This is a genomic window from Nocardia sp. GCM10030253, from assembly GCF_042675075.1.
Classification (GTDB): domain Bacteria; phylum Actinomycetota; class Actinomycetes; order Mycobacteriales; family Mycobacteriaceae; genus Nocardia.
Genome location: NZ_JBHTDL010000005.1, coordinates 629,056 through 686,726 on the forward strand (window position 1 = coordinate 629,056; position 57,671 = coordinate 686,726).

49 protein-coding genes and 3 tRNA genes (2 of these 52 only partly in view) are annotated in these 57,671 nt (G+C 66.1%); 30 read left to right on the forward strand and 22 right to left on the reverse strand.

Features of this window, described 5'->3' with window-relative positions:
* The 4 genes from ACFQZZ_RS11310 to ACFQZZ_RS11325 all read right to left on the reverse strand — a co-directional run.
* Nucleotides 1-1,997, reverse strand: the 5' portion of a protein-coding gene (locus tag ACFQZZ_RS11310) for an ABC transporter ATP-binding protein (protein ID WP_378677803.1). 52 nt of this gene lie to the left of the window's left edge; the window shows 1,997 of its 2,049 coding nt (coding positions 1-1,997); it begins with the start codon at nucleotides 1,995-1,997; its stop codon lies beyond the left edge, outside the window.
* Nucleotides 1,994-3,859: an ABC transporter ATP-binding protein gene (locus ACFQZZ_RS11315; RefSeq protein ID WP_378677806.1), complete on the reverse strand. Its 1,866-nt coding sequence runs from the start codon at nucleotides 3,857-3,859 to the stop codon at nucleotides 1,994-1,996. Before ACFQZZ_RS11315 ends, ACFQZZ_RS11310 begins: the two co-directional genes overlap by 4 nt.
* Nucleotides 3,860-4,180: 321 nt before the next feature.
* Nucleotides 4,181-6,094 (reverse strand): long-chain-fatty-acid--AMP ligase FadD32, encoded by a 1,914-nt coding sequence (gene fadD32, locus ACFQZZ_RS11320; RefSeq protein ID WP_378677809.1) that lies wholly within the window; start codon nucleotides 6,092-6,094, stop codon nucleotides 4,181-4,183.
* Between the two features lie 100 nt (nucleotides 6,095-6,194).
* Nucleotides 6,195-7,445 carry a KasA/KasB family beta-ketoacyl-ACP synthase gene (locus ACFQZZ_RS11325; RefSeq protein ID WP_378677812.1) on the reverse strand — a complete coding sequence of 417 codons (1,251 nt, stop codon included), beginning with the start codon at nucleotides 7,443-7,445 and terminating at the stop codon, nucleotides 6,195-6,197.
* Between the two features lie 286 nt (nucleotides 7,446-7,731).
* Here ACFQZZ_RS11325 and ACFQZZ_RS11330 point away from each other — a divergent pair, with 286 nt between their 5' ends.
* From ACFQZZ_RS11330 to ACFQZZ_RS11340, 3 genes are all read left to right on the forward strand, one after another.
* Nucleotides 7,732-8,865 (forward strand): DNA cytosine methyltransferase, encoded by a 1,134-nt coding sequence (locus tag ACFQZZ_RS11330; RefSeq protein WP_378678412.1) that lies wholly within the window; start codon nucleotides 7,732-7,734, stop codon nucleotides 8,863-8,865.
* The gene (locus ACFQZZ_RS11335; protein WP_378677815.1) at nucleotides 8,862-9,293 is read left to right on the forward strand and encodes a very short patch repair endonuclease; all 432 of its coding nucleotides are present in this window, start codon (nucleotides 8,862-8,864) and stop codon (nucleotides 9,291-9,293) included. The genes ACFQZZ_RS11330 and ACFQZZ_RS11335 overlap by 4 nt, the downstream gene beginning before the upstream one ends.
* 276 nt (nucleotides 9,294-9,569) lie before the next feature.
* Entirely contained in the window at nucleotides 9,570-10,277 is a 708-nt protein-coding gene (locus tag ACFQZZ_RS11340) for a DUF998 domain-containing protein (RefSeq protein WP_378677818.1), read from the forward strand.
* Here ACFQZZ_RS11340 and ACFQZZ_RS11345 read toward each other — a convergent pair.
* Entirely contained in the window at nucleotides 10,274-11,848 is a 1,575-nt protein-coding gene (locus tag ACFQZZ_RS11345) for an esterase-like activity of phytase family protein (protein ID WP_378677821.1), read from the reverse strand. The two genes, ACFQZZ_RS11340 and ACFQZZ_RS11345, sit on opposite strands and share 4 nt — an antisense overlap.
* Nucleotides 11,849-11,961: 113 nt before the next feature.
* On the opposite strand from ACFQZZ_RS11345, the gene ACFQZZ_RS11350 reads away from it, so the two are divergent.
* A complete protein-coding gene (locus ACFQZZ_RS11350) occupies nucleotides 11,962-12,354 on the forward strand; it encodes a RidA family protein (RefSeq protein ID WP_378677824.1) in 393 nt (130 codons plus the stop codon).
* Nucleotides 12,355-12,458: 104 nt separating this feature from the next.
* Nucleotides 12,459-13,178 carry a maleylpyruvate isomerase family mycothiol-dependent enzyme gene (locus ACFQZZ_RS11355; protein ID WP_378677827.1) on the forward strand — a complete coding sequence of 240 codons (720 nt, stop codon included), beginning with the start codon at nucleotides 12,459-12,461 and terminating at the stop codon, nucleotides 13,176-13,178.
* A 303-nt stretch (nucleotides 13,179-13,481) separates the two neighbouring features.
* On the opposite strand, the gene ACFQZZ_RS11360 is transcribed toward ACFQZZ_RS11355, so the two are convergent.
* The 3 genes from ACFQZZ_RS11360 to ACFQZZ_RS11370 form a co-directional block, all read right to left on the reverse strand.
* Nucleotides 13,482-13,554, reverse strand: a tRNA-Arg gene (locus ACFQZZ_RS11360).
* A 36-nt stretch (nucleotides 13,555-13,590) separates the two neighbouring features.
* A tRNA-Ser gene (locus ACFQZZ_RS11365) sits at nucleotides 13,591-13,680 on the reverse strand.
* A gap of 91 nt (nucleotides 13,681-13,771) precedes the next feature.
* Nucleotides 13,772-14,512, reverse strand: a complete 741-nt coding sequence (locus ACFQZZ_RS11370; RefSeq protein WP_378677829.1) for a dienelactone hydrolase family protein — start codon at nucleotides 14,510-14,512, stop codon at nucleotides 13,772-13,774.
* Nucleotides 14,513-14,608: 96 nt separating this feature from the next.
* On the opposite strand from ACFQZZ_RS11370, the gene hisC reads away from it, so the two are divergent.
* Nucleotides 14,609-15,685 (forward strand): histidinol-phosphate transaminase, encoded by a 1,077-nt coding sequence (hisC, locus tag ACFQZZ_RS11375; RefSeq protein ID WP_378677831.1) that lies wholly within the window; start codon nucleotides 14,609-14,611, stop codon nucleotides 15,683-15,685.
* 15 nt (nucleotides 15,686-15,700) lie between these two features.
* Here the strand turns inward: hisC and ACFQZZ_RS11380 are convergent, their stop codons facing one another.
* Nucleotides 15,701-16,768 carry an alpha/beta hydrolase gene (locus ACFQZZ_RS11380; RefSeq protein ID WP_378677833.1) on the reverse strand — a complete coding sequence of 356 codons (1,068 nt, stop codon included), beginning with the start codon at nucleotides 16,766-16,768 and terminating at the stop codon, nucleotides 15,701-15,703.
* 87 nt (nucleotides 16,769-16,855) lie between these two features.
* The gene (locus ACFQZZ_RS11385; RefSeq protein WP_378678415.1) at nucleotides 16,856-17,887 is read right to left on the reverse strand and encodes a HoxN/HupN/NixA family nickel/cobalt transporter; all 1,032 of its coding nucleotides are present in this window, start codon (nucleotides 17,885-17,887) and stop codon (nucleotides 16,856-16,858) included.
* A 521-nt stretch (nucleotides 17,888-18,408) separates the two neighbouring features.
* Between ACFQZZ_RS11385 and ACFQZZ_RS11390 the strand changes: the two genes are divergently transcribed.
* On the forward strand, nucleotides 18,409-19,461 hold the full coding sequence (locus ACFQZZ_RS11390; protein ID WP_378677836.1) for a nitric oxide synthase oxygenase: 1,053 nt from the start codon (nucleotides 18,409-18,411) through the stop codon (nucleotides 19,459-19,461).
* A gap of 67 nt (nucleotides 19,462-19,528) precedes the next feature.
* On the opposite strand, the gene ACFQZZ_RS11395 is transcribed toward ACFQZZ_RS11390, so the two are convergent.
* The 3 genes from ACFQZZ_RS11395 to ACFQZZ_RS11405 all read right to left on the reverse strand — a co-directional run bounded on the left by ACFQZZ_RS11395 (nucleotide 19,529) and on the right by ACFQZZ_RS11405 (nucleotide 21,357).
* Nucleotides 19,529-19,613 (reverse strand) — tRNA-Ser (locus ACFQZZ_RS11395).
* Nucleotides 19,614-19,637: 24 nt separating this feature from the next.
* A complete protein-coding gene (locus ACFQZZ_RS11400; protein ID WP_378677839.1) occupies nucleotides 19,638-20,138 on the reverse strand; it encodes a MarR family winged helix-turn-helix transcriptional regulator in 501 nt (166 codons plus the stop codon).
* Nucleotides 20,139-20,181: 43 nt separating this feature from the next.
* A complete protein-coding gene (locus ACFQZZ_RS11405) occupies nucleotides 20,182-21,357 on the reverse strand; it encodes a lactate 2-monooxygenase (RefSeq protein ID WP_378677842.1) in 1,176 nt (391 codons plus the stop codon).
* A gap of 119 nt (nucleotides 21,358-21,476) precedes the next feature.
* On the opposite strand from ACFQZZ_RS11405, the gene ACFQZZ_RS11410 reads away from it, so the two are divergent.
* Entirely contained in the window at nucleotides 21,477-22,481 is a 1,005-nt protein-coding gene (locus ACFQZZ_RS11410) for an NAD(P)H-quinone oxidoreductase (RefSeq protein ID WP_378677845.1), read from the forward strand.
* 128 nt (nucleotides 22,482-22,609) lie between these two features.
* Here the strand turns inward: ACFQZZ_RS11410 and ACFQZZ_RS11415 are convergent, their stop codons facing one another.
* Nucleotides 22,610-23,812, reverse strand: a complete 1,203-nt coding sequence (locus tag ACFQZZ_RS11415) for a cysteine desulfurase-like protein (protein WP_378677848.1) — start codon at nucleotides 23,810-23,812, stop codon at nucleotides 22,610-22,612.
* Between the two features lie 237 nt (nucleotides 23,813-24,049).
* Here ACFQZZ_RS11415 and ACFQZZ_RS11420 point away from each other — a divergent pair, with 237 nt between their 5' ends.
* The 8 genes from ACFQZZ_RS11420 (at nucleotide 24,050) to ACFQZZ_RS11455 (ending at nucleotide 31,630) form a co-directional block, all read left to right on the forward strand.
* Entirely contained in the window at nucleotides 24,050-24,658 is a 609-nt protein-coding gene (locus ACFQZZ_RS11420; RefSeq protein ID WP_378677851.1) for a bacterial proteasome activator family protein, read from the forward strand.
* A gap of 453 nt (nucleotides 24,659-25,111) precedes the next feature.
* Nucleotides 25,112-25,939 (forward strand): ABC transporter permease, encoded by an 828-nt coding sequence (locus ACFQZZ_RS11425; RefSeq protein WP_378678418.1) that lies wholly within the window; start codon nucleotides 25,112-25,114, stop codon nucleotides 25,937-25,939.
* 13 nt (nucleotides 25,940-25,952) lie between these two features.
* Nucleotides 25,953-26,792 (forward strand): ABC transporter ATP-binding protein, encoded by an 840-nt coding sequence (locus ACFQZZ_RS11430; protein ID WP_378677854.1) that lies wholly within the window; start codon nucleotides 25,953-25,955, stop codon nucleotides 26,790-26,792.
* Nucleotides 26,789-27,886: a glycosyltransferase gene (locus ACFQZZ_RS11435; RefSeq protein ID WP_378677856.1), complete on the forward strand. Its 1,098-nt coding sequence runs from the start codon at nucleotides 26,789-26,791 to the stop codon at nucleotides 27,884-27,886. The genes ACFQZZ_RS11430 and ACFQZZ_RS11435 overlap by 4 nt, the downstream gene beginning before the upstream one ends.
* A 274-nt stretch (nucleotides 27,887-28,160) precedes the next feature.
* On the forward strand, nucleotides 28,161-29,210 hold the full coding sequence (gene rsgA / locus ACFQZZ_RS11440) for a ribosome small subunit-dependent GTPase A (RefSeq protein ID WP_378677857.1): 1,050 nt from the start codon (nucleotides 28,161-28,163) through the stop codon (nucleotides 29,208-29,210).
* Nucleotides 29,211-29,265: 55 nt separating this feature from the next.
* Complete coding sequence (locus ACFQZZ_RS11445; protein WP_378677859.1) at nucleotides 29,266-30,000, forward strand: hypothetical protein; 735 nt, start codon at nucleotides 29,266-29,268, stop codon at nucleotides 29,998-30,000.
* A gap of 159 nt (nucleotides 30,001-30,159) precedes the next feature.
* Nucleotides 30,160-31,011: an SDR family oxidoreductase gene (locus ACFQZZ_RS11450; RefSeq protein WP_378677862.1), complete on the forward strand. Its 852-nt coding sequence runs from the start codon at nucleotides 30,160-30,162 to the stop codon at nucleotides 31,009-31,011.
* Nucleotides 31,012-31,117: 106 nt separating this feature from the next.
* Complete coding sequence (locus ACFQZZ_RS11455) at nucleotides 31,118-31,630, forward strand: O-acetyl-ADP-ribose deacetylase (RefSeq protein ID WP_378677865.1); 513 nt, start codon at nucleotides 31,118-31,120, stop codon at nucleotides 31,628-31,630.
* A 57-nt stretch (nucleotides 31,631-31,687) separates the two neighbouring features.
* Here ACFQZZ_RS11455 and ACFQZZ_RS11460 read toward each other — a convergent pair whose 3' ends face one another.
* Nucleotides 31,688-33,589 carry a glycosyltransferase gene (locus ACFQZZ_RS11460; protein WP_378677867.1) on the reverse strand — a complete coding sequence of 634 codons (1,902 nt, stop codon included), beginning with the start codon at nucleotides 33,587-33,589 and terminating at the stop codon, nucleotides 31,688-31,690.
* A 121-nt stretch (nucleotides 33,590-33,710) separates the two neighbouring features.
* Entirely contained in the window at nucleotides 33,711-34,241 is a 531-nt protein-coding gene (locus tag ACFQZZ_RS11465; protein WP_378677869.1) for a GtrA family protein, read from the reverse strand.
* 143 nt (nucleotides 34,242-34,384) lie between these two features.
* On the opposite strand from ACFQZZ_RS11465, the gene ACFQZZ_RS11470 reads away from it, so the two are divergent.
* The 3 genes from ACFQZZ_RS11470 to ACFQZZ_RS11480 all read left to right on the forward strand — a co-directional run bounded on the left by ACFQZZ_RS11470 (nucleotide 34,385) and on the right by ACFQZZ_RS11480 (nucleotide 38,151).
* The gene (locus ACFQZZ_RS11470; protein WP_378677872.1) at nucleotides 34,385-35,464 is read left to right on the forward strand and encodes a glycosyltransferase; all 1,080 of its coding nucleotides are present in this window, start codon (nucleotides 34,385-34,387) and stop codon (nucleotides 35,462-35,464) included.
* Entirely contained in the window at nucleotides 35,461-37,122 is a 1,662-nt protein-coding gene (locus ACFQZZ_RS11475) for a DUF2142 domain-containing protein (RefSeq protein WP_378677874.1), read from the forward strand. Before ACFQZZ_RS11470 ends, ACFQZZ_RS11475 begins: the two co-directional genes overlap by 4 nt.
* Before the next feature lie 321 nt (nucleotides 37,123-37,443).
* Nucleotides 37,444-38,151, forward strand: a complete 708-nt coding sequence (locus ACFQZZ_RS11480; protein WP_378677876.1) for a hypothetical protein — start codon at nucleotides 37,444-37,446, stop codon at nucleotides 38,149-38,151.
* Between the two features lie 65 nt (nucleotides 38,152-38,216).
* Here ACFQZZ_RS11480 and rfbB read toward each other — a convergent pair whose 3' ends face one another.
* On the reverse strand, nucleotides 38,217-39,230 hold the full coding sequence (gene rfbB / locus ACFQZZ_RS11485) for a dTDP-glucose 4,6-dehydratase (protein ID WP_378677878.1): 1,014 nt from the start codon (nucleotides 39,228-39,230) through the stop codon (nucleotides 38,217-38,219).
* A gap of 295 nt (nucleotides 39,231-39,525) precedes the next feature.
* Between rfbB and ACFQZZ_RS11490 the strand changes: the two genes are divergently transcribed.
* Nucleotides 39,526-40,230, forward strand: a complete 705-nt coding sequence (locus ACFQZZ_RS11490; protein WP_378677881.1) for a hypothetical protein — start codon at nucleotides 39,526-39,528, stop codon at nucleotides 40,228-40,230.
* 364 nt (nucleotides 40,231-40,594) lie between these two features.
* Here the strand turns inward: ACFQZZ_RS11490 and ACFQZZ_RS11495 are convergent, their stop codons facing one another.
* The gene (locus ACFQZZ_RS11495; protein WP_378677883.1) at nucleotides 40,595-41,587 is read right to left on the reverse strand and encodes an alpha/beta hydrolase; all 993 of its coding nucleotides are present in this window, start codon (nucleotides 41,585-41,587) and stop codon (nucleotides 40,595-40,597) included.
* 225 nt (nucleotides 41,588-41,812) lie between these two features.
* Here ACFQZZ_RS11495 and rfbA point away from each other — a divergent pair, with 225 nt between their 5' ends.
* Together rfbA and ACFQZZ_RS11505 are read left to right on the forward strand one after the other, a co-directional pair.
* Nucleotides 41,813-42,685: a glucose-1-phosphate thymidylyltransferase RfbA gene (gene rfbA / locus ACFQZZ_RS11500; RefSeq protein WP_378677886.1), complete on the forward strand. Its 873-nt coding sequence runs from the start codon at nucleotides 41,813-41,815 to the stop codon at nucleotides 42,683-42,685.
* Between the two features lie 2 nt (nucleotides 42,686-42,687).
* The gene (locus ACFQZZ_RS11505) at nucleotides 42,688-43,236 is read left to right on the forward strand and encodes a dTDP-4-dehydrorhamnose 3,5-epimerase family protein (protein WP_378678421.1); all 549 of its coding nucleotides are present in this window, start codon (nucleotides 42,688-42,690) and stop codon (nucleotides 43,234-43,236) included.
* A gap of 68 nt (nucleotides 43,237-43,304) precedes the next feature.
* Here ACFQZZ_RS11505 and ACFQZZ_RS11510 read toward each other — a convergent pair whose 3' ends face one another.
* Nucleotides 43,305-44,762, reverse strand: a complete 1,458-nt coding sequence (locus tag ACFQZZ_RS11510; RefSeq protein ID WP_378677889.1) for an MFS transporter — start codon at nucleotides 44,760-44,762, stop codon at nucleotides 43,305-43,307.
* An 85-nt stretch (nucleotides 44,763-44,847) separates the two neighbouring features.
* Here ACFQZZ_RS11510 and ACFQZZ_RS11515 point away from each other — a divergent pair, with 85 nt between their 5' ends.
* Entirely contained in the window at nucleotides 44,848-45,273 is a 426-nt protein-coding gene (locus ACFQZZ_RS11515) for a MarR family winged helix-turn-helix transcriptional regulator (protein ID WP_378677892.1), read from the forward strand.
* A 10-nt stretch (nucleotides 45,274-45,283) separates the two neighbouring features.
* Here ACFQZZ_RS11515 and ACFQZZ_RS11520 read toward each other — a convergent pair whose 3' ends face one another.
* Both ACFQZZ_RS11520 and ACFQZZ_RS11525 read right to left on the reverse strand, forming a co-directional pair.
* Nucleotides 45,284-46,159: a helix-turn-helix domain-containing protein gene (locus ACFQZZ_RS11520; protein ID WP_378677895.1), complete on the reverse strand. Its 876-nt coding sequence runs from the start codon at nucleotides 46,157-46,159 to the stop codon at nucleotides 45,284-45,286.
* A 220-nt stretch (nucleotides 46,160-46,379) separates the two neighbouring features.
* Nucleotides 46,380-46,940, reverse strand: coding sequence for a DUF4282 domain-containing protein (locus ACFQZZ_RS11525; RefSeq protein ID WP_378677898.1), 561 nt, complete (start codon nucleotides 46,938-46,940; stop codon nucleotides 46,380-46,382).
* A gap of 193 nt (nucleotides 46,941-47,133) precedes the next feature.
* On the opposite strand from ACFQZZ_RS11525, the gene ACFQZZ_RS11530 reads away from it, so the two are divergent.
* From ACFQZZ_RS11530 to ACFQZZ_RS11540, 3 genes are all read left to right on the forward strand, one after another.
* On the forward strand, nucleotides 47,134-47,616 hold the full coding sequence (locus ACFQZZ_RS11530; RefSeq protein WP_378677901.1) for a hypothetical protein: 483 nt from the start codon (nucleotides 47,134-47,136) through the stop codon (nucleotides 47,614-47,616).
* 115 nt (nucleotides 47,617-47,731) lie between these two features.
* On the forward strand, nucleotides 47,732-49,921 hold the full coding sequence (locus tag ACFQZZ_RS11535) for a molybdopterin-dependent oxidoreductase (protein WP_378677904.1): 2,190 nt from the start codon (nucleotides 47,732-47,734) through the stop codon (nucleotides 49,919-49,921).
* A gap of 232 nt (nucleotides 49,922-50,153) precedes the next feature.
* Nucleotides 50,154-50,795, forward strand: coding sequence for a pyridoxamine 5'-phosphate oxidase family protein (locus ACFQZZ_RS11540; RefSeq protein WP_378677907.1), 642 nt, complete (start codon nucleotides 50,154-50,156; stop codon nucleotides 50,793-50,795).
* A gap of 113 nt (nucleotides 50,796-50,908) precedes the next feature.
* Here the strand turns inward: ACFQZZ_RS11540 and ACFQZZ_RS11545 are convergent, their stop codons facing one another.
* Nucleotides 50,909-51,364, reverse strand: coding sequence for a GtrA family protein (locus ACFQZZ_RS11545; RefSeq protein ID WP_378677910.1), 456 nt, complete (start codon nucleotides 51,362-51,364; stop codon nucleotides 50,909-50,911).
* A gap of 136 nt (nucleotides 51,365-51,500) precedes the next feature.
* On the opposite strand from ACFQZZ_RS11545, the gene ACFQZZ_RS11550 reads away from it, so the two are divergent.
* The 4 genes from ACFQZZ_RS11550 to ACFQZZ_RS11565 all read left to right on the forward strand — a co-directional run.
* Entirely contained in the window at nucleotides 51,501-52,958 is a 1,458-nt protein-coding gene (locus ACFQZZ_RS11550; protein WP_378677913.1) for an FAD-binding protein, read from the forward strand.
* The gene (locus ACFQZZ_RS11555) at nucleotides 52,955-53,716 is read left to right on the forward strand and encodes a decaprenylphospho-beta-D-erythro-pentofuranosid-2-ulose 2-reductase (protein WP_378677915.1); all 762 of its coding nucleotides are present in this window, start codon (nucleotides 52,955-52,957) and stop codon (nucleotides 53,714-53,716) included. The genes ACFQZZ_RS11550 and ACFQZZ_RS11555 overlap by 4 nt, the downstream gene beginning before the upstream one ends.
* A gap of 438 nt (nucleotides 53,717-54,154) precedes the next feature.
* Complete coding sequence (locus ACFQZZ_RS11560) at nucleotides 54,155-56,299, forward strand: galactan 5-O-arabinofuranosyltransferase (protein WP_378678424.1); 2,145 nt, start codon at nucleotides 54,155-54,157, stop codon at nucleotides 56,297-56,299.
* Nucleotides 56,300-56,657: 358 nt separating this feature from the next.
* A protein-coding gene (locus tag ACFQZZ_RS11565) for a glycosyl transferase (RefSeq protein WP_378677917.1) crosses the window boundary here: on the forward strand, nucleotides 56,658-57,671 show its 5' portion. 789 nt of this gene lie beyond the right edge of the window; only the first 1,014 of its 1,803 coding nucleotides appear in the window; it begins with the start codon at nucleotides 56,658-56,660; the stop codon falls past the right edge of the window.

Consider the following 57,671-nt stretch of genomic DNA (forward strand, 5'->3'; position numbering starts at 1 on the left):
CCCGCGATCAGCGCGTTCGGAGTGCCGTCCTCGACGATCCGGCCGGATTCCAGCACCAGCACCCGGTCGGCGATGGCGACGGTGGACAGCCGGTGCGCGATGATCACAGCGGTGCGGTCGCGCAGCACCGTTTCCAGCGCGTGCTGCACCAGCCGCTCGCTCGGGATGTCCAGGCTCGAGGTGGCCTCGTCCAGCACGATCACCGCCGGGTCCGCGAGGAACACCCGGGCGAACGACACCAGTTGCCGCTGGCCCGCCGAGAGCCTGCCGCCGCGTTTGCGCACGTCGGTGTCGAAGCCATCGGGCAACGCCTGAACGAAGTCGTACAGCCCGATCGCGCGGGCCGCCGCGTACACCTCCTCGTCAGTGGCGTCCGGCCTGCCGAGCCGAATGTTGTCGGCCACCGACCCGGAGAACAGGTACGACTCCTGCGTCACCATCACCACGTTGCGCCGCAGGTCGGCATCGGTCAGCTCACGCAAGTCGATGCCATCCAGGGTCACCGTGCCACCGGACGGGTCGTAGAACCGCGTCAGCAACTTCGCCAGCGTCGACTTGCCCGCGCCCGTCGCGCCGACCAAGGCGATCACCTGTCCCGCCGGGATATCCAAGGTGAACTCCGGCAGCACCGTGCGCGATCGACCCTCGGTTCTCGACTCCTCGACGGACTCGATACCGTTGCGCTGCAGTATCTTTGCGGTTGTCACACCGATGGCTGCCGCAGGCACGAGCTCTGCACCGTCGGGCAGCGGCGCAGGACTTGCGCTGCCGTCGACCTGCTGCGGAGACTTCCCGCCGGTGTCCTCGGGCCGGTTCGCACTGGAGTCGTAGCCGAACCACACCTGGTCCATCCGGACCGCACCCGCAGCTTTGTCGAGCGAGGTCGGGTCCGTCGGTTCCGGCACCGACGGTTCCTCCTCCAGCACGCCGGAGATCTTCTCCAGCGCCGCCGCCGCGGACTGATAGGAATTGAAAACCTGCGCGAGTTCGTCGAGCGGACCGTAGAACTCGTTGAGGTACAGCAGGTACGCGGCGAGGACGCCGACCGCGAGGTCACCCTCGATCACCCGCCATGCGCCGACCACGATGACGATCACGGTGGTCAGATTGCCGAGCAGACGCGTCAGTCCGGCGTAGTCGCTCATGCCGCGCATGGCCGCGGTGGTCGCCTCCCGGAACTCCGAATCCTCCACGGCCAGCACCGATTCGTTGCGCTGTTCGCGCCGGAAGGTCTGCACCGCACGGATGCCGCCCATCGACTCGACGAACTGAACGACGACCTTGGCGATGGCGCCGCGCGTGCGTCGATAGCCCGCGCGCTGCCTGCGCTGGGCCCAACGGGTGACCAGCACCAGCGGGACGAAACCGACGAGCACGATCGCGGCGAGGGTCTGATCGAGGTAGACCAGCAGGACCGCGATGGTGAGCACCGAAAGTATCGCGCTCAGCGCCTGATTCAGCGCGCTCTCCAGCAGTTCCTGGAGTGTCTCGATATCACCGGTCAGCCGGGCGACGACCTTGCCGGAGGTGTACTTCTCGTGGAAAGCGACGCTGAGCCGCTGCATGTGCGCGAACGAGCGGACCCGCAGGTCGAACAGCACACTCTGACTCAGCTTGCCCGACACCCGCAGGAAGAAGAACGTGGTGAGCACACCGAGGCCGACCGTGCCGAGGTATCCGGCGACCGTGAGTGTCAACGGAATCCAGTTGCCGCGGCCGCCCTCGGCGATGCCGGTGTCGAGGCCGTGCGCGATGAACAACGGCGCCGACACCATGGCGGCGTTGTCCACCACGATCAGCACCATGGCGAGCACCGCGAGCTTGCGATACGGCCGGACCAGGTCGAGTAACAGTCGCCGCGATCGACCGGCCAACACCAGGTTTCCGGTCTGCGTGACCTCTTTGTCCTCACTGGCAATACCGCGCCAGTCGGCGACCGAATCCCGGGTAGCCGGATCGGCCTCTTCCCGGGTGGCCGATTCCAATTCCGTTGTCATGATTCACCTCCCATCAGCTCGCGATAGCGGCTGTTGGTCTTCAGTAATTGATCGTGGGAGCCTTCGGCGACGATCCGGCCGTCGGCGAGCACCGCGACCCGGTCGGCCAGCGCCGCCGTGGACGGCCGGTGCGCGACGAGCAGCGTGGTGGCGCCCGCAAGTACCGTGCGCAGCCGTTCCTGCACGCGCTCTTCGGTTTCCACATCCAGCGCGGACAGTGGGTCGTCGAGCACCATGATTCGGGTCCGGTCGACCTGCGAGCAGTCGCCAGCGGTACCTTTTCGAGCGACCTGCGAGCAGTCGCCAGCGGCGCCGAGCACAGCGCGAGCCAGCGCGAGCCGCTGGCGCTGGCCGCCGGACAGGCTGAGCCCCTGCTCACCGATCCTGGTGTCCAGTCCCCAGGGCAGGTCATCGACGAACTCGGCGGCCTGGGCGATGTCGAGCGCGCGACGCACATCCACATCGGTGGCCTCCGGGTCGCCGAGTGCGACGTTCTCCCGCACACTCGCCGAGAACAGCACCGGATCCTCGAACGCCACCGAGACCAGTGATCGCAGATCCGACACCCGCATCGAGGCGATGTCGATGCCGTCGATGGTGATGACACCGCCGGTGACGTCGTAGAGCCGGGGAATCAGGTTGAGCAGTGCGGTTTTTCCACTGCCAGTCGCGCCGACGAGGGCCACCGTCTCACCCGGACGCACCGTGAGCGAAACATCCCGCAGCACCTCCCCTTTCGCGTCCGGGAAGGAGAACCGCACACCGTCCAAGGTCAATCCGCCCGCGATATGCGCGGGCAGCTCCACCGGGTCGGCGGGATCGGTGATGTCGATCGGAGTGTCGATGATCTCCCAGTACCGGTCCGCCGCGGTGCGTGAATCGTTGAGGTCGGCCAGCAGGAATCCGGTCCAGATGATCGGCCACTGCAGGAAGGTCGACAGCGTGATGGCCGCGACCAGGGTGCCGAGTGTCATCGTGCTGTGCGCGACGGCGTAGCCGCCGTAACCGAGCGCGAACGCGATCGCCAGCTGCGGCAGGCTCATCATGGCCGACCACAACGTCGCGTCGAGTCGGACCTTGAGCATTTCGGTCTGCTGGAGTTCGCGCGACTGCGCGGTGAAGCGGCCACCGAAGAACACGCCGCGACCGAAAGCCTTCAGCACCCGGACGCCCTGCGCCGACTCCTCGGCCGTTGTCGCCAGATCGCCGGACTGATCCTGCGAGCGCCGCGATGCCACCTCGTAGCGCCGCACGAACCGCGTGCAGATGTACACCAGCGGGATCGAGATGATCCCGAAGATCAGCCCGATCTGCCAGCTCAGCGCGCACAGCACGAGCAGACCGACCGGGATGACGACGAAGTGCAGAATCAGGAACGGGCCGGCGAACGCGACGAACCGGCGCAGCGTGGCCAGATCGTCGATCGCGCGCGAGAGCAGCTGTCCCGATTCCCAGGCATCGTGGCGCCCGATCGCCAATGCCTGCAGTTTGCGGAAGATCTTGGCGCGCATGGTGATTTCGAAATGTGTCGCAGGCTTGGAAACCAGCCACCGGCGTCCCCACACGCCGAGCGCCTCCAGCAGGCCGAGTGTCAGCACCGCGAGCACCGGCAGCACCAGGCCCGCCGTATCGCGGTGCGCGATCGGGCCGTCGATGATGCGCGCGATCAACAGCGGGATCACGATCGCGGTCAGCGTGGCGACCACGGCCAGCGCCGTCGCCCCGATCAGCGCGACACGATACGGCCGCAGGTAGGGCAGAAAACGACGCAGCGAATGCAGGCGGCCCGGTGCGGTGGCAGCGGGCCGCTCCGGTCTATCGACCTCCGATTCGGCCGACGGCCGTTCGAGCGTGACTGACAAGGCTCCCCCTCGTGGTCCGTGGATTGGCGGTGTCGCGAACGGACCTCCCGATGATGTTCGCATCGGGGTCCGACAATCCAGCGTCGCATCGACGCCCGCTACGGCCAACCGATTTTCCGGCTGGTCCGATACCGGCGAACCGGTATCCACAAGGGAAATCACGCTCGGCAGGCAGGTCGGAACCGGATTCATGCCCATAGCAAACAACCTCGAGTAATCTCGAGGTCAAGCAGCAAAGCGCGGACCTCGGCGCCCAAAGTCCTGGCGCCGAGGTCCGCGAATTCGACTACACCGACGAAACCGGCTGCTAACAGCCGTTTCTCAGACGACCGCCTGATCGATCGGCGCGTCCGGGAAGGCCTGCTGCTGATATCCGCCGCGCAGCGTGCCCTCGAGATAGGCGGCGCGGCAGGCGCGGCGGGCGATCTTGCCGCTCGAGGTGCGCGGGATCGAGCCCGCGGGCACCAGCAGCAAATCGCGAACGGTGACACCATGCCGCTGCGCAATGGCCGTGCGCACGGTGTCCGCGACCGGTTGCGGGTCGAGCTTGCCCGCGCCGGACCCGCGCTCGGCGACGATGACCAACTGCTCAGAGGTGTCGTCGGCGTCGAACCTCAGCCCGGAGCGGCTGCCCGCCTCGAACACCAACGCGGGCAACTGGTTTGCCGGGACCGAGAAGGCCGCGACAAACCCCGGACGTAGCGCAGTGCTTGATTCCTGTGCCGAGAACTCCAGATCCTGCGGGTAGTGGTTACGTCCGTCGACAATCACCAGGTCCTTGACCCGGCCGGTGATGAACAGCTCGCCATCGAAGTAGGCGCCGAAATCGCCGGTGCGCATCCACTTCGCGTCGGACACGGTGCCCTGCGCGTGACTGCCTTCCGGCAGTCGCTCGGCTAGTTTGTTGTGGAAGGTCTCGGCGGATTCTTCCGGGCGGCCCCAATAGCCGATGCCCATATTCTCGCCGTGCAGCCAGATCTCGCCGACCGCGCCATCGGGCCGCTCGACGCCGGTCTCCGGATCGACGATCACCGCCCACTGCGACAACGCGACATAGCCGCAGGACACCTGGGCGATCGCGTTGTCCGTGCCCGCCTCGACCTCGACCATTCGTCCGTTATTGAGCTCGTTGCGATCCACATAGACGACCTTGGCCCCGTCCTCGTGCTTGGTCGCCGACACGAACAGCGTCGCCTCCGCCATGCCGTAGCACGGTTTGATGGTGGTCTTCGGCAGACCGTAGGGCGCGAAGGCATCGTTGAACTTCTGCATCGACGACACCGAAACCGGCTCACTGCCATTGATCAGCCCGATCACATTCGAAAGATCCAGCGACTCGCCTGCCTTCGGCTTGCCGCGGGCAGCGGCATGCTCGAACGCGAAATTCGGTGCGGCGGCGAAGGTTCCGGCGCCGTCGGAAGCGGCGGCCAGCTCCTTGATCCAGCGGTAGGGCCGACGCACGAACGCGCTCGGCGACATGATCGTGATGAACCCGCCGCCGATGGTCGGCAGGATCACGCATAGCAGGCCCATGTCGTGGAACAGCGGCAACCAGGTGACGCCGCGCGAGTTCTCGGTGACGCCGATGGCATCGATCATCTGCAGCAGATTCGTGCCGACCGCCCGATGGGTGATCGCCACGCCGGCAGGCGTCCTGGTCGACCCGGAGGTGTACTGCAGGTAGGCGACGCTGTCGATATTGATCTCCGGACGCACCCAGGTGGCGCCGACGCTGTCGGGAATCGAGTCGACGGCGATGATGCGTGGCCGCCGCGCCGCAGGCAGATGCCGGAAGAAGTTCCGCACACCCGCCGCTGCGGACCCGACCGTGAGAATCGCCGCTGGCGTGCAGTCACCGAGCACCGCGTGTAGGCGGTCGGTGTGGCCCTGCTCCTCTGGATCGAACAGCGGCACCGCGATATTGCCCGCGTAGACAGCGGCGAAGATCGACACGACGTAGTCGAGCCCCTGCGGGGCGAGGATCGCCACCCGGTCCCCCGGCTGCGATACCTGCTGCAGCCGGGCCGCCACCGCCCGCAGTCGAACGCCGAACTCACGCCAGGTCAGTTCCAGGTACTCGCCATCGCGTTCCCGCGAGTAGTCGATATAGCGGTACGCGAGTCCGTCACCGTTCTCCGCGCTGTGCTTGTCGACGAAGTCGATCAGGGTCTGGTCACCCAGGATCTTGATATTGCCGTGCTCGTCCAAATAGTCGTCGAAGGTTTCGCCGATCATCGCCTTATCCTTTTCCAACGCACGCACTAAGCCATGACACTGAACACAGACAGACACCGGAGCGCCGGGAAGATTAGCAGGTCCGGCGTCCCCTGATCACTCAGTACCGGCCGAAAGTGAGCGCGACGTTGTGCCCACCGAACCCGAAAGAGTTGTTCACGGCGTAGTCGATACGCCCCGCCCGCGCCTGACCCTTGACGATGTCGAGGTCGACTTCCGGGTCCTGATTCTCGAGATTCAGCGTCGGCGGGACGATGCCGTCACGCACCGACAGCACGGTGATCACCGACTCCAGAGCGCCGACAGCACCGATCGAATGTCCGAGTGCCGATTTCGGCGCGTACACCGAGGCGTGGTTACCGATGGCCTTGCTGATGGCGCGCGCCTCGGCGGTGTCGCCGATCGGGGTCGCGGTCGCGTGGGCGTTGATGTGGTCGACATCGTTCTTGGTCAACCCGGCGTACTGCAGTGCCCTGGTGATCGCACGCGCGGCACCGGAACCCTCGGGGTCGGGAGCCACCAGATGGAAGCCGTCGGAGGTGATGCCCGCCCCCATCAGCCGCGCGTGGATGGTCGCGCCACGAGCCTTGGCATGCTCCTCGGTCTCGACGATCATCATCGCCCCGGCCTCGCCGAAAACGAAGCCGTCGCGGTCGATATCGAACGGCCGCGACGCGCACTTCGGGTCGTCGTTGCGGGTGCTCATCGCGCGCATCATGGTGAACGCCGCGATCGGCAGCGCCTGGATGGAACCCTCGACGCCGCCGGTGACGACCATGTCGGCATCGCCCATGACGATCATCCGCCACGCATTGGCGATCGCCTCCGATCCCGACGAGCAGGCCGATACCGGGGTCACCACACCGGCGCGGGCCCCGAGCTCCAAGCCGAGGCAGGCCGCTGCTCCGTTCGGCATGATCGCCTGCACCGTCAGCGGTGAAACCTTGCGGTAGCCACCGTTTTCCATCTTGTCGCGCGCATCGACGATGGCCTCGGCACCGCCGAGTCCGGTGCCGATCGCGACGCCGAGGCGGTCCTTGTCGACCTCCGGGTTGCCCGCGTTGCGCCAGACCTCGCGGCCGAGACAGATGGCCATCTGCTCCACATAGGACATGTGCCGTGTCTCGGACCTGGTCAGGCTCGCACCCGGCGCGACCTTCAGGTGGCCGCCGATGCGGACCGGGAGGCCGAAGTCGTCGATGAAGGTGTCCTCGAGGACATCAATGCCGCTCTCGCCGTTGAGCAGGCCTTTCCAGGTGGAGTCGACATCACCGGCGATCGATGTGGTCGCCGCGAGACTGGTGACCACAACGTTGGGGTAGCCCCCGTTTTTGGTGGACGGAATCTGCATATCGCTCACTTTCCTGGCGTCACTTGGGATAAACCGGGAACTGCGCGTCGACGCTGGAGCGCCGGAAGGTCAGCAGTGGCCAGGAGCGGATTCGCCTCCTGCCGTCGAACGGCCATGACGATACCTGGCGGATAGCTGATTGGCATTATCCGTGCGGGCGGTCGTATCTCGGCGCCGGACACGCGCCTGCGGCACGCGCCCGTCACGAGGATCCCGACTCGAGTAATCTGCTCTCTCAGCACCCGTCGTGGGATCGCGGAAAGGGAAGACTGTGACGCGCGGGCGGATGGTCGGGCTGTTCGCCGGTATCGGCGGGCTGGAGCTCGGACTCGGCACGCACGGGTGGGATACCGAACTGCTCTGCGAGATAGAGCCCGGTGCCCAGGCTGTGCTCGGCGCGCGCTTCCCCGATGTGCCGCTGCACGGCGACATCACCAAGCTGCGCTCCATTCCGGCCGGTACCGAGCTGGTCGCGGCCGGCTTTCCCTGCCAGGACCTTTCGCAGGCCGGGCGCACCGCCGGCATCACCGGAAAACGGTCCGGTCTGGTCGACGAGGTGTTCCGGCTGGTCCGTCGTCAGCGCGGTCCACGCTGGCTGCTGATCGAAAACGTGCCGTTCATGCTGCAGCTCGGTCGTGGCGCGGCGATGCGGCACATCACCGAGGCGCTGGAGGAACTCGGCTACACCTGGGCCTACCGGGTGGTCGATGCCCGCGCGTTCGGCCTGCCGCAGCGGCGTCAGCGGGTGCTGATGCTTGCCTCGCGCACCGAAGACCCACGCCATGTGCTGTTCGGCGACGACGCGGGCGAGCGGACCCTCGGCGATCCAGAGCGGGATCCGTGCGGCTTCTACTGGACCGAAGGCGTGCGCGGGCTCGGCTGGGCAGTGAACGCGATCCCCACCATCAAGGGCGGCTCGGCCCTCGGTATCGCAAGCCCGCCCGCGGTGCGGCTGCCGTCCGGGGAGGTGGTCACGCCGGGCATCGTCGACGGAGAACGCTTGCAGGGCTTCGACTCCGACTGGACCGCGCCCGCGACCGATGCGCCGGGTATTCGGCCAGGGCATCGCTGGAAGCTGGTGGGCAATGCGGTGAATGTCCGGATGGCGGAATGGGTCGGATCGCGCCTTGCCGAACCGCTCGGCGCGATTCCCGACGATCAGCCGCTGGCACCCGGTCAGCCGTGGCCGACCGCCGCGTGGGGTCGCGGCGGTGTTGCCCATAGGGTGCCGGTCTCGACCTGGCCGGTGCACGAGCCGTATGAGGATCTCGGGAACTTCCTTACCGATTCCCGGCTGCTTTCCGCGCGCGCGACCGCCGGATTCCTGCGCCGAACCGGTATGGGCAGACTGCGGTTTCCGCCCGGCTTTCTCGCCGATATGGAAAGCCATCTCGATCGGATGGGCGGCTGGGCGGCATGAGCTCGGGCACTGGGTCACCGCGGCCGACAACCGATGCGACGACGAGTGCGCGCATGGCGCGGCAGCGGCGCAGCGGAACCAAGCCGGAGCTGGCGCTGCGCCGGGAATTGCATCGGAGGGGATTTCGATATTTCGTCGATCGGGCGCCGCTACCCGGTCAGCGACGCCGGGCCGATCTGGTGTTTCCCCGACTGCGGGTGGCGGTCTACGTCGATGGTTGCTTCTGGCATCGCTGCCCGCAGCACGCCACCGATCCCAAGAACAATGCGGAATGGTGGGCGCAGAAGCTGCTCGGCAACGTGGCACGGGACCGCGCAACGGATTCGGCGCTGGCCGAGGCGGGCTGGCAGGTCATTCGAGTGTGGGAACACGAAGACGCCACGACGGCGGCGAATCGGGTGCAGACCGCACTCGAGGCAATGCGCTGAACTAACGGTTGCGCACCCGAACCAACGTGCGTGGAGCATGGGCGGCCACATAGCCGGACACCGCCATCGCGGTCATCACTGCGAACCCGCTGAGGGCTGTGGCTAAAGCAATCATGGGAACTCCTTTGATCCTGATCCTGTGGCCACCTCAGAGTGTCCGATGTACCTGACAGAATCCTGTGCGCAGGTTGGGAAGAGTGTGCGAGCCATGGCGGCTCGGGACACACCAACCGAACGTTGATCACCGAGCCTGCCACAGGCGGGACAATGGGTCGGGTGAGTGATCGCCGGAAGATCGCCGAACGACGGGTACGCGTGGCCTCCTGGTTCATCGCGGCGGCCATCGCGATTGCCGGGCTCTGCTATTCGTCGTGGTTGCTGGAATTCGTCCTCGACATCGCTGTCGATCCGGTCAACTCGTTCCTCAGCGAACTGGACGCGGAGGGCAAGCCCTACCGCGAGATTTTCGCAACGGCCGACAAGATCGTCGGCGCGCTGCTGATACCGGCGGGCATTGCCGGGCTGCTGCTGTTCCCGCGGCGCGGATTCACCACCGTCGGCTGGGTGGCGCTGTGCTGTTTCGGCGCCGCGACCATCGGCGACGTGCTGCTGCCATTGCGCGACTGCACCGCGCAGGACAACGCCGCGTGCGGCGGTGGCGGCAGCGAACTGTTCCCGCAGCTGCATCAGCCGCACGCGCTGACAAGCACCATCGCGGTGACCTCGATCGCGGTCGCCGCCTTCGCGTTCAGCCTGGCCGCGTTCAAGTACCACCGCTGGCGGATCCTGCGGGAGACCGGGTTGGTTGTGCTGGTGATCGGGTCGGCGGCGACCGTGTGGATGTTGGTCGCCGACAACCTGATCGGCAATTACGCGCTCGGCATCGCCCAGCGGATCCAGGTCGGATCGATGTCGCTATGGCTGATCACGCTGGCCGCGGCGGTGATTCTGGAGGGTCGGGAATGGACCGACCCGGATAGCTAACCGATCTGCAGGCGCACGGTGTGGCTGTCGAGCTTCGCGGGCAGCTTGTCGGTATCCACGAGCAGGATCTCGCCGGTGTCCTGCACACCGTCGGGAAGTGTCTTCGGTTGCAGCCCGAAGGGCAGCTGTTCGCCCTTGCTTCCGGCCAAACCGAAGTCGCTGTCGTTGGCGATGTAGATCGTCTTGCCGCCGTCCCGAGTCGCGATGCCTTCGATTTTGTCGTGCCCGTAGAACTTGCCATCGGCGTTCAGCCCGGTGACCAATGCAGTGAGGTCGAGGTTCTCGATCTTCGCGACCGGGGTGACGCCCGCCCGGTTGAGCGCCGCGATCCCCTCCGCGGTCGGCACCGTGCCGACCAGGGTCTCCAGCGGCTTGCCGTCGATCTGCAGGCCGCCGCGTTTCGGATCATATTGCGCGCCGGACACTCTCGACCGCGGGCCGACGTCGGTGGCGCCGGAGATGTCGATGGTCCACAGCTTCTTGTTCGACTTGGGCGGCAGGGCGCCGTCCCGTTCGTCGACCAGGAAGGTGGTCGGACTCAACGCGGTGATCTCCGAGATCGCGACCTTCGTCTGCTTCGGATTCTCCAGCGGGTAGACGAATTCGTGCAGCGCTTTGGTTTTCAGGTCAACGGTGACGATGCGGGTCATCGGCACCTCCTTGGCCGAGCCGTCCAGCCCAGGGGTTTTCAGGCCGCTCTGCACCACACCGACGAGGGTGTTGCCGTCGGGTGTGATGGTCAGACCCTCCATGCCCTGGTTCGGGGTGCGCAGCGCGATCTCCTCGGGCAGTCCGGCGCCGGGAGCGAGCCGTTCGATCTCGGCGCCCTTGGCATCGAAATGCACCAGGAACGGGCCGTATTCGTCGGAAACCCAGAAGGTGCCGTCCGACAGCGCGACCAGACCCTCCGGATCGAGCCCGTGGTCGGTGGGCGCCAGCACGGTGCCCGCGAGGTCGCGGATGGTTTCGCCGGTGCTCGCCGCGACATCGACCTGGCCGTTGAACGGGGTGCCGTTCGCGGTGTGCAGATCGATCGAGGATTGCAGCGTCGCGCGGTTGCCGACCAGCTTGAACCGGCCGATCTCGGGGACGAATCCCGGTGTCGGCGAAAGCTTCTCGTTCTTGCCGGGACCGTCCACGTTCGGGCCGCGGTCGGTGAGTCCGTAGAACTCGTCCTTCGATCCAGGCACCGGGGTCCACGCCGAGCCGAAACCGCTGCCTTGCACGGTCGTTCCACCGAACTCGCCGAGCGGCGGAATGTCGGTGGTGTACAAGCGGACCGCGTCGGTGGTGGTCACCGTGAACTCGTCGGCCCCGGTGTATCCCGGCTGCGGCCGGTAGACAAGCGCGCCATCGATGCGCCTGCTCAGCGAGCCGTGTGCGGGATCGGCGAAGGCGACGGCGGCACTGCCACCCGTCGCGTCGAGCAGATCATCCAGGGAGATCACCAGCGGCTGACCCTCGGCCACGGTGAAGTCCACCTTCGAGTCCGAAGACGAGCAGCCTGTGACGAGCACGCCGACGGACAGGACGGCAAGGGCGGCAATGCGAGGACGAGATCGAGCGTTCACTGTGCCTGCCTACCTTGTGTATCCGACTTGCGCTAGACGACCGGGTGACGAGTCGGTGTCGACCGTGCGCGCTCGGCGCGGGCTCACCTCGTCACACCTGTCATGCTGGCGTCATGACCGCTCGTGTGAACGTATCCTCGGCCTCCGAATTCGAAGACATCGTCGGTTACTCCCGCGCCGTCCGGCTCGGCAACGTGATCGCGGTCAGCGGCACCACGGCCTCGCTCCCCGGCGGCGCGGCGGTCGGCGGCGACGACATCGGCGAGCAGACCAGGGAAGTCCTGCGCCGCATCGCTACCGCGCTGACCGACGCCGGTGCGAGCCTCGAGGATGTGATCCGCACTCGAATCTTCGTCACCGACATCTCCCGCTGGCCCGAGATCGCCAAGGCGCACGCCGAGGTCTTCGGCGACATCCGCCCCGCCGCCTCCATGTACGAGATCAAGGCACTGATCACCCCCGCACTGCTGGTGGAGATCGAGGCCGACGCGATTGTCCGCGAGTAGGAACCTCGGGCCCGGTTCGTCGACTCGGGCGCGACTGCGGTGCTGTAGGCAGGAACTCCGCGCTTTGCGGGCGGGGCCGGGCTCGGGTCGCTAGGGTCGCAACCGTGACCAGCGATGCTCCGGAAACCACCGTTCAGCTCGACACTGTCGCCCAGGCGACGGCACGCTTCCTCGACAGCGCACGTCGTCTCACCGACAGCGACGTGACCGAGCCCTCGCTGCTGCCGGGCTGGACCCGCGGCCACGTACTAGCCCACCTGGCCCGCAACGCCGACAGCCTGGTCAACCTCCTGCTCTGGGCCCGCACCGGCATCGAAACACCCCAGTACGCAAGCATGCTCATCCGCGACGCCGACATCGAAGCAGGGGCCCCCCGCCCGCTGGCCGACCAACTCGCCGACAACGAAGCCGCCGCCAACCGCTGGCTCGCCCTCGCATTGGAGGCCCCCGCAGCAGCCTGGGAAGCCACCGTCCGCACCAGACAGGGCAGGCCGATCCCCGCCACCGAGGTGATCTGGATGCGCCTGCAAGAGGTCGAAATCCACCACGTCGACCTGGCCGCAGGCTACCAACCCGCCGACTGGCCAACCGATTTCGTCACCCGCCTACTTCCCCGAGCCGCCGCCGACCTCACCAAGGCCGCATCCGACACCGCCGCGTTCGCCATCCACGCCACGGACACCGGCTTCACCGCGACCATCGGCGCCACCGCACCGTCCCACACCGTCAGCGGCCCAGCCACATCCCTCTTGGCCTGGCTCCTCGGCCGATCCACCGGCGCCGACCTGACCGGCAACCTGCCGACTCTCCCCGCCTGGAAGTAAACCGACAAACGAAACAGCCACTGCAAGCAGCGCGCTACGCCGTCGAATGCGGAATCAGCTCGAACAGCACCGCGCGGTGGCCACGCGCTTGGTCCTCATCGCCTACACCGCCGCACGCCGGAGTCGATCGGCAATTGCGGGCTGTGCGTTGGCGACCGCGCCGACCGGAGAACGACGGGGCATCGGCATCGACGTAATCAGCGGGACGCGGTGACCGGGATGGATGCCCTGTTCGAGTGACATTGTCGTCAAAAGATGCGAGAAGGCCCCTCCCGGTATTCCGGAAGGGGCCTTCTACCTGTGTGCGCCCGAAGGGATTCGAACCCCTAACCTTCTGATCCGTAGTCAGATGCTCTATCCGTTGAGCTACGGGCGCATGCGGTGTTCAGTTGTTACCCGGTAAACCGGGGTGTGGCGGAGGCGAGAGGATTTGAACCTCCGGTCCCCGTGAAGGGACAACTCATTAGCAGTGAGTCCCATTCGGCCGCTCTGGCACGCCTCCTGGAGCCTTCTCTTCGAGGGCACCGGTCCTTTCGAACCGCCGAGCATGAAGGTTACATGAGCTGCCGTCCAGATCGCAAAACGCCTGGTTATCACCGTAGATTGCTGTCGAACCAGTCGAAGATCCTGGTTTGCGAATCAATGAAATCGATGTCGTCGTCGGCGCCGGGATGATCAGCACGGTGGTGCAGGCCGGGGTAGCTGATGACGAGGCTGGCCGCCGCGGCACGGGCGGCCGCGTCGCGCAGTTTGTCGACGTCTGCGGGCGGGGTGGCGGGATCGTCGGAACCGTAGAGTCCGAGCCAGGGGGCCTGCAGATTCGGCGCGGCGCGGACGAGGGCGTCGGCCCGTTCGGTGAGCGGCTCGACGATGCCGGGTGCCGCGACGCTCACCGCGGCGCCGATCGGGCGGTTGGTGGCGACCAGGAAGGCGGCGGTGCCCGCGTGGTCGAAGCCGAGCACGCCGATGCAGTCGGGGAACACGCCACGGCGGGTCAGCCAGTCGAAGCAGGCGTCGAAATCCTCGAAGAGCTCGTCGCCGAAGATCTCGGTGGCCGGTTCACCGTTGACCCGGTGGAACAGGTTAGGCGCGACCACCGTCCAACCCTCGTTCGCCAGCGCCGCCATGAGCTCCAGCAATGTACCGGTGAACTCCCGGGATTCGTGCAGCACCACGATCCCGCCGCGGGCATTGCCCTCCGGCTCGGTCACGGTGATGGGCACCTGTTTATTGGCCGCATGTCGCCGGATGTCCAGCGACGAATCCGCGCCTGGATCGGAAATCATGTCGTCGCCACCACGCAGCGGCGCAATATCGTCATAAGTGCCCGACATGGAACCAGCGTAGGGCGACATTCTGATCTTCGCGAGAAATTGCACGTGAGCGGCCCTCCCCCATAGATTTTCTGGTACTCGGCATAGGCTGGGAGTGTGAGCGCGAAGATCCGGCCGGACCTCGATTCCATCCCGGCGTACGTCCCAGGTCGCAACCATCCCGGCGCAGTCAAGCTGGCCAGCAACGAGACGACCTTCGGTCCGTTGCCTGCCGCCGCGAAGGCGATTGCCGAAGCCGCCGAACTGGCCAACCGGTATCCGGACAACCAGGCCGCGGAGCTACGCGCGGCGCTCGCGGACTTCCTCGGCGTCACCACGGCGAATGTCGCCGTCGGTTGCGGCAGCGTCGCGCTGTGCCAGGAACTCGTGCAGATCACTTGCGCGTCGCCGACCGACGAGGTGCTGTTCGCCTGGCGCTCGTTCGAGGCATATCCGATCGTCACCCAGGTCGGCAACGCGACCGCGGTGCAGGTGCCGCTCACCTCGGAGCTGGTGCACGATCTGGACGCGATGGCGGCCGCGGTCACCGAGCACACCAAGCTGATCTTCGTCTGCAACCCGAACAATCCGACGGGTACCGCGGTCGGCAAGGATCAACTGGCGCGCTTCCTCGACGCGATCCCGAAGCACGTACTGATCGTGCTGGACGAGGCCTACTACGAGTACCTGCGGCTGACCCCTCAGGACCGGCCCGACGGCGTGGAGTTGGGCCGGACCCGTCCCAATGTCGTTGTGCTGCGCACCTTCTCCAAGGCCTACGGTCTGGCGGGCTTGCGCGCGGGCTACGCCGTCGGCGATCCGGCGGTGATCACCGCGCTGCTGAAGGTGCACATCCCGTTCAGCGTGAACCGGGTCGCACAGGCCGCCGCGATCGCCTCGCTGGAGGCACGGCACGAGCTGTTGGATCGGACCGACAATCTCGTCGTCGAACGCGAGCGGGTCCGCGAGGCGTTGCTCACGGCCGGCTACGCGGTGCCGCCGAGCGAGTCGAACTTCGTGTGGCTTCCACTCGAAACGCGCAGCGCCGAGTTCGGCGAGGCGAGTGCCGAGGCCGGTGTGCTGGTGCGCCCGTACGGCACCGACGGTGTCCGGGTGACCATCGGCGATCCGCACGAAAACGATCAGTTCCTGCGCTTCGCCACCGATCCGGCTGTGGCGGCACAGTTCGGCTGAGCTGCCACGGTCCGGTCAGGCGACGCCGAGCGGGCGCGACACCGTCGGCCAGGACCGGGCCAGCTCGTCGCGCCAGTACGGCCACGAGTGGGTTCCGGTCAGCCGGAAGTGCGAGGTCACCGGGATGCCGAGGGTGGTGAGCCGATCGGCGAGCCGCTGCGTGCAGGCATTCGTGGCAGCCTCGAGCGGGCCACCCAATCCGATGGTGCTGACCATGTCCGGATTGTTCGGTGTGTCGTACTTGCCGGGCAGACCGCTGCCGACCGACAGGTAGATTGTCTTGCCGCGCAAGCGATCCGCGTTCATTATGACGTCATGCTCGAGCCAGTCGGGATCGTGGTACGGGCCGAACATATTGTCCGGCTCGCCGCGGTAGGTGGCCACCACCGTGCGGGCCTGCGCTTGCCCGAGATCGGTTCCCGTGGAAAAACATCCGCTGTGCGCTGCCACCGCCGTGTAGAGCTTCGGCTGCCGGAAGGCGAGCATCATGGCGGCCTCGGCGCCCATCGAGACACCCATGACCGCGTTGCGCCCGTTGCCGTCGAACGTCGTGTCGATCAGCGGCGGCAGTTCCTTGGCGAGGAACGTCTCCCACATATTGGTGCCGAGCACCGGATCCGGCTGCTGCCAGTCGGTGTAGAAACTGGCAGGACCGCCCACCGTCAGCACCACATTGACGTCTTTGTCTTCGAAGAACTCGTCCGCGTGTCCAAGTTCGGTCCAGTTGTTGCTGGTCGGGTTCGCGGTGCGGCCATCGAGCATGTACACCGTCGGGCGCGGATGGTTGCGCTCACGCGGCAGCAGCACCTGCACCTCTACGACGCGGCTCATGGCGGGCGAGTGCACGAACACACGCAGCCAACGGTCGGTGATCGGTTCGATGTGGTCGATGGAGGCCTGTGAGGCGGGCGTCGTCGTCGGCTCGGCCGGAGCGGGACCATCCGAGGATCCGGTGCTGGGCAGCGGTGTATCGCCCGGCGCCGCCGATACCGATGACGCACCGACCGCCATCGCACCCGATAACAGTGCGACACTCACCATGGCGCTGGAGACCCAACGCCGCACCCCGCGCCGAGACAGCATGGTTGCCATCCTGCCAGAGATGCGGAGGTCGACGCCGACGCCATACTTACGTGAGCAAACATGTGACCTGCATCACTTCCATTATCTTCAGTCGGCGGCCAAACGGTCCTGCCAGCGCCGTTCCACTCCGGCGAAGCGCCATACCGCCACCGCGACCGCCCAGGTCGCCACGAACAGACCGACGACGATGTAGCCGATATCACCCAAATCCAGGTTTCCGATCCAGCCGATGAGCCCCGATTCGACCTCGAGCTTGTCGGCGAAGATCGACACGATCTCCTGTCCACCGATCAGCAACGCCACCGCCACCGACAATCCGGTAATCACCAAGTTGTAGTAGATCTTTCGGACCGGCTTGGCGAACGCCCAGTCGTAGGCGTAGCTCATGAACGAGCCGTCGAGCGAGTCGAACAGCGCCATGCCCGCCGAAAACAGCACCGGCAGAACGAGAATCGAATACCACGGCAGCTCGGTCGCGGCCGCGCCGCCCGCGATCACCAGCAGGCCGACCTCGGTGACGGTGTCGAAGCCGAGCCCGAACAACAGACCGACCGGATACATCTGCCACGGTTTGCGAACCAGCCGAACCACCGGCGCGAGGACTCGGTTGAGCAGGCCCCGGTTGTCCAGCTCGCGCTCGAGCCGTGCTTCGTCGAACTCGCCCTGGCGCATTCGCCGCAGGACGCGCCAGATCCCCAGCAGCGAAGCAAGATTGAGCAGGCCGATCGCGATCAGGAAGGCGCCGGAGACGCTCGTGCCCCACAGCCCGGTCCAGTGCTGCAGCGCCGAATCCTCGTTCTCCAGGTTTGTCGCGAGCGCACGCACGCCGAGGGCCAGCAGTACGACGAGGATGAACACCACGCTCGAATGACCGAGGGCGAACCAGAAACCGACCGTTTGGACCTTCTTTTTACCGTTTTCCGCCACCAGCTTTCGTGTGGTGTTGTCGATCGCGGCGATGTGGTCGGCATCGAAGGCATGCCGCATCCCGAGCGTGTACGCGGTGACACCGAGACCGACACCGAAAACCGCGCCCTGCACCACGTGATGGCCCGGCACTACAAACAACAGCAATGTCCCCCACCCGAGGACATGAAGTGCGATAACGGCAAGCGCCATACCTACGACACCGCGCACGAGCGAAACCCTCACTACTGGACGAGCCGAACCAATCAACCGTAGCGCGACACACGGGATTCGGACCCTCGTTATCGGTCCGAACAGCCAATACTTTCAATCCGGGCACACGACCAGCACACCGGTCGTACCCTGCTATACGGGCCTTTTCAGCCGTCGATTGGGACGAGCATGATCGCGGATAGCAAACACCAGCAGCAAGGTCATGCTGCGATGTGCGTCCGCGGCAAATTGGTAGCCCGCTTCGCTCGTTCCGTCGACCACCACGCGCAACCGACGGCCACCGCAACCGACGAGCTATCTCGCGGTCCGCCCGACTCGATCAGTGCCCACTGCGCCACGTGCGCGAATTCTCTGCTCGAACGATGTCTGTCTGTTTGGCCGCAGTTCCTGATGCCCGACCGGAGAAAACCGTGAACCAAGTGCGACCCGTAGCGTCGCTCGAAAATCCGCTCCAAACCGCCTCTGACACACAGTCTTTCAGCCAGGAGCTGCGGCGCCGCATGCATGAGTGCGACGAATTCTACCGACAGCCCGAATTGGCCCATCTGTCGACGCACCGCCGCCGTAGCGCACTGGAGCAGCTCGAGCAGACCGGTGGCTACATGCAGACGGCCGAGGAAATCCTGATCGGGGCAAAGCTCGCGTGGCGCAACCACGCTCGCTGTGTCGGTCGAAAACACTGGCGGTCGCTGAAGCTGCTCGATGCGCGGCGCGTGCGCTCGGCCCGGGATCTCGCCGAGGTCTGCTGGCAGCATTTGCAGATGGCCACCAATGGCGGTGCGATCCAGTCGATGATCACCGTCGGCCCGCCACGCCAAGCCGACGGACGCGAATTCCGTATCGTCAGTCCACAATTGATCCGCTACGCGGGTTATCGCAATGGCGACGGCTCCGTCACCGGCGATGCGGCGAATATCGCGATCACCGAGTTCGCGACGAAGCTCGGCTGGCGCGGCGAGGGTACGCCGTTCGACATTCTGCCGGTGCTCATCAGCACCCCGGACGAGCCGATCCGCTGGTTCGACGTTCCGCCCGAGCTGACACGGGAGGTCGAACTCGAGCACCCCGACTTCGACTGGTTCACCGGACTCGGCCTGAAATGGCATGCGGTACCGGCGGTTTCGAACATGAACCTGGAGATCGGCGGCATCACCTACCCGTTCGCCCCGTTCAACGGCTGGTACATGGGCGCGGAAATCGGCGCGCGCAACCTCAGCGATACCAACCGCTACAACATGCTCCCGCTGATCGGCGAGATGATGGGTCTCGACACCCGCCACGAACGCACCCTCTGGCGCGACCAAGCCCTGGTCGAACTGAACCGCGCGGTCCTCCACAGCTATCGCAAGTCCGGCGTCTATATCGTCGACCACCACACCGTGGCCAAACAATTCTGCGACCACGTCAAACGCGAAGAGGCCGCAGGCCGCCCCTGCCCCACCGACTGGACGTGGGTGAACCCCCCGATCTCGGCCGGCCTGACCCCGACCTTCCACCGCTACTACGACCCGCCCGACCTGGACATCCGCCCCAACTTCGTGCGCCGGTCGTAATCCGAAGGCCCGTAACGCGCCTCCCGGGCACCCACCATGTCAGCTGAGTACCCGGGAGGCGGATGAGCGGAGACGGAGGGATTTGAACCCCCGGTCGCTCTCGCGACGCTCGCTTTCAAGGCGAGTGCATTCGGCCGCTCTGCCACATCTCCAGGGTCACGATCGTAGCGGACCGATCAGCCGGCACGCTCGTCGATCACGTGGTCGATCCGCGCGAAGACCTCACCGATCACCTCGAGTTGGGCCGGTGTCAGCAGGTCGATGAAGTCGCGACGGACGGCGTCGACGTGGCCGGGGGCCGCCGCCTCCAGCCTGCGCAGGCCCTCGTCGGTGAGTTCGGCGAGCACGCCGCGGCCGTCCTCGAGGCAGGTGTTGCGGCGCACCATGTGCTGGGCTTCCATGCGCCGGATCTGGTGGGTCAGCCTGCTTCGGGAGGACAGCACGCCATCGGCCAGCTCGCTCATGCGCAGTGATCGATCGGGTGCCTCGGAGAGCAGGACCAGGATCCGGTATTCGGCGACGCTGAGGTCGCTATCGCGCTGGAGCTGACGGTTCAGTGCTGTCATCAGCCGCTGGTGGCCGTCCATGTAGGCCCGCCACGCGCGCGCCTGCACCGGGTCGAGCCACTTTGGCTCAGCGGGAACGCGACCGCTCGGTTCGGGAAACACGTTCTCCATTCTAGGCGCGTCTGAACTGGGGAAATCCCAGGCGGCACCCAGCTCAGCGTGCGGTCGCGACGAGTGATCTGTCCAACTCGGCCGGACTCGCGCACCCGGAAAGGCCGAGCGCGGAGTCGAAATCGGCCAACAGCAGCCGCAGCGCGTGGCGCACCCCGGCCCGGCCCGCGATGCCGAGACCGTAGGCCCACGGCCTGCCGTACAGCACGGCCTTCGCGCCGAGCGCCAGCGCGATCAGCATGTCCGAGCCGGTGCGCACACCGGAATCGAACAGCACGTCGGCGCGGTCGCCGATGGTGGCGACCACCGCGGGCAGGGCGTCGAGCGCGGCGATCGCGCCGTCCACCTGACGGCCGCCGTGATTGCTCACCACTACCGCGTCCGCGCCCGCGTCGACCACCTGACGGGCGTCATCGGGGTGCAGGATGCCCTTTACCGCGATCGGCAGATCTGTCCATTCGCGCAGCCTGCCGAGGTCGGCCGGACGCAGGGTGTGGTTGCCGAACAAGCCGACCCAGGTGAGGATCGCCACCCGCATCGCGTCCTCACCGTCTTCGGGCGGCATCGGCAGTTTCGCGCGGAAGACCGGGTCGGACAGGTAGTTGGCGATGCCCTTGCCATGCAGGAACGGCAGATGCGCCAGTGCCAGATCGCGCGGCCGCCAGCCGAGACTCGGCGTATCGACGGTGACGACGATCGCCTTGGCTCCGGCCCGCTCCGCGCGCGCGACGAACGAACGAGCCAGCTCGTCATCGCTCGGCCAATACAGCTGATACCACCAGTCGCCCGCCGCCGCGCCGACTTCCTCGATAGTCGAGGACGCCGCCGTCGACAGCACCGTGCCGACACCGAGTTCCTTGGTGACGTCGCCGACGATCACCTCGCCGTCCTCGTGCAGCAATTCGAGCACCCCCACCGGCGCCGTGAGCACCGGCGCGGCCAATCGGGTCCCGAGCACCTCGACCGACAGATCCCGCGCCCCTGGCCCGGAAGTACCGCGCAGCATCCGCGGCACGATCCGATGCCGATCGAAGGCGCTGCGGTTGGCCGCGGCGGTCCGTTCGGACGACGCGCTGCCCGCCACGTACGCGAAGGCGGCCGGGTCGAGCATCTGCTGTGCGCGCTGCTCCAATCCGGCCGCCGTCATGGGCAATTCGGGCACCGAACCACCGAGTCCACCCAGGTAGATCTCGTTCTGGAAGTCGACGAAGCCGGTCACGGGTGGGACGGTAGTCCGTTCGGTCCGTTCGCGCAGGTTGCTCGGCGGATTGGTCCGCGGGCGAGTCGAATACGCCGTCCCACGTACGGTCCGGCAGCACACCCGGCAGTATGGGTCGGGTGCGTGCAATCAACCTGAATGGTTTCGGCGGCCCCGAGGTCATGGAGTGGACCGAGGCGCCTGATCCGGCGCCCGGACATGGTGAGGTGCTGATCGAGGTTGCCGCGGCCGGTGTCAATCGCGCGGATCTGTTGCAGCGGCAGGGTTTCTACCCGCCGCCGGCCGGCGCGAGCGAGATCCTCGGCCTGGAAGTCGCCGGTGTGATCGGCGAGCTCGGCGACGGAGTGCACGGCTGGCAGGTGGGCGATCGCGTCTGCGCGCTGCTGTCCGGCGGCGGGTACGCCGAGCGGGTCGTGGTGCCCGCGACGCAGGTACTTGCGGTGCCCGGCGGGCTGGATCTCGGTGCGGCGGCCGGATTGCCGGAGGTGGCCGCCACGGTGTGGTCGAACCTCGTCACGACGGCGGGCTTGCACGCGGGCCAGCTGGTGCTGATCCACGGCGGAGGTAGTGGAATCGGCACCCACGCCATCCAGTTGGCGGTGACCCGTGGTGCGCGGGTCGCGGTGACCGCGGGGTCGCGGCAGAAGCTGGACCGGTGTAAGGAGCTCGGCGCGAGCGTGCTGATCAACTACCGCGAGGACGACTTCGTCGCGGCGATCCGGGCCGAGGAGTCCGGTGCGGGTGGCCCCGGCGCCGACATCATTCTCGATAACATGGGCGCCGCCTACCTCCCGCGCAATGTGGAGGCACTCGCCCGACACGGCCATCTGGTCGTGATCGGCATGCAGGGCGGCGTCGCCGGTGAGCTGAATCTGGCCACGCTGCTGAGCAAATGGGGCAACATCCACGCGAACAACGTGCGCAACCGGCCTGCCACCGGAAACCAGAGCAAGGCCGCCATCATCGCCGACCTGAACCGCCACGTCTGGCCACTGATCGCCGATGGCACCATCGTCCCGGTCATCCACGCGGAACTCGCGATCGAGGACGCCCCCGAAGCCCACCGCCTGCTCGATTCCTCCGAGACCTTCGGCAAGGTGATCCTGCGCGTCCGCGACTTCTGACAAACCGCGACTTCTGACAACTACGCCGGGGGTCGCTCCGGCCGAGCGCTGAATGCACTGCGCCGCCGCCCGACGGGGCGAACCACACGGATTGCGGTGCCGCACAGTTCCGATCAGCCGAGTGCCGATTACTCCAAGGCGGCGAGGGCGCGGCCGAGCTGATCGATCTCGAATTTGGTGGTGTAGGGGGCGAGGCCGACGGTTACCGCGCCGCCTTCGTCGTTGACACCGAGCGCGTCGAGCAGGCGGCTGCCGCCGTGGACGCCACTGAGGGTGCCGATGCGATTGTCGGCGAGCTTGGCGGCGACCTTTTCGGCCTGCATGCCGCCGAGAGTGAAGCTGACGGTCGGGATGCGGGTGGACGCGCGGCCGATGACGGTCAGGTTGGGGATCTTGTCCAGGGTGTCCATCAGGTGCTCGAAAAGCTGATCGTGATAGTCCTGCAGTGAGGTGATGGACATTTCCAAGCGCTCGCGGCGGGTGCCGGTGGCCCGTTCGTCCAGCCCGGCGAGGAAATCTATCGAGGTGGTCAGCCCTGCGAGCAGGGCGTATTGGTGGCCACCCACCTCGAGCCGCTCGGCGCCCTTCGCATACGGATTCAACGACATCGACGGAATCCGGTCCAGGAACGCGGGATCACGGAACACCAGCGCGCCGATCTGCGGGCCACCCCATGCGGGGGCGCTGAGCGCGACCACGTCGGCATTGAGTTCGTCGATATCGATGAGCGCGTACGGCGACGCACCGAAAGCGTCGGCAACGAGTAGACCGCCGACCTCGTGCACCCGGTCCGCGGCGACCCGCACCGCGGGCGCGGAGCCGACGATCGGCGACGCGGCGGTCAGCGCGACCAGCCGGGCGGTCGGGCCGATCAATTCCTCGAACTGCCAGGAGGGCATCTCGCAGGTCTCGATCTCCACCTCGGCCCAGCGCACATGCGCGCCGTAGCGGTTCGCGATCCGCAACCACGGCGCGACATTGGCCTCGTCGTCCAAGCGCGACAGCACAATCCCGGTTCCGAGGCCGAGGCGCGAACTCAGCGACTCGGCCAGCCAGGCCAACAAGACCGCCCGGTCCGGTCCGAGCACCACACCGGCGGGGTCACCGCCGACCAGATCCGCGACGGCCTCGCGGGCGGCGTCCAGGATCGCGGCGCTGCGCACCGCGGCGCCATTCCGTCCGATATGGGAAAACGACGACGTGCGGAAACCCGTTGAGACGGCACGAGATACCGAATCCGGGACCAGCATCCCCGCTTGCGGGTCGAGATGGATCCAGCCGTCGCCCAGGGACGGTATCAGGCCCCGAACCCTCGCGACGTCGTAAGTCATGTTGGCCACTCTAAGGGCAGCGGGCAAGGCTGTGTAACCGCGTTCCCTCTCGAGGGGAAGGACATCAGCAGGCACGAGCGCGACGACCTGGGACTCAGCATGGCAACCGACTTTCAGCAAATCCGAACCACACGACCCGAACAGAATAGAACGCCGGCCCACCGCGGCGGCACGGACTCCGGCGACCTCGACCGCCCGCCTTAGCGTGTTCACAGCCGACGCGACATGATAGGGATCATGACGCAATCGGATGAGGCACCGGAATCCATCGTCGTGATCGGACCCGACGGCCGACCGCTGGCTATCCCCGCGGAGGCCGGATCGGACGCGCCCTTCACCGCGCAGGTTGTCACCGACAGCGACCAGAAATCCGACGGTTCGGACGACAACGATGATTCCGGCGAATCGCTCGCCGACATGGTCGAGCAGCCCGCGAAGGTCATGCGTATCGGCACCATGATCAAGCAGCTGCTGGAAGAGGTGCGTGCCGCACCGCTCGACGATGCCAGCCGCACCCGGCTGCGCGAGATCCACAAGTCCTCGGTCCGCGAGCTGGAACAGGGCCTCGCCCCCGAACTGCGCGACGAGCTCGAGCGGCTCACGCTGCCGTTCACCGACGACGCCATCCCCACCGATGCCGAACTGCGCATCGCCCAGGCACAGCTGGTCGGCTGGCTGGAAGGGCTGTTCCACGGAATCCAGACCGCGCTGTTCGCGCAGCAGATGGCGGCGCGTGCCCAGCTGGAGCAGATGCGTCAGGGTGCGCTGCCGCCCGGAATCCATGCGGTCGACCCACGCACCGGTCAACCGGGCCAGGCCACCGGCGGCACCGGACAGTATCTCTGAGCTGACCCTTTCGAGCGACCTGCAAGCAGTCGCTAACGGCCCCTTCCGAGCGACCTGCAAGCAGTCGCTAACGGCCCCTTCCGAGCGACCTGCAAGCAGTCGCTAGCGGCCCCTTCCGAGCGACCTGCAAGCAGTCGCTAGCGGTCCGAGCGACCTGCAAGCAGTCGCCAATGGCAGGCCCGCGTGTGCCACGCGGGCCGGTCGGAATTCGCGAGGGTAGTGTCGAACATCGTGCCCGCCGCTGCCGCTCGCCCCGACTCGGTTTCCGATGTGAGTCCGGGGCGTCCTGAAAAGAGCCAAGTGCGTTCAGATACCAGCCAAGCGCGTTCCGACGAGAGTTCCGAAGAGACCGTGCGTCCTGAAGAGAACACCGACCCGGTGACCACCGACCAGCAGCCGAGCGCGTCGGCAGACGACGCTCCCGCAGGTGAGTCCGTCGCGGTCGAGACACCGATCGTGTCGGATTCTCAGACCTTCCAGCGCGCGTTCCAGGACTTCCGCAGCGGCTTTTCCCAGCGCGAACTCTGGCTATCGCTCGGCTGGCAGGACATCAAACAGCGGTACCGGCGCTCGGTGCTCGGGCCGTTCTGGATCACTATCGCGACCGGCGTGCAGGCCGCCGCGATCGGACTGCTGTACGCGGCGCTGCTCGACCAGCCGATCAAGGAATACCTGCCCTACGTGGCCGTCGGCATCATCGTCTGGAATGTGATCAATGCGAGCATCCTCGAGGGCTCCGATGTGTTCATCGCCAACGAGGGGCTGATCAAACAGCTGCCCTCGGCGCTGAGTGTGCATGTCTATCGCCTGGTGTGGCGGCAGTTGCTGTTCTTCGCGCACAACATGCTGATCTATCTGGTGGTGCTCGTCGCATTCGGTGTCTGGGAGAAACTGCACTGGACCGCGATATTTGCCATCCCCGCGCTCGGACTGCTGTTCCTCAATGCGATGTGGGTGTCGATCGTGTTCGGCATCTTCAGCACTCGCTACCGCGATATCGCACCGATCCTCAGCAGTCTCACGCTGATGCTGTTCGTGCTGACCCCGGTCATGTGGAATACGAAAAGCCTGGAGGCGCAGGGCGGCGAGGTCAGTGAACGCGCGAAACTGGCCGAAATCGTCCCCACGTTCCACTACCTGGAGATCATCCGGGCTCCGCTGCTCGGCGACGATCAGCATCTGTATCACTGGGTGATCGTCGGCACTATCACCGTGATCGGTTGGATCGTGGCGATCTTCGCAATGAAGCAGTACCGTTCGCGCGTGCCGTACTGGGTATAGGAGACGGGCCTCGATGACCGACCATGTGAGTATCGAAACCCGCCAGGCGTGGGTCGAGTTCCCCATTTTCGACGCCAAATCGCGGTCGTTGAAGAAGGCATTCCTCGGCAAGGCGGGCGGCGCGATCGGGCGCAACCAGTCCGATGTCGTGGTCGTCGAGGCGTTGCGCGACATCACGCTTTCGCTGAAAGAAGGCGACAGGGTCGGCCTGGTCGGGCACAACGGCGCGGGCAAATCGACGCTGCTGCGGCTGCTTTCGGGAATCTACGAACCCTCGCGCGGCAGTGCGCGAATCCGTGGTCGAGTGGCGCCGGTGTTCGATCTCGGTGTCGGCATGGACCCGGAGATTTCCGGCTACGAGAACATCATCATCCGTGGCCTTTTTCTCGGACAGACGCGCAAGCAGATGCTGTCCAAGATCGATGAGATCGCCGAATTCACCGAACTCGGTGAATACCTGTCCATGCCGCTGCGCACCTATTCCACGGGTATGCGGGTTCGTCTGGCCATGGGTGTTGTCACCTCGATCGACCCCGAGATCCTGCTGCTGGACGAGGGCATCGGCGCGGTGGACGCCGAATTCATGAAGAAAGCCCGGATCCGGTTGCAGTCATTGGTGGCCAGGTCCGGCATCCTGGTGTTCGCCAGCCATTCCAATGAATTCCTCGCGCAACTCTGCGATACGGCCATGTGGATCGACCACGGGCAGATCCGATTGCGCGGCGGTATCGAAGAAGTTGTGCGCGCTTACGAAGGACCGGACGCGGGAAACCACGTCGCCACCGTGCTGCGCGAAATGGAAGCCGAGCGGACAATGGGAACCGAGCGAGAACTGGAGCGGAACCAGGCATGACGGAGTCGACCGGGCAAGAACCCCCGATCGTCGCAGGGGGTCAGTCCCCGGTCGATACGCCGCAGGACCCCGCCGAGACGGCAGCGCAGGCTGCGGCGGCAGACGTCCCCACCGGCACAGTGACCGACGGCCCCGGCGACACGAAAGCGGGTGCTTCGGCGACGTCCGCGGCGGACCTCACCCCGACCGGGACCGGACCGGATGCCAGGATCATCGCGGTCGTGGTGACACACAAGCGGCGTGAGCTACTTGCGGAATCGCTGAAAGTCGTTACCTCCCAGTCGCGACCGGTGGATCACCTGATCGTGATCGACAACGGCAACGAACCCGAGGTCGCCGACCTGGTCCGGGAGCAGCCGATCGAATCGACCTACCTGGGTTCGGCGCACAACCTCGGTGGCGCGGGCGGTTTCGCGCTCGGCATGCTGCATGCGCTCACCCAGGGCGCGGACTGGGTGTGGCTCGCCGACGACGACGGCAGGCCAGAGGGCCCCGAGGTGCTTTCCATCCTGCTGGATTGTGCTGCCAAGCACGGCCTTTCGGAAGTCTCGCCGGTGGTCTGCGATATCGACGAACCGGATCGGCTCGCGTTCCCGCTGCGCCGCGGCGTGGTGTGGCGGCGCCTGCGCTCCGAACTCGGCGACGAGGACTTCCTGCCCGGCATCGCCTCCCTGTTCAACGGCGCGCTGATCTCCGCGAAAGCGGTCGACGTGATCGGCGTGCCGGACCTGCGCCTATTCGTCCGCGGCGACGAGGTCGAGGTACACCGCCGCCTGGTCCGCTCCGGCCTACCCTTCGGCACCTGCCTACAGACGGCCTACCTGCACCCCAACGGCGCCGCCGAATTCAAGCCGATCCTCGGCGGTCGCATGCACACCCAGTACCCCGATGACCCGGTGAAGCGCTACTTCACCTACCGCAACCGCGGCTACCTGATGGCCCAGCCCGGCATGCGAAAGCTCCTCCCCCAGGAATGGATCCGCTTCTCCTGGTTCTTCCTCGTCACCCGCCGCGACCCCGCCGGCCTGCGCGAATGGTTCCACCTCCGCAGCCTCGGCCGCAACGAACAATTCGGCAAGCCGGACAAAGGCTGACGACGTAGTATCCGACCGGCGATCTCCGCACCTCCGACCACACGCACGCCCGCGATTCGGCGCGGGAAAATAGGTTGCGCGGAGCCGGGGCGGGATGCCATGGTGTTGAGGACTTCGACGAGATAGGTGAGGAGGTGGCCGCATGACTACCAAGATTCGGATTGTCATGCCCAGGCGAGCTGCGCTGCTGTGCGCCGCCGGACGGACCTCCACCTCTCTCTCACTTCGCTGAGCCCTCGTCGGGCTCAGTGCTCGACGAAGGATTCCTTCCATCATGGTCGACTACGACCTGCTTGTCCCTTACGGCTGGACTGAAGCCGTTGCCAATGAATATGCGGCGCTCATCGCGGATAGGTGCCTACCAGCGCGGGTGATTCGGATGGATCGCAGCGAGTGCGATGTCGCGACGCCGTCGGGGCCTGCCCGGGCTCGGTGTCCGCGGGCGGATTCCGAGATCAGCGGGCTGTGTACCGGTGACTGGGTGAGTATCGACGCCGAATCGAACGTGCGGCAACTGTTGCCGCGACGGTCGGCGATCATGCGCTCCGCGGTGTCGGGACGGTCGCAGGGGCAGGTGCTCGCCGCGAATGTCGACACTGTACTGATTTGCTCCGCCGCCGACGGGGATGTCGATCTCGGGCGAATCGAGCGGATGCTCGCGCTGGCCTGGGAGAGTAATGCGCAGCCGATTGTGCTTCTTACCAAAGTGGATGCGGCGCTCGATATCCCGCTCGACGAGGTGCGGGCAGTCGCGCCGGGCGCGGCAGTGCTTGCGGTCAGCGCGAGCAGCGGGGTCGGGCTCGATGTGCTCACCGCGATGCTCGACGGAACCGTCGCGTTGCTCGGCCCTTCCGGCGCGGGCAAATCGACGCTGGCCAATGCTCTGCTCGGTCGAGAAGTGTTCGCCACCAACGCTGTTCGAACTGCCGACAAGAAGGGCAGGCACACAACGGTGCACCGGGAGCTGCAGCCGCTGCCCGGCGGCGGCACGCTGATCGATACGCCCGGACTGCGCGGCATCGGATTGTGGAACGCGGCAGAAGGCATCGAGAAAACTTTCAGTGATGTCGAATCCATTGCCGAACACTGCCGATTCAGCGATTGCGCGCACAATGGCGAGCCGGGCTGCGCGGTCCAGGAAGCCATCGATAACGGCGAACTGACGCAGCGCCGGTTCGACAGCTATCGCAAGCTGGCCCGCGAGAATGCCTGGATGGCCGCGCGCACCGACAAACGCCTGCAAGCCGAACGCGAGCGGGCCTGGCGCGAAATCACCAAGCAGCACAGGAGGACTTACCAGGAGAGGAACTCTCAGCGGCGCTGAACTGGCCGAATCACGGTAGGGTCGGCTCGCATTGATCGCTAATCGGGAGGGTTGAATGAGTTACCCCGGCGGGTATCCGCCTCAGGGCCAGCAGCCCGGGCAATGGCCTGGGCAGCCCGCACCGCAGTACGGTGCGCCGCAGCCATACGGTGCGCCGCAGTATGCACCGGATCAGCAGGCCGGCCAGCCGCAGCCTGCGTACGGCCAGCCTCCTGTCAGCCAGCCGCAGATTCCGCAGCCTGCGTATGGCCAACCGGTCAGCCAGCCGCACATCCCGCAGCCCGCCTATGCCCAACCGGCATACGGCCAGCCGCAGGCTCCACAGTTCGGGCAACAGCCTGCGTATGGCCAGCCGTACGGGCAGCCCGCACCGCAGTTCGCTCAGCAGGCGCCCTATGGCGCGCCGCCCGCGCCGCCCGGCATCACTGTCGATGCCTCGTATTCGGTATGGACATTCCTGCTCGCGCTGACCAAGCCGAAAATCCTGGTCAACGGTCAGCGCGTGCCCAACACGCGCTGGGGACAGAATCACATCCCGGTCGGACCCGGCCAATACCACGTCAAAGTCACCACACCGTGGCTGTTCGATATGGGCCCGGCCACGGTGACGGCACCGATCGCCGAGGGGCAGGGCACGCGGTTCTATTACCGTGCGCCCGTGGTGATCTTCCTCAACGGCGCTATCGGCCAGGTGCCGCAGAAGACACCGGGCATGGTGTTCCTCTACATCACCTGGGCACTGACCGCGCTGATCATCCTGCTCAACATCGTCACGATCGCGAGCATGTAGCGGTCCACCGTTGTGGAGGGGCATCGGAACCCGACGGTTCCGATGCCCCTTTCTTCGACCCCCCTATGCAACTGGTTGCATAGGGGCAGGGTTTACCCTTAACGTGCAAGCGCGGAAGGCCGCGGGCGCCACCTGCGGCACATACGACAGGAGCAGGTCATGACGGAATCGGGATCGAAGCCACTCGCGGGCAAGACGATGATCATGTCGGGCGGCAGCCGCGGCATCGGTCTGGAGATTGCCAGGCGGGCCGCGGCGGACGGCGCGAACATCACCCTCATCGCCAAGACCGACCAACCGCATCCCAAGCTTCCCGGCACCATCCATACCGCCGCGGCCGAGTTGGAGGCCGCGGGCGGCCAGGTGCTGCCCTTCGTCGGCGACGTACGCATCGACGAGTCGGTGGCCGAGGCCGTGCGCCAGACGGTGGAGCGCTTCGGCGGCATCGATCTAGTGGTCAACAACGCCTCGGCGATCGACCTGTCTCCCACCGACGCCATCTCGATGAAGAAGTACGACCTCATGCAGGACATCAACTGCCGCGGCAGCTTCCTGCTCTCCAAGCTGAGCATTCCGGCGCTGCGCGAGTCGGCGGCGGCGGGCCGCAACCCGCACATCCTCACCCTCTCGCCGCCGCTGAACCTCGATCCGAAGTGGGCGGGCATGGCGCTCGGGTACACCATCGCCAAGTACGGAATGTCGCTGACCACACTGGGATTGGCCGAGGAACTCAAGGGCGACGGCATCGGCGTCAACTCCCTGTGGCCGCGCACCACCATCGCCACCGCCGCCGTGAAGAACCTGCTCGGCGGCGAGGAAATGATCGCCACCTCCCGCACCCCCGACATCTATGCCGACGCCGCCTACCTGGTGCTCACCTCGCCCGCGAAGGAGACCACCGGCAACTTCTTCCTCGACGACGAAGTCCTCGCCACCCACGGCATCACCGACCTCGACAAGTACCGCGTGGTCCCCGGCGACGGCGAACTGACCACCGACCTGTTCCTGTAGGTCGCCCTGCCCGAGCGTCGCGCCGGAGCAGCGAAAGTTGCCCGCGTGGCGCTCGGTGCCAGTAGCCCGCGGACCACGTTCCAGGATTGCCACTACGGTCGATACCGTGACAGGAATCGTCATTACCTTGGTCCGGGGCGACATCACCGAGCAATCGGTCGACGCGATCGTCAACGCGGCCAACTCCTCGCTACTCGGCGGCGGTGGGGTCGACGGCGCCATCCATCGCGCTGGCGGCCCCGCGATCCTCGACGCCTGCCGCGCTCTGCGCGCTTCCCACTACGGCAAGGGTTTGCCCACCGGCAAGGCCGTCGCCACCACCGGCGGTGAGCTGTCCGCCCGCTGGGTTATCCACACCGTCGGTCCGGTGTGGTCGGCTACCGAGGACCGCACCGAGTTGCTGGCCTCGTGCTACCGCGAATCACTCCGGGTAGCAGACGAATTGGGTGTCGGCAGCGTGGCGTTTCCGGCGATCTCGACCGGTATCTACCGCTGGCCGATCGACGACGGCGCCCGGATCGCCGTCGAGACGGTGCGCAATGCGAAGACAGCCGTGGCGGAGGTGCGGTTCGTCCTTTTCGACGAGCGCGCGTACACAGCGTTCGCCAACGCTCTGTAAACCCGACGAGCCGCACCCGAGGTGGCGGATACGGCTCGTCGGGCGTTGTGCGGCAAGCTAGTTCGGCTTGATGCCGTAGAGGCGTTCCCAGTTCGCGCGGCTGGTGAGTTCCGGTACGGCGGCGCGGTACTGCTCCTGCAGGGCAGGCAGTTCGCGACGGAGGCGGCGCAGGACGCGGAGGGTACGCAGGAGCAGGGCGCGGGCCCTCGCCTTGTCGCGCCTGCGGATTCGGACGCCGGACTGAGAGGCGTCGGTGACCACGACATGGTCGAACAGTGCGACGTGCCACCAGTGCGCATCCTCGCGGGTGATGCCGATCAGGCCGTGCTGGGTGCGGCCGGTCCACTGGCCGATGGCGCGCTTGATCAGCACGGCTGTCGCGCGGCTCGGTTCACCGCCCGCCCGGCGCAGCTGGATATCGCCAGAGCGCACCGGCGGCGTCGCGGCCGCATGCTTGGCCGTCTCCGGGTAGTCGCCGCGGCTGGTGCGGGCGGCGGACAGCGCCGTGATGCCGCCGTCGCGCAATACCTTCGGGCCCTCCAGGAAGTCCTCGATGCCCTGCAAGGTGGTGTGCACCAGGCCGTATTGCATCGCGACCAGGTGTTCGGCCAGGCTGCGGAACAGCTGACGGGTGATGGCCTTCGCATCGAGATCGGTGTGCAGCGACCCGACGATGAGCGAGTTGCGCGTGCTGAAATAGCGCGCCCAGTCGTCGTAGTCCTTCCAGTAGAAGTCGGCGTGCCAGACCGCGGCGTTCGGCAGGGTGACCGTGACGAACCCGTTCTCGCGAGCCCGGACGCCGTATTCGACATCGTCCCACTGGAAGAAGATCGGGATGGGCAAACCGATTTTGGCGACGACTTCCGCCGGGATCAGGCAGGTCCACCAGGCGTTGTAGCCCGCGTCGACGCGCCGCTCCTGGTTGCGCTTGAGCATGCTGGTGTTACGCAGCGCCTTCGGCACCTTCTGGCCGTGCTTGAGCTCGTGCAGGTGCACCTCTTCGGCGCCGACGTTGAGGTAGTCGGGGTTCAGCAGGAACAGCATCTGCGCGCCGACCAACGTCGGCTCTACCGTCATGTTGGCGAACGCGTTGAGCCGCAACACGGTTTCCGGCTCGCACAGGATGTCGTCGTCCATCAGGATCACATCGGCGTGCTCGTTCACCGCGGACACCTCATAGAGGCCGCGGGTGAAGCCGCCCGCGCCACCGAGATTCGGCTGCCGGATGTAGCGCAGCTTGTCACCGAAGACCGGCAGGGTGTCCTGGAACCGCGGACGGTTCTCCACCAGATCGGTGCCCTGGTCGACCACGTACACCGCGTCGATCGCGGCGAGCACTGTCGCGTCGGAGGCCAGCGCGGCCACCGTGTTCGCGCAGTCCTCGGCCCGGTTGAAGGTGCAGATCGCGATCGCCACCGGCCGCACATGGTCAGGTGCCACCGAGGTCCAGGTGAGTTCGGTGATCCCGAGGTCGCCGCCCGCGGCGTCGAGCTCGAGCCACAGCGCGCCACCGTCGACGTATTGGTCCAACGGCGCCGTCAGCGTCAACGGGCCGCTCGCGGTGATCTCGGCGGTCTCGATGATGCGGCGATGCCCGGCGATATCGGAGGCGACCACCCGGACCCTGGCCTTCTCGACCACGTCGAGCACCATCGTCGCCCGCACCTCGGTGACGGTGGTCCAGCGCTGCCAGTAGCTGGCGGAGAACCGGCCGAAGTAGGTGTTGGTGTGCGCGGTCGCGCCCTTCTCCAGCCGGAGCGCCAGCCGCTCCCGATGCGCGCGGCCCTTGACGACGGCATACAGCTCATCGCTCACCTTCGCCGACGGTCCGGTGAAGATGCCGCGCTGCAGCAGCAGCCGATCGGGCGCCCGATGGTCGGTGCGCAGCGAGGCCGGCGCGGCAGCGGCCGAAGGGCGATCGTTCGTTTCGGTAACGGCTTGGGTAGCCGACTGATCCATGAAGTCCTCGAAATCCTCATTGTGCCGACGGGACAGACACGCCCCTGGATGCCGTTCGCGGCGGGTGCGAGGATATCAACCGACCTCGACCCATGCCTGCCCAGTGATCAGGGCACCGCGATTACTTTTGTTGCTCGTCGTTCGCCTGGCCGCCGACGAAGACGAATTTGTCATAGGCCCAATAGCGGAAAACCACCGCGACGATCTGGCCGACGAGGGTGCCGGAAATATTGTCCGACAGCGGCGTCGACAGGTCGAGCACGTAGCGGGAAAAGCCGAGACAACCCAGCTGCAAGCCGATGGCGGCCACATTGAACACGGCGTAGAGCAGATACTCGCGGCCGGGATTGTCGGTCTGCTTGTGCGCGAAGGTCCACCACTTGTTGCCGAAGTAGGTGACGACGGTAGCCACGGCGATCGCGATGATCTTGGCGGGCAACGGGGAGTGATACAGCACCCCTTCGCCGCCCCAGAACACGAGCAGGTTGTAGGTGCCCGCATCGACAAGGAAACCGATCGCACCGACCACGAGGAACGCCCCGCCACGCCGCAGTGCGGCGATCACTTTCGTGACAAGCGGCTGCTCGGTCGACACGGGTTGCGCAGAGCCGGACCGCTCGGGCAATGACACGGGCTGCTCGGGGTAGGACACGGGGCGACGGTACCCCACGGTCACACCTATCAAACTCGGTGAACCGAGCGCGCGCAGATCCTTGCCGGGTACGCGCTGCGCCGCACAGCCCTGTACCCTCCCGGTGTTCCCATTCACACCACCGACCTCGAGGATTGACCCGGGTGGACTCCACCGAGCTTCGTATCGCCGCCGTGGTTCCTTGCCACAACGAAGAGGCTTCGGTCGCCAAGGTCGTCGCCGACCTCCAGGCTGCCGTGCCGGGAATTGTCGTCTATGTGTACGACAACCTGAGTACCGACGCGACCGCCGAGCGGGCCCGCGCGGCCGGGGCGATCGTGCGCGCCGAGCACACCAAGGGCAAGGGCAATGTGGTGCGGCGAGCCTTCGCCGATATCGAGGCCGACATCTATCTGATGATCGACGGCGACGACACCTACGAGGCGTCGGCCGCGCCGCTGATGATCAAGACGCTGCTGGACGGCCCGTACGACCATGTGCTCGGCGTCCGCAAGCAGGAAGACGCGGGCGCCTCGGCGTACCGGTCCGGCCACGAGACCGGCAACAAGGTGCTCAACGGCGTTGTCGGAAAGGTGTTCGGCGAGAACGTCGAAGACATGCTCAGCGGCTTCCGGGTGTTCTCGCGCCGATTCGTGAAGAGCTTCCCCGCGGTGTCGCGGGAGTTCGAGATCGAGACCGAGCTGACGGTGCATTCGCTGCATCTGCGAGTGCCGCAGACCGCGGTGCCGGTCGGCTTCCGCGATCGGCCCGCGGGCAGCGAAAGCAAGCTGCGCACCTATCACGACGGGTTCAAGATCCTGGCGCTGATCGTCGGACTTGCCAGGCACGAGCGGCCGGTCGCGTTCTACGGCCTTTTCGGCACGCTGAGCTTCCTGGTCTCGATCGTCCTGACCATCCCGATAGTCGTCGAGTTCTACAACACCCATGAGGTGCCGCGCTTCCCGACGCTGTTCCTCGGTTTCACCCTGCTGCTGCTCGGCAGCCTGGCGTGGACCGCGGGCCTGATCCTAGACGGCATCCGTCGCTCGCGGCACGAGGCGTCCCGGCTGGTCTATCTGCGCTACTCGGCCATCAGCGCCGACAACCCCCACCCGAACGGAAATGGTGCCGCTAGCGGTGCCGTTTCGAGCGACCTGCCAGCAGTCGCTAGCGGTGCCGTTTCGAGCGACCTGCCAGCAGTCGCTAGCGGCGGTGACGCAAGCACCGGTGGAGCCGACCGTTGACCACCTCGGCCGACCAGACCACGACGGACGCCGACCAAGGCTCGTCATCTGCCGATAACGGGTCGAATCCGGCGCAAGCCCTCGATAAGCCCGCGAGATCGGACAACAGTGCCGCACAGCCGAAGTCGTCGGAGGCCGCCGAGTCGACGGGCACGTCGCACAACGCGGTCCGACGACTAGCGCAACGCATCGTGACCCGCTTCGGCGCCGCGACGGTCGCGTTCACCATCATGGCCGCCCTCTTCGGGGCGCTGTTCGCCGTGGTGACCCCGCCGTTCTGGGGCCATGACGAGATCACCCAGTTCGGCAGGGCCTATCAGGTCGCGCACGGCGGCTTCCTGCCCGAGCAGATCAAGGACAATCGCGGCATCGCCTACGGCGGCGATGTACCCGTCAGCATCACCGCGTTGATGGGCTACGCCCTCAACGACTACACCACCAACCCGGAAGAGCCGGGTGAGATGGTCGGCGATCCCGACGGCTACGACCGACTCGGCGGCGCCGAGGTTTCCTCGGCTACCGAGCCGGTCTGGTTCACCAATACCGCCGCCTACTCGCCGGTGCCGTATATCCCTGCAGCCATTGGCATTCGACTGGCCGAGCTGTCCGGCCTCGACGTCGCCGGCATGATTCTGCTGACCCGGCTCGCCGGACTGCTCACTTACCTCGGGGTCGTCGGCTTCGGTTTGTGGGCGCTGCGCAAGCACCGGGTGCAATGGCTGGCGTTCACCGTCGCCGCGCTGCCGATCGCGGTGTTCCAGTCCGGCACTGTCACCGCGGACACGTTGACCAACGCGCTGGCGATCATGGTGTCCGCGCTGCTGGTCAAGGCACTGTTCCTCGGCGACCGGCTCGGACGGTTCGAAACGGCGGCACTGCTGACGGCGACCATCCTGCTGCCGATAAGCAAGCCGACCTATGTGCTGCTCGCGATGCTCATCGTGGTGGTGCCGGTGCACCGGTTCGGGTTCGGCCGCACCGGGAACGGCGGCTCGTGGGCCGACGCCGGCTGGCAGCGCTGGATCCCATGGGGGTTCGCCGCGGCCGGCGGTGGGGTCTTCGCGGCCTGGATGAAAGTCGCCGCGCCGACCGGGGACGGCATGGGCCTGATGCGCCCACAGCACCAATGGAATTCGGTGAAGCCCGGCGAGCAGCTGCACGGAATCCTCACCGATCCATTGCATTTCGTGAACGTCTTCGGTGAGAGCATCGCGCTGCGGGACGCGCGGTGGTTCACCCAGTTCTTCGGTGAACTCGGCTTCTCCTACATCGACGTCCCGGCCATCTCGGTGTTGGCCTGCCTGCTCGCCTTCGCGGTGAGCATCGGAATCGCGGATCGGATGAACCCGGCCACCGCGACGTTCCGGCGCACCCTGATCGTCGGGCTCACCGTGGCGGCCAGCGTCGCGATGATTTACGTGACGCTCTACATGTCCTTCACCCCGGTCGGCTACTACATCATCGACGGCGTGCAGGGCCGCTACCTCGTTCCGTTGGCGATCATCGGGCTGGCGGTGCTGCTTCGGTGGATGCCGTTGCGACTCACCGGCTCCGACGGCAAGACCCCGACTCGAGGTCCGGCGATTACCGTCATCGCGGCCACCTCGTTCGCGCTCATCGCCGCATTGTGGAAGTACTACTCCATAGTCTGGGGCTGATCGTGACGGTTGCCGAACAATCACGTAACACATAGCGACCTTGAATTTGCCGAATAGGCACGCAGATCACAATCGGCACATCAATTCGAGATAGAAGTTGTGATGTCCGTCTCGAATCCCTCGCCGGGGCCACTACGGAGCGGTCCATCCCTGATTGCCAAAAGCACTGACAGCCAACACTTTCCAGAGAGCAAATAGACCACCTGGTCCAGTAGGTGAACGGCACCTTAATGAACAATCACGATTAATTCACCACAAATTAGCTGGCCTCGATTCTTATTACGGAGTCCCCTCCGAACAATGTGCATCGAGGTTCAAAAAATGCTGATGAGGAAATTTGCCGCCACGTCGGCGCTGCTGATCGCCGCGATCGGCGTGACCGCAGGCACCGTCAACGCCGCGCCCGCGGCCGACGAAGCGCCGGTCAACTTCACCGCGAACGCCACCGACACATCGACCATCGTCTCGACCGATGCCGGATCGATGACCGTCGAAGACAATGTATTCAAGATCAAAGCCACCAACGGCACCGTGCTGGCGGGAACGCCGCTGTCGTTCCGAGTCGACGACTTCGAGTTCCCGATCGCCGCGGCGATTTCGGGCCGCACCGCCACCCTGACCCCGCAGCTCGACATGGACCGCGCGGTCTACAAGCCGGTCGCCCTCCCCTATGAGGAGAAGGCACCGTGGAAGAGCGAGTACGACCGTGAGCAGGCCGCCTTCAACCGCATGAAGGACACCATCGCCATGGGCGCCTCCATCGGCACCCTGGTCGGCGGCCTCGGCGGCGCGGCCGCCGGCTGCGTGCTCGGCGGCATCGCGGGCGCGACCGTCGCCGCGGCCACCATCGTCGGCCTGTTCGGACCGTTCCTGCCCGCCGCCGCCGTCGGCTGCATCGGCGGCATCATCGCGGTCGGCGCCCTCGGCGCCCTCGCGGGCCAGATCTTCATCACCGCCCCCGTGGCGATCGGTGCGGCGATCCAGTACTTCACCACCATCAACCAGCCGTTCGCCGCGCCCGCCAAGTAAGGCGCGCCTTCGAACACACGAAACCCCGCCCGGCGAATGTGCCGGGCGGGGTTCGTGTTTCAGGGTCAGCGCGCGGGGCCGATCTCGGTTTCCCCCGCGGCGGCGTAGGCGCGTTCGGTCAGCGCCTTGTGCGGGCGCCACCACGATTCGTTGTCGCGGTACCACTGGATGGTCGCGGCCAGCCCGGACCGGAAGTCGGAGTAGCGCGGGGTCCAGCCGAGTTCGGACCGCAGCAACGACGCGTCGATGGCGTAGCGCTGATCGTGACCGGCGCGGTCGGTGACGTGGTCGAAATCGTCGGGGTCGCGGTCGAACGCCTCGAGGATCATCCGCACCACCGACTTATTGTCGAGCTCGCCGTCGGCGCCGATCAGATACGTCTGGCCGATCCGACCGCGTTCGAGGATGTCCCACACCGCCCGGTTGTGGTCGTCCACGTGGATCCAGTCGCGCACCTGATGTCCGGCACCGTAGAGCCGCGGGCGGACACCGTCGATGAGATTGGTGATCTGGCGCGGGATGAACTTCTCCACATGCTGATAGGGCCCATAGTTGTTGCTGCAGTTGGAGATCGTCGACCGGACGCCGAACGAACGGGTCCAGGCACGCACCAGCAGGTCACTGGAGGCCTTGGTCGCGGAGTAGGGGCTCGACGGGTTGTAGGCGGTGTTCTCGTCGAACGCGGCGGCCTCCGGGGTGAGGTCGCCGTAGACCTCATCGGTGGAGACGTGGTGGTAGCGCACCTCATGACGACGCACCGCTTGCAGCAGCGAGTAGGTGCCGACAATATTGGTCTGCACGAACGGCCACGGATCGGCGAGGGAGTTGTCGTTGTGCGATTCGGCCGCGAAGTGGACGACGGCGTCGACACCGCTGACAAGCTCGTCGACCAGGTCCAGATCGGCAATATCACCGTGCACGAAGTCGATTCGGTCGGCCACCGGCTCCAGCGACGCTCGATTGCCTGCGTACGTCAGGGCGTCAAGGACGGTTACCGTCGCGTCGGGGCGCTCGGCCACGGTCTGGCGGACGAAATTCGCACCGATGAATCCGGCACCGCCGGTTACGAGCAATCGCACTCCACGACACTACGTCCAGCGATGGGCCCGTCAGCGGCCGAGGCCCTTCGCAGTACTGGGAGGCGTTTGGGTCGTGTGACCTTCGTCTCACATTGACCTCGAAGCCAGTGCCGACCAGTTTGATTTCTAGGCATAAACCCTAGTCGGCGGACTATTTCCAAGACCCCACCAAGCTCGCAGTCGCAACGGTGAACAAAATTTGAATAAACGGTCACAAGCAATTCACCACGCGTTAGCTGGTCTAGATTTCGATCGTCTAGTCCCCTCCGAACGCTTCACACTGAGGTCGTAACAAATGCTGATGAGGAAATTCGCCGCTACGTCGGCGCTGCTGATTGCCGCTACGGGCGTCACCGCAGGCACTGTGAACGCGGCTCCGGCTGCCGACGCTCCGATCAACTTCACCGCCAAGACCACCGAAACCTCGTCGATCGTGACGACCGATGCCGGTTCGATCGTTGTCGAAGACGACGCACTGAAGATCAAGGCCGCGAACGGCACCGTCGTCGCGGGCACCCCGCTGAAGCTCCGCATCGACGAATTCGAGTTCCCGATCGCGGCCGACATCGCGGGCAACACCGCCACCCTGACGCCGCAGATCGATCCGGCGAAGGCGGTATACAAGCCGGTTGCCCTGCCCTTCGAGGACAAGGCTCCCTGGAAGTCCGAGTACGACCGCGAAGTTGCCGCCTTCAACCGTCTGAAGGACACCATCGGCATGGGCGCCTCCATCGGCACCCTGGTCGGCGGCCTCGGCGGCGGCGCCGTCGGCTGCGTGCTCGGCGGCATCGTCGGCGCGACCGTCGCCGCGGCCACCATCGTCGGCCTGTTCGGACCGTTCCTGCCCGCCGCCGCCGTCGGCTGCATCGGCGGCATCATCGCGGTCGGCGCCCTCGGCGCCCTCGCGGGCCAGATCTTCATCACCGCCCCCGTGGCGATCGGTGCGGCGATCCAGTACTTCACCACCATCAACCAGCCGTTCGCCGCGCCCGCCAAGTAAGACCGGTACAACGGACACCGCACAACCGAAATACAGCGCAACCCCGCCCGGCATCCGCCGGGCGGGGTTGCGTGCATCGGCCGCTGGCATTGTGGCCTGAACGAACTGGACTCCCGACTAGATGAACAAAAGGTAAATAACTCAGGGATGCCCCATTACTGAATGTTTGCTTTCCTGGGGCACCTCGCCCGGACAATTAATACCGAATGGAAGGACGCACAATTGTCGGCGCGGGAATGCGCTGCAGTTCAGCCGCACCGGCAAGCCCATCGACAGTGCCTCGCGAAGTCGCCGCGGACCGCGACGATGTGAACCCCGCCCCGGAAACTCCGGGACGGGGTTCGACTCGTCCGGCCGACCGTGATCAGGCCGTCCGAGCCTGCTCTTGCTGCTCGAGGCGAGCACGAACGAACCGCGAGACCCTCGCCAGCGCGGCCCTGCCCTCGGGGAGGCTGGGGAAAATGCTCATGAACGCGTGTACTTGGCCGCGCCAGAGCTCGAGCGAGTTCGGCACGCCCGCCGCGGTGAGCCGCTGCGCCATCAGTTCACAGTCGTAGCGCAATATTTCGTCCTCGGCCGCGATCAGCAGCACCGGCGGCAAGCTCGCCAACGCGCCATTGACCGGCGAGAGCATGGGATCGAGTCGGCGGTCGACCTCGGCGCCCATCCGGACGACCGCCGCGAGTGCGGACACCGGGATATACGGGTCACGCGCCGCGTTGATGTAGTCCCGCTTGGCCGCGTAGTCCAGGTCGAGCAGCGGACTCAGCCCGATCAGACCCGCCGGGCTCGGCAGCCCCAGCTCGATCGCACGCAGCGCGGTCGCGAAAGCCAGGTAGCCGCCCGCCGAGTCACCGGCGAAGACGATCCGCGCCGGATCCGCCCCGTGCCGCAGCAGCCAGCGGTAGGCGGTCAGGCAGTCCTCGACCGATTGGGTAATGCTCTGCGCGGGCAGTTGGCGGTAGTCGACATTCACCACCGGCAGTCCGGTGCGCCTGGCCAGGCTGGCCGCGATCGGACGATGGGTGCGCAACCCACAGACGGCGAACCCGCCACCGTGCATGTACAGCACCGCACCGTGCCGCAGCGCACGCGAGCCGCCCGAGGGCCGGATGACCTCGAGCCGGAAACCGTTCAGCTCCACCTGTTCCCGGTCGATGCCGCGTGGCTGCGGGCGCAATCGCGCCAGGGTATCGATCGCGGCGGCGCCGATGGGGATGGTCACGCGGGTAATCGGCGCGACCCGCAATGCCGGGCGCACCACCCCGAGGCACGCCGCCAACAACATCCGAGAGGGCGCACTCTGACCATCCGGATTCATCACCACACCGGGCTCGCCGACTCCGCTCGCTGACATCGCGCACCTACCTCACAACTGGCGCGCCGAGCCCGACCGGAGGTTGTCGCGGGCGAGTTGTCGACGCTGACATCTCACACAGTGATATTTCAGAACACCACGTGAACGTGACCTACGCAACAGCAATCGCCCGGCGCGCCAAGGCACCAAACATTCGTGATCAATTTGTGGGCGAGTCGGAACCTCCCCGACTCCGGGTCGGGCGAAACTGGCAGACTCCTCCCCATGCGCGGAATCATTTTGGCGGGCGGCACCGGTTCCCGGCTGCACCCGATCACGCGCGGGGTGAGCAAGCAGCTGGTCCCGGTCTATGACAAACCGATGGTCTACTACCCGCTCTCGACGCTGATGCTCGCGGGCATCACCGACATCCTCGTGATCACCACCCCGGAGGATGCCGACGCGTTCGGCCGACTGCTCGGCGACGGCAGCCAGTTCGGCATTGCCCTCAGCTACGTCGTCCAGCACAAGCCCGACGGCCTTGCCAAGGCCTTCGTGCTCGGCGCCGACCACATCGGCACCGACAGCGCGGCTCTGGTGCTCGGCGACAACATCTTCCATGGCCCCGGCCTCGGCACCAGCCTGAATCGATTCTCGGGGATCGACGGCGGTGCGGTCTTCGCCTACTGGGTGTCGGACCCGACCGCCTACGGCGTCGTCGAATTCACCGACGGTCGCGCGGTATCGATCGAGGAGAAGCCGAAGGCACCGCGTTCCAACTACGCCATCCCCGGGCTGTATTTCTATGACAACGACGTCGTCGAGATCGCGCGTGGCCTGCGCCCTTCCGCGCGCGGTGAATACGAGATCACCGATATCAACCGGGCCTACCTGGAACAGGATCGGCTCCAGGTCGATGTATTGGCCCGCGGCACCGCATGGTTGGACACCGGCACCTTCGACTCACTGCTCGACGCCGCCAACTACGTCCGCACCATCGAGCAGCGGCAGGGCCTGAAAATCGGCGTGCCGGAAGAGGTCGCGTGGCGGATGGGCTTCATCGACGATGAACAGCTCCGTGCGACGGCCGAACCGATGGTCCGTTCGGGCTACGGCAGCTACCTGCTCGATCTGCTCGAGCGCGGACGGGACTGGTGAGCATGGAGTTCCGTGAACTCACCGTGCCCGGCGCCTGGGTGATCACTTCGCGCCAGTTCGGCGACGACCGTGGCATGTTCCTCGAGTCGTTCAAGGCCTCCGAATTCGAGAAGGTGACCGGGCGGCCGTTCGACCTGCGGCAGGTCAACTGCTCGGTCTCCGCCGCGGGTGTGCTGCGCGGCATCCATTACACGGAAGATCCACCGGGCCAGGCGAAATACGTGACCTGCGTACGCGGCGCGTTCCTCGATGTGGTCGTCGACGTGCGTCCCGGCTCCCCCACCTACGGGCGCTGGGACAGTGTGGTGCTCGACGATGTCGACCGGCGCTCGATGTTCCTTTCCGAGGGGCTCGGCCACGCGATCCTGTCGCTGGAGGATCAGTCCACCGTCACCTATCTGTGCTCACTGGAGTACACCCCCGAATTCGACAGGGACATTGATGCTTTCGACCCCGGGCTCGGCATCGAATGGCCGAAAGTCGGCCGCGACGGTCGGCCGCTGACCTACGTTCGCTCGCCCAAAGACGCCGCTGCTCCACCTTTCTCGTAATAGCAGAACGCCACCACCGCGCCGGGATGGCGAGTGGTGGCGTTCGGCCTGCGATCGGCTGGAGGGGGTCAGCCGACGAGTTCGAGTTCCGGCTCCTGCTCGTCCTGCTTGCGCCGCTTGGGCAGGAAGGCGAGCAGCGCGACCAGGGCGCCGACGATGGTGACACCGGCGGCGAATTCCAGTCCGGGGCGGTAGGCGTCGAGCACCGCCGACGGCGAGGTGTCGGTGTGTGCACCCGAGGAGATGATGGCGGTGGTGACGGCCAGGACGATGGCCGCGCCGACCTGCATGGATGTTTGCAGCACGCCCGCAGCAAGGCCCTGTTCGTCGTCCTCGATCCCGTTGGTCGCCTGAATATTGATGGCGGGGAAGCCGACCCAGCCGATGCCGATCAGCAGTACCGCTGGCAGCAGCATCGTCCAGTAGGACGGTGCGGTATCCAGCCGCAGGAACAGCAGGTAGCCGATGGCCATCACGACCATGGTGACCGCGATGATCGGCCCGGTGCCGAACCGGTCGACCAGCTTGTCGGAGAAGAACGCGGACAGCACCACAAGCAATCCGACCGGCAGCAGCGCCATCGCCAGCTTCAGCGGCGACCAGCCGAGCGAGTCCTGCATGTACAGGGTGACGATGAACTGCCAGCTGAAGTACGAACCGGCCACCGCGATGATCGCGAGGCTGGCGCGGACCAGTGACGGCTTGCGCAGGATGCCGAGCCGGATCAGCGGGTACCTGACCCGCTTCTCCACCGCGATGAAGCCGGCGAACAGCGCGACGACCGCCACGAACGAACCGATGGTGCGCGCCGATGCCCAGCCCGCTTCCGGCGCGGTGACCACGGTGTAGACCAACAGCAGCATGCCCGCGGTGGACAGTAGAGCGCCGAGGATGTCGTGCCCGCCCTCCTCGGCAGCCTCGTCCTTCGGCACCAGCACATAGGCGGCGACCAGCGCGGCGAGCGCGATCGGCACCGGCAGCAGGAAGGTCCAGCGCCAGCCGACGCCGGTCATCAGTCCGCCGAACAGCAGACCGGAGGAGTAACCGCCCGCACCGAACACGGTGTAGATGGACAGTGCCTTGTTGCGGGCCGGGCCCTCGGCGAAGTTCGTGGTGATGATGGACAGGCCGGTCGGGGCGGTGAAGGCGGCGGCAAGACCCTTGATGAAGCGGGTGAGGATCAGCAGCGGGCCGGAGGTGACCAGGCCGCCCGCCAGGGAAGCGACCGCGAAGACCGCCAGCGCGATCAGGAAGACCTTGCGCCGCCCGAGCAGATCGGCGGTCCGCCCGCCGAGCAGCAGCAGGCCGCCGTATCCGAGCACGTAGCCGCTGATCAGCCACTGCAGGGTGGAGGTGGACAGATCGAGTTCGGCGCCGATAGACGGCAGCGCGACCCCGATCATCGAAACGTCGAGACCATCGAGGAACAACACGATGCAGAGCGTGATCAGCATGCCCCAGAGACGGGCTGACCATCTGATCGAATCGGTCGCCTGGGCGGCCGATTGGGTTGCTGCAGAAGTCATGCGAGGTACGTTACATGCGCACACATTAAATGCCAACACAACTAATGCACTTGCATTTAACTGCCGGAGCCACTAAGATGGGGCCATGTCGAAGGTGTCGACTCCAGACGCAGCCCGGCGCACCGTCGCGCCGACCGGGCTGGTGGGCGAGTGGCGTGAGCTGCTCGACCGACATGCGGCGGTGAGTTGCGCACTCGAAAAGGCGCTACAGGGTCAGCACGAGATCGGACTCAGCGAGTTCGAGACGCTGGACCGGTTGATCGACGCCGATTGCGGCAATTACCGGATGAGCGACCTGGCCAACGACATCTACCTGAGCCAGAGCGCGCTCTCCCGCGCCGTTGCTCGGCTGGAACGTGACGGTCTGGTGTCGCGCACCATGTGCGCCGATGATCGTCGCGCGATTTTCGTCTGCCTCACCGAGAAGGGCCGCACGGTCTACGAGCAGGCCCTGCCGACCCATCGCTCGATACTCGAGACCACCTGGGACGGTGGCCAGCGCTGCACCTAGGCAGCACTGATCACAATCCGGCGCGCACGTCCTCGATGACGGCTCGCCCGTCCGACGCGGCCGCTTTGATGCTCGCGAAAGCCTTCCGGTACCGCTCTGTTTCGAGTTCCTTGTCCAGGTAGATCGGCCCGGTGAACGCCTCGACGTAGACAACCGACGGCTCGGCCAGCTCGCCGGTGCCACCGTCGGCGAAATCGAGCAGAACGAAACGGCCCGCGTCCATGCCGTCGTGGTACTCGGAGTCCGAGGCAACCACCTGAATTCGCACATTGGGCAGGTCGCACATGCGCCGCAGGTGGTCGAGCTGCTCGGCGGTCACCTCGGGGCCGCCGAGGCGGTGCCACAGCAACGCCTCGCTGATCACCACGTCGAGCTGCAGCGGCGAATCACTCCGAGTCACCAACGCCTGCCTGGCCATTCGCAGCTGCACTCGACGCTCGATCTCGGCGGCAGGGGCGTCGGGGCGCCCCGCCGTAAGCAGCGCCCGCGCATAGGACTCGGTCTGCAACAGGCCGGGAACCAGCTCGTTCTCGTAGGTGGACAGCAGCCGGGCGGCTTCCTCCAACCCGATGTACACCTCGAAACCCTCGGTGATCACGTCGCTGTACCCGGTCCACCAGCCCCTGGCCTTGGTTTCCTTGGCCAACGCGGTCAACGGCTCGACGAGTTCGCTTGGCGCACCGTAGATCTTGCACATGGCCTCGACGTCCAGGCTGCGCAGCGAGGTCTGGCCGGTCTCGATCCGCCAGATCTTGGCTTCGGACCACTCGAGCTGCTGGGCGGCCATCCTGGTGGTCATCCTGGCCCGATTGCGCAGATCCCGAAGATGACGGCCGAGCTGTCTGCGCGGCATGGTCGAGCCCGTGGTGCCGTGCGGTAAAGCCATGGTTCCCCCTCGTGCCGTGCGTCATTGCACCCGCGAACCTCTCCCGTGAACGCGAGTCCGACGCTCCCTACCTGATGTCCGTAGTCGGAATCGGACATCCGAACAGCATTGTTTCACAATGAAACTCACAGGGAACACTCTGGGTGTCGCACATACGCCAACGGCACAGGCACGCCGAATGCGTTCGAGTGACGCCGCATGCGGCAATTCAGTTCGGTTGCTACTTGCGTGAACCGCCCTTGCGGAAGCGCCAGAACTGCACCGCGCGGACATCCTCGGAGAGCTGGTTGACCGGCTCCGCGACATCCGACAGCGCCTGGAACAGATCGTCGGCCAGCTCGCTGATGTGCTCCACCCGAGTGGCCAGCCGCGAGGCGTTCACCAGGAACTCCAGCAGCAGGCGGACCACGGCCGCGATAGTCAGCCCGAGCGGCACCGCGACCAGTGCGGCAAGCACGCCGAGCACCGCCGAGACCTGCCACATCAGCACGATCAACGCGATCGGCAGCGCCACTGCGAAAGCAAGGCCGAGCATGTAGGCCAGCGGCAACAGCGTCCTGGTCGCCGGGCGGTGGAACTGCACGTCGAGCAGTCCCCGCGCGGCTTCGACGCTCCACTTCCCAAAGGCGCGCGGGCTTTCGAAAGGCTCGGCGGGCTCCTCCTCGGTGACAGTGGAACGCGAGAACCGCCTGGACGCGGACTCTTTCCACGCGATCCAGCGCGATTCGGTGTCGTAGTCATCCGAATCCGGCGCCGGAACACCGTTGGACTCATCGGTCATGTCGCGATCCTCCTCCGCGACAGCACGACCGGCCAAGAGACGACCGGAAACCTGCCATAGCCGCTCCACACCGGGTGAGACGAATCCGACACTCATGAAGATCTTTAGAAAACCCGTAACACCCGAGCCACCCCCCGCCGATACGACCCATGAATGCAGCAGGACCCAGTTCATCGGGGAATGGAGAAAGACAGTGCGCACCACGTTTCCGACTTCCGTCTCGGCGGCAGCAATGACTGCCGCTGCGCAGGACTACATCCAGCGCGGGTGGACGATCGCTGAAACGACGAACGGGATCTGCCTGATCACGGATGCCGATCTGTCGGGCATTGAGGTCAGCGGCGAACTGGCCGCCGAAGTGCGCCGGTTCCTCCGCGCGAACAACCTGTCCGGCCCGGTGATCGAGATCCCCGGCGCGGAGCGTCGCGAGATCCACCTTGTCACCGGCCTCCGCAAGGCCACGATGGCGCTGGAGGCGCTGCGCGAGGCGGGCGCGACCATATACACCGACGGCGATGGCATTCCGCTGCCGCCGACCCAGCTGATGGCGGGCTCGGCCTGCTGGGGCATCTCGCCGAACGAGGCCCGCTGGATCCCGCCGGTCGTCGCGATCAGCGCGGCCGTCCGGTCGGCGAGCTCGCGCAAGCGGACCGCACTTACCAGCGTCGCCTGCTGAAGGCACCTGCATAGCGGGCAGGGTCCGCACTACCCGGCCCACCATGACCGATAACCGCGCTGCGGTTATCGGTCATTGCTGTTTCACTCTGCGTTGCCGCAAGCCATGATGGGGTATGGCCCAGATCACTGATCCGTCCCGCACGCTGCTGCGCACCTGCCCGCTGTGCGAGGCGGTCTGCGGACTCGAAATCACCCTCGATCCCGACGACCATGTGACGTCGGTCCGTGGGGATCGGCAGGATCCGTTCAGCAAGGGCTTCATTTGTCCCAAGGGCGCCAGCTTCGGGCATCTGGACGAGGACCCGGACCGGCTGACCGAACCGATGATCCGCGACCGCGCGACAGATACCTGGCGCACCGCGTCCTGGACCGAGGCCTTCGATCTCATCGCCGAGCGATTCCCCGCGATCGTCGCCGAGCACGGGAACCAGGCCGCGGCACTGTATCTCGGCAATCCGAACGCGCACACCGTGGCGGGCGCGCTGTACGCGCCCGTGCTGATCCGCGCGCTCGGCACCAAGAACTTCTATTCCGCGAGCACCGCGGATCAGATGCCCAAACAGGTCGCCAGCGGGCTGATGTTCGGCGACCCGCTGACCGTACCGGTGCCGGATCTGGACCGCACCGACTATCTGCTCATGCTCGGCGCGAACCCGCTGGAATCGAACGGATCACTGTGCACCGCACCAGATTTCCCGGGCAGGTTGAAAGCGCTGCGCAACCGGGGCGGCCGATTCGTCGTGGTCGATCCTCGGGTGACCAGGACCGCGAAGCTGGCCGACGAACACCTGTTCATTCGGCCGGGCAGCGACGCCTACCTATTGTTCGGGATCGTCCACACGCTGTTCGCACAAGACCTGACCAACCTACGCGTCGAGGTGGCCGGACTGGATGACGTGCGCGCGGCCGCGGCGGATTTCACCCCTGAGGTGGTCGCGGCCCGAACCGGGGTGTCCGCCGAGACCGTTGTCCGACTGGCCCAGGAGCTCGCGGCGGCGCCGACCGCCGCAGTGTACGCCCGAATCGGTACCTGCACGGCCGAATTCGGCACCCTGACGCAGTGGCTCGTCGAGGTGATCAATGCGCTGACCGGCAACCTCGACTCCCCCGGCGGCGCCATGTTCGCGAACGCCGCGGCGGGCGGCATCGTCCGAACCAAGCCGTTCCGCACCGGACGCTGGGCCAGCCGGGTCCGCGAACTGCCCGAGGCGATGGGCGAACTACCGGTGGCCACCTTGGCCGACGAGATCACGACCCCGGGCCAGGGGCAGGTCCGGGCGGTGGTCACGGTCGCGGGTAACCCGGTGCTCTCCGCGCCGAGCGGGGTCCGGCTGGACGCGGCCTTCGCGCAGCTGGACTTCATGGTCAGCGTCGACAGGTATTTGAACGAAACCACCAGGCACGCCGATGTGATCCTGCCGCCGCCGCGTCCGGTGCAGTCGCCGCACTACGACTTCGCGCTGTTGCAGTTCGCGGTCCGCAACTACGCCCGCTATTCGCGACCGCTTGTGCCGCTCGGTGATCGCCCCTCGGAGGCGGGAGTCGTCGCTCGGCTCGCCGCGGCGCTGACCGGAAAGCCGCACGACGGAGCCGATGGACAGGACCCGCTCACCGCGGTGGACGAGCTGATCATCGCGGGCACGCTGCACAAGGCTGGGCTGCTGGAGCGGCGGCCGGAGCTGATCGGCGTGAACAGCACCGAGCAGCGCCTCGACATGATGCTGCGCCTCGGCCCATACGGCGAGTGGAATGGCGGCACTCTTAATCTGCAAGCGCTGCTCGACAATCCGCACGGCATCGACCTCGGCCCGTTGCAGCCACGGCTGCCCGAGATTTTGCGCACGGCATCCAAGCGGGTGGAGCTCGCGCCGCAACAGCTACTCGAGGATGTGGCCAGGATGCGGGGCAGACTCGCCGATGCCGCACCGGACGTGGTGCTGATCGGGCGACGCCAGTTGCGGTCGAACAACAGTTGGATGCACAACATCGCGACGCTGGTGAGCGGGTCGAATAAGTGCACGCTGCATATCAATCCGGCCGATGTGGCGCGGCTCGGTCTCGGCGAACACGCGGTGGTGAAGTCCGCCGCCGGATCGTTGACGGTGCCGCTGGAGCCGACCGACGCCATCATGCCGGGTGTGGTGAGCCTGCCGCACGGATGGGGTCATACCGACAGCACGCAGACGGTCGCCAGAGACCACGCCGGGGTCAACGCCAATGTGCTGACCGATGATTCGGTGGTCGACGTACCGTCGGGGAACGCCGTGTTCAACGGTGTCCCTGTCACCCTGACACCGGCCTGAAAAGCACCGCCGCAGCCACCTCCGATGCCGACCGACCCGGTAACCATTCCGGTCGGTCGTCTTCCGGCTAACTCTTGGAAACCCTTGCGCTAACTAGGCATTCGATACATTCTCAAGTTGGATTTTGTAGATTTGCTCGGTGAAACCCATTAAGATGGATAGGATTTCGGTTTAGTCGCGGTTCAGCGTCGAACCCCGAGGAGCCGGACTCCGGCTACCAGAGGGGGCGCAGATGCCCGGTGCACAGTGTGGCAGTGACGGTGAGCGCGAACTGCAAGACAGGCACGGTACGCAGGACAGAGCCGGGCGCTTCTACGACGACCAGGTGCTCGACGAGCTGAACCCCACGATGATCGAATTCATCGCGCGGATGGACATGGCGTTTATCGCCACCTCGGATAAGCACGGAGAATGCGATGCCAGTTTCCGCGCGGGCGTGCCCGGTTTTCTGCACGTCATCGACGAACGCACGATTGCCTATCCCGAATACCGGGGCAACGGCGTCATGGCCAGCCTCGGCAACATCCTGGAGAACCCGCACGTCGGCATCCTGCTAATCGATTTCGTCCGCGATCTGATCGGCCTGCACATCAACGGCTCGGCCCGGATCGTGGACGACGGCGTGCTGCGCCGATCGGTCGCCGACCTGCCGGAGAACCACAAAGGCCGTGCCGCCGAACGCTGGGTGGTCGTCGATATCGAAGAGGCCTACATCCACTGCCGCAAGCACATTCCGCATCTGGTGCCCGCCGCGCGGGAACAACGCGACTGGGGCACCGACAACATCCGCGCCAAAGGCGGCGACTACTTCGGAGCCAAAGCACAATCCCGCGAACCGGCCGAACCCAGCCTCCCCACCTTGGTCCCGCGCTAACGCTCACAATCCTCGCCAGCGATAGGTGGTCCGCAGCTGTAACCGCACACTCGGTATACGGAGTGTGCGGCTGCGACACGGGGTGTTCGGTTGGCTGATGGGCTGGCCGGGGGTCAGTGGATTTTGAAGATGACGGCTCGCTGGACGATGAAGTTGATGACGGTGGCTGTGCCCTGGGCTACTACGAAGGCCAGGGGCAGGCGCCACCATTCGTCGGCTAGCGCGTGGTACATGACCCAGTTCAGGCCGACTTGGACTGCGAAGGTGACCGCGTAGAGGGCGATCACGGCCAGGAAGCGGGCCCGGCTCGGGGGGGCTTTGAAGGTCCAGCGGCGGTTGATCAGGTAGGCGGTGGTGGTGCCTGCGATGAAGCTGATTGCCTTCGCGAGGTTGACCGGCAGTCCGACGACCTCGAACAGGAATGCGTACAGGCCGAAGTCGACGATGGCCGACAGACCGCCGGTGACGCCGAAGCGGATGATCTGTGTCTTCAGGTCGACATCGGTACCGCCCGGCTCGTCGACCAGCGGCAGTTCCGCCGGCAGCGGCAGGTGGGGTTCGGCATGCACGCGACGAGCGTAGCGGGACGGGTCCTGCGACGCAGTCGCGAGGAACCGCTTTGGGTGGGTGTGGGCCCAGCCTCCCGTACCGGGGAGTACGGCGAGGCCGACCGGATGTCCGGCCATGCATGTAGCCTCTATCCCGATGTCCACGAAAGCTCCGACCGCCACCACCACCGGTATCAACCCCGGCACAACCCCCGATGACGCGTTCGCATTGCCGACACGCACTCGGGCGTTGACCGGGTGGGGTCGCACCGCACCAACCTCTTCCGAAGTGCTCTCGACGAGCGATCCCGAACTGATCGCCAAGGCCGTTGCCATGGTCGCCGAGGACAACGACAGCAAGCCGGCCCACCTGCGCCGCGGTGTGATCGCGCGCGGGCTCGGCCGCTCCTACGGCGACCACGCGCAGAATGCGGGTGGTCTTGTCATCGACATGACCGCGCTCAACCGCATCCACCGCATCGACGGCGACACCCACATCGTCGATGTGGACGGCGGGGTCAGCCTGGATCAGTTGATGAAGGCCGCGCTGCCGTTCGGGCTGTGGGTCCCGGTGCTACCCGGCACCCGTCAGGTCACGATCGGCGGCGCCATCGCCTCCGACATCCACGGCAAGAACCACCACAGCGAAGGCAGCTTCGGCAACCACGTGCGCTCGATTGATCTGCTCACCGCCGACGGGCAGGTGCAGCACCTCACACCGAAGCGCAACGCCAAGCTGTTCTGGGCCACCGTCGGCGGCAACGGCCTCACCGGCATCATCCTGCGCGCCACCATCGAGATGGTGGTCACGGAGAGCGCGTACTTCCTCAACGACGGTGTCAAGACCACGACCCTCGACGAGACGATCGCGGCGCACAGCGACGGCAGCGAAGCGGACTACACCTACTCCAGTGCGTGGTTCGACGTGATCAGCCCGCTGCCGAAGCTGGGACGGGCCACCATCACCCGTGGCCGCCTCGCGAAGCTCGACGAGCTGCCCGAGAAGCTGCAGCGCAAGCCGCTGAAGTTCGACGCACCCCAGCTCATGACCGTTCCGGACATCTTCCCGAACTGGACCATGAACAAGGTGACGCTGATGTCCATCGGCGAGGCGTACTACCGGATGGGCGGCAACTACACCGGCAAGGTGCAGAACCTGACGCAGTTCTACCACCCGCTCGACATGATCGCGGAGTGGAACCGTGGCTACGGATCCAACGGATTCCTGCAGTACCAATTCGTGGTGCCGACCGAGGCGGTCGAGGAATTCAAGCGGATCATCATCGACATCCAGGCCTCGGGCCACTACTCGGCGCTGAACGTTTTCAAGCTGTTCGGGCCGGGTAATCAGGCGCCGCTGAGCTTCCCGATGCCGGGCTGGAACATCTGCGTCGACTTCCCGATCAAGCCGGGACTGAACGAGCTGGTCGGCGAGCTGGACAAGCGGGTGATGGAGTTCGGCGGGCGGCTGTACACCGCGAAGGACTCGCGCACCACCGCCGAGGCGTTCCACAAGATGTACCCGCGGATCGACGAGTGGATCAAGGTCCGCCGAAGTGTCGACCCCACAGGCGTGTTCATGTCCGATATGGCGAGAAGGCTGGAGCTCCAGTGATTAATGCCGTAGGCAACCCACAGACCATCCTGCTGCTGGGCGGTACCTCGGAAATCGGCTTGGCGATCTGCGCCGAGTACCTGAAGAAGGGGCCGGCGCGCATTGTTCTCGCCGCGCTGCCCGGTGACCCGCTGCGCGAGGACGCCGTCTCCCAGATGAAGGCGGCGGGCGCGAATCAGGTCGACGTCATCGACTTCGACGCCCTCGACACCGACAGCCATCCGAAGGTCATCGATACGGCCTGGGACGCGGGTGATGTGGATGTCGCCATCGTCGCCTTCGCCCTCGACGGCGATCCGGAAGAGCTGTGGCAGAACCAGCGCAAGGCCGTGCAGGTCGCCGAAATCAACTACACCGCAGCGGTTTCCGTCGGCGTGCTGGTCGGCGAGAAGATGAGGGCGCAGGGCTTCGGGCGAATCATTGCCATGTCCTCGGTCGCCGGTGAGCGGGTGCGTCGCTCGAACTTCGTCTACGGGTCGACCAAGGCGGGCCTGGACGGTTTCTACCTCGGCCTCGGCGAGGCGCTGCGCCCGCATGGCCCCCGCGTGCTGGTGATTCGGCCCGGCATGGTGCGAACCAGGTTTTCGGCGCACGTCAAAGAGGCCCCACTCACCGTCGACAAGGAAGATATTGCGACGCTAGCGGTTTCGGCCTCACAGAAGGGCAAGGAGCTCATCTGGGCGCCCGGGCCATTCCGCTACGTCATGATGATCCTGCGCCACATCCCGCGCCCGATCTTCCGCAAGCTGCCCATCTGAGCTTGCCTGCCGCATCTCGGCGTCCTCCGCACCCGTTCCCGGGATCCGCACCTCGTGCGGGTGCCAGGAGCGGGTGCGGATCCATAAGCAGGGTACGGATCGCCGGGAACGCACCGGGCGGCGTCCGGTGTGCGCGTCCCGCCTCCGGACCTGGCAGCATGAGCGCCGGTCGCCCACGTGCGCGGCGGCCCGCGCCAGTGCCGAGCAGAGTGAATCCGGAGATGCCATGCGAGTAGTCGGAGAAGGTTGCGGCAGCCACCTCACGGTGTGCCGATCTCACCGCGGGGCGACTGGCGCTGTGGCCACCACGATGGTGCCCGCCACGGGCATGGCCGTACTGTCCGACCAGCAGACGGTACAGCGCGGCAATGGGGTGGTTCGGTGAGCACGGTAGTCGTGGAGCGCGGTACCGACCCGAGGCGCAGCCGCGGCGCACTGATCGCGCGGTATGTCGGCTCAGGTCTCGGCGAGGCGGTGCTTGCGGCGATAGTCGCCGTCATTGTGGTCACCGTTGGGCTGGTGGCGTTTTCGATGGTCCAGTGGCCTGCGTTCAACTCGTCCAATGTGACTCGGGCACTGACCACGGTCGGTCAGGTTGTCGCGGCGGTGATGCTCGCGGTCTCGATCGCGTTGATCCGGCTGCGCCGGTGGCCATGGGTGGCGAAACTGCTGTCGTGGGTAGGGGTTTCGACGTTCGTCACCTTCACCCTCGGCATGCCGCTGGCGGCGACCGAGCTGTATCTGTTCGGCGTCTCGGTGGATCAGGAGTTCCGTACCGAGTATCTGACACGGCTCACCGACAGTGCGGCGCTGCACGACATGACCTACGCGGACCTGCCGCCGTTCTACCCGGCCGGGTGGTTCTGGATCGGTGGGCGCGTGGCGAATGTGCTCGGGATGGACGGCTGGGAGGCTTTCAAGCCGTACGCGATCGGGTCACTTGCCGTCGCGGCGGTGATCTCACTCGTACTGTGGTCCAAGCTGATTCGCGCGGACTGGGCGGTCGGCGTCACCGCGGCGATCACGGCGGTCGCGCTGACCACCGCCGCGCCGGAGGCCTACGGCGCCGTCATCGTCATCCTGCTGCCGCCCGCTCTGGTGCTCGCGTGGGGTGCGCTGTACCGGCCAGGTGAGCACAGCCGGAAAGAAGCGGCGGCACGATTTGCCGACCCGGCCGCAGACGGATACGCCCCGGCAGGCGATGCCGATTCGGCAGCACCCAGCAGCGGAACCGCCACCAGAAATGCACCACTCGGCGATGTCGACCCGACCGAACCCAGCAACCGAACCACCAACAGAAATGCACCAGTCGGGGCTTTCGACCCGACGGAAACCGGCAGCCGGACGGCAGGCGGCTGGGGCGCGGTCATCGGGACTGGGCTGTTCCTCGGCATTGCCGCCATGTTCTACACACTGTATTTCGGGCTCGCGGCCTTCACGATCGGGCTGATGGGTCTGATCGCCGCAGGGCTCGCAGTGCGAGAGCAGCGAGCGGCCGGGCATCCGCGTCAGGCGCGAGCGGCCGGCGAGACGACGGCCACAGCCCGGCCGTGGCGCGCCGCGATTGCACCGCTGGTGCGGCTGGTCGTGATCGCCGCGATCGCCGGGGTCGTCGCGCTCGTGGTGTGGCTGCCGTACCTGTTGAAGACGCTGACCTCGACCACCCCGAAGTCCGGCACCGCCCTGCACTATCTGCCCGAATCGGGCTCTGAGCTGCCGTTGCCGATGACAGAGTTCTCATTGCTCGGCGGCCTGTGCCTGATCGGTACGGCGTGGCTGGTGGTGCGGGCGTCGTCGTCGCGGCGGGCCCAGGCACTCGGCATCGGTGTCGTGGCGATCTACCTGTGGACGCTCCTGTCCATGGCGGCGACGGCCGCGGGAACCACGCTGCTCTCGTTCCGGCTGGAGCCGGTCCTTGATGTACTGCTGGCCGCGGCGGGCGTGTTCGGCTTCGTCGAGGGTGCGAGGGCGGCGTATCAGGCATTCAACGAGCCGAGCCGGTTCCGGCTCGCGGTGATCGTGGTCGCCACCGTCGGCGCGCTCGCGTTCACCCAGGACATTCCCCGAGTGCTGGCCCCGGAAATCACCACCGCCTACACCGACACCGACGGAAACGGTGAACGCGCGGACAAGCGCAGCCCGTCGGCGGTGTCGTACTACCGCGAAGTCGATGCCGCGCTGCTGGCGCAGACCGGACGCCCACGCTCGGGCTCGGTGGTCCTCACCGCCGACACCAGCTTCCTGGCCTTCTACCCCTACTACGGTTTCCAGGCACTCACCTCGCATTACGCGAACCCATTGGCTGACTTCGCGGGTCGCGCCGCAACCATCGAGAGCTGGAGCAAGCTGGACTCCTCCCGCGCCATGCTGGACGCACTCGCGGCCGGCCCCTGGCGCGCACCCGACGCCTTCCTCTTCCGCCGCGACGGCGACAACTACACCCTCCGCCTGGCCAAGGACGTCTACCCCAACGACCCCAACGTCAAGCGCTACACCGTGACCTTCCCCAAAAAGCTCTTCACCGACCCCCACTTCACCACCACCGACATCGGCCCCTTCACCCTCATCACCGTCAACCGATAGCCAGGTCGGCCAACAGCCGTCCGCACACCCCTTCGCGCAGCTTCACACCTCGCACCAGCGGTGTGAAGCTGCACAAAGGGTGTCAGGACGTCCACGGGTTGGTGCGGGACGAGTGATTGCGTGAGCAATTGGGTAACCGGCCCGGGACGTCCGGAACTCAGCCGGATAGGCGACGTGGGAAGGAACCCAGGTGTCGCGGGCACCCACGTGCACGGCCGAAAGGTCGACTGCCAGGGTGTTCACAGGGTGGCTGGGTACTTTGGACGGCTTGTTCTGCCATCTGGAGGAGTAGTTCGTTTTGCAGGTCGAGACACACGAAGTTGTAGGCGTCGTTTCTGGAGGATCGGCACCGAGTGGAGTGTCTCTACCCGATCGGAAGGGGTCGGTCCGGAAACGCGGGCTGCGGCGGATTCGGGGTGGGCGGAGCGATCTGATCGTCGCGGCGGGGTATCTCGCGTTGGCGGTCACAGTGTTGTCGGGGCAGTGGCGCAATACACAGAGTGGGTATCTGATCAAGAGTGGTCAGGACCAGACGATGTGGGAGTGGTTTTTCGCGGTTACCGCGCATTCGGTAGCCGATCTGGAGAATCCGCTCGGCACCGATCTGCAGAATTTCCCGGCCGGGGTGAACATGATGGCCAATACGGCAATGTTCGGGGTCGGGGTGCCGCTTACGCCGATCACCTTGTTGTTCGGGCCGACCGTCACATTCGTGCTGGTGCTCACGCTCGGCTCGAGCGGCACTGCGTTCGCTTGGTACTGGCTGTTTTCCCGTGAGCTGGTCGACTCCCGGCTAGCCGCCGCGATCGGAGGTGTGTTCTGCGGGTTCGCACCGGCGATGATTTCGCATGCCAACGCGCATCCGAATTTCGTCGCGCTGATGCTGCTTCCGATTATCGCGGGCCTGCTCATCCGTATGGCACGTCGCGCGACAATCGTGGTCGATGCGGGAGACGGTAAGCCGCGCAGGCGTATTCGTGATGCCGTGGTACTCGGCCTGCTCGTTGCGATGCAGATTGCACTCGGTGAGGAACCGCTACTGATCTTCGCGCTAGCCTTCGGCCTTTTCGCCGTTGTGTACTACCTGCACGCGCCGCGCACGGGGGTGCGAGTGCTGCGCGCGCTGGTCCCGACGGTCGCGCTCGCGGCGGTAGTCACGGTGATGCTCACCGAGATTCCGCTGTGGTGGCAGTTTTTCGGGCCACAGAGCTATCGCTCGATCGACCACGGACCGATGGGCAACGACCTCAAAGCCATCGTGCAGTTCCCGTCCGAATCGCTGGGCGGGATGTTCGCGCCAGGCCAGTACGTGGCTATCAACGAGACCGAACAGAACGCCTACTTCGGCTGGCCGCTACTGCTTTTGCTGTCC

Coding starts and splice junctions, on each gene's coding strand:
- ACFQZZ_RS11385 (WP_378678415.1), bottom strand. CDS start 17,887: ATGGCGCTTGCCGTTATCGCACTTCATGTCCTCGGGTGGGGGACATTG.
- ACFQZZ_RS11435 (WP_378677856.1), top strand. CDS start 26,789: ATGACGGAGTCGACCGGGCAAGAACCCCCGATCGTCGCAGGGGGTCAG.
- ACFQZZ_RS11370 (WP_378677829.1), bottom strand. CDS start 14,512: ATGTCGGGCACTTATGACGATATTGCGCCGCTGCGTGGTGGCGACGAC.
- ACFQZZ_RS11430 (WP_378677854.1), top strand. CDS start 25,953: ATGACCGACCATGTGAGTATCGAAACCCGCCAGGCGTGGGTCGAGTTC.
- ACFQZZ_RS11380 (WP_378677833.1), bottom strand. CDS start 16,768: ATGCTGTCTCGGCGCGGGGTGCGGCGTTGGGTCTCCAGCGCCATGGTG.
- ACFQZZ_RS11390 (WP_378677836.1), top strand. CDS start 18,409: ATGCATGAGTGCGACGAATTCTACCGACAGCCCGAATTGGCCCATCTG.
- ACFQZZ_RS11525 (WP_378677898.1), bottom strand. CDS start 46,940: ATGACCGATGAGTCCAACGGTGTTCCGGCGCCGGATTCGGATGACTAC.
- ACFQZZ_RS11460 (WP_378677867.1), bottom strand. CDS start 33,589: ATGGATCAGTCGGCTACCCAAGCCGTTACCGAAACGAACGATCGCCCT.
- ACFQZZ_RS11490 (WP_378677881.1), top strand. CDS start 39,526: ATGCTGATGAGGAAATTCGCCGCTACGTCGGCGCTGCTGATTGCCGCT.
- ACFQZZ_RS11480 (WP_378677876.1), top strand. CDS start 37,444: ATGCTGATGAGGAAATTTGCCGCCACGTCGGCGCTGCTGATCGCCGCG.
- ACFQZZ_RS11515 (WP_378677892.1), top strand. CDS start 44,848: ATGTCGAAGGTGTCGACTCCAGACGCAGCCCGGCGCACCGTCGCGCCG.
- ACFQZZ_RS11330 (WP_378678412.1), top strand. CDS start 7,732: ATGGTCGGGCTGTTCGCCGGTATCGGCGGGCTGGAGCTCGGACTCGGC.
- ACFQZZ_RS11535 (WP_378677904.1), top strand. CDS start 47,732: ATGGCCCAGATCACTGATCCGTCCCGCACGCTGCTGCGCACCTGCCCG.
- ACFQZZ_RS11350 (WP_378677824.1), top strand. CDS start 11,962: ATGACCGCTCGTGTGAACGTATCCTCGGCCTCCGAATTCGAAGACATC.
- ACFQZZ_RS11510 (WP_378677889.1), bottom strand. CDS start 44,762: ATGACTTCTGCAGCAACCCAATCGGCCGCCCAGGCGACCGATTCGATC.
- rfbA (WP_378677886.1), top strand. CDS start 41,813: ATGCGCGGAATCATTTTGGCGGGCGGCACCGGTTCCCGGCTGCACCCG.
- ACFQZZ_RS11400 (WP_378677839.1), bottom strand. CDS start 20,138: ATGGAGAACGTGTTTCCCGAACCGAGCGGTCGCGTTCCCGCTGAGCCA.
- ACFQZZ_RS11450 (WP_378677862.1), top strand. CDS start 30,160: ATGACGGAATCGGGATCGAAGCCACTCGCGGGCAAGACGATGATCATG.
- fadD32 (WP_378677809.1), bottom strand. CDS start 6,094: ATGATCGGCGAAACCTTCGACGACTATTTGGACGAGCACGGCAATATC.
- ACFQZZ_RS11520 (WP_378677895.1), bottom strand. CDS start 46,159: ATGGCTTTACCGCACGGCACCACGGGCTCGACCATGCCGCGCAGACAG.
- ACFQZZ_RS11325 (WP_378677812.1), bottom strand. CDS start 7,445: ATGCAGATTCCGTCCACCAAAAACGGGGGCTACCCCAACGTTGTGGTC.
- ACFQZZ_RS11415 (WP_378677848.1), bottom strand. CDS start 23,812: ATGACTTACGACGTCGCGAGGGTTCGGGGCCTGATACCGTCCCTGGGC.
- ACFQZZ_RS11540 (WP_378677907.1), top strand. CDS start 50,154: ATGCCCGGTGCACAGTGTGGCAGTGACGGTGAGCGCGAACTGCAAGAC.
- ACFQZZ_RS11335 (WP_378677815.1), top strand. CDS start 8,862: ATGAGCTCGGGCACTGGGTCACCGCGGCCGACAACCGATGCGACGACG.
- ACFQZZ_RS11550 (WP_378677913.1), top strand. CDS start 51,501: ATGTCCACGAAAGCTCCGACCGCCACCACCACCGGTATCAACCCCGGC.
- ACFQZZ_RS11495 (WP_378677883.1), bottom strand. CDS start 41,587: ATGTCAGCGAGCGGAGTCGGCGAGCCCGGTGTGGTGATGAATCCGGAT.
- ACFQZZ_RS11420 (WP_378677851.1), top strand. CDS start 24,050: ATGACGCAATCGGATGAGGCACCGGAATCCATCGTCGTGATCGGACCC.
- ACFQZZ_RS11445 (WP_378677859.1), top strand. CDS start 29,266: ATGAGTTACCCCGGCGGGTATCCGCCTCAGGGCCAGCAGCCCGGGCAA.
- rsgA (WP_378677857.1), top strand. CDS start 28,161: ATGGTCGACTACGACCTGCTTGTCCCTTACGGCTGGACTGAAGCCGTT.
- ACFQZZ_RS11505 (WP_378678421.1), top strand. CDS start 42,688: ATGGAGTTCCGTGAACTCACCGTGCCCGGCGCCTGGGTGATCACTTCG.